Origin of the sequence: Bradyrhizobium sp. SZCCHNPS1003, assembly GCF_032381555.1 — a bacterium.
Taxonomy (GTDB): Bacteria; Pseudomonadota; Alphaproteobacteria; order Rhizobiales; family Xanthobacteraceae; genus Bradyrhizobium.
On sequence record NZ_JAUHIU010000021.1, the window covers coordinates 53,080 to 110,750 of the forward strand.

Here is a 57,671-nt window from a genome sequence, read left to right on the forward strand (position 1 = left end):
CAGCCGGACAGCGCACTGACACGCTGGTTCCGCGAGCGGGTGCGCGACATCAAGGGACGCATCCGGCGAATTGCCATTGTCGCTCTGGCACGCAAGCTGATGGTGGCGCTGTGGCGCTATCTGGTGACCGGCGTTGTTCCCGAAGGCGCCGTGCTGCGTCCAACTTCGTAAACGGCTGCGCGCGCCATGACAGCCGACGTGAGCCAGGACCGACGCGTGACCGTGCTGAACCGGGGGCATAAACCTCCCGCTCTCACAGAGGGGTCCCGTCTTGACTGGGCCTTACCTTCCCCCGTGCATGAAAGATCAGGGTACCGGGCCTCGCGCCCGACCGGATACAAGGTGATGCGGTCGTTCCGCATTGTCGTTCACGGCCCAATCCTCGCATCACGTCCGGCCTGCCATCGCGACACCGCGCGTTGCGGGCGCGCCATGATGGCGCCAAGCTCGGCGCGCTCAAGGCCGCTGACGCGCCGCCTCCGGCGGTGGCCTTCGGCCAGCCTTGACCGCGCCTCTCCTTGGCGCCAAAGACCGCCCCCAACAAACGACGCCCCTCTTGACAACTTACTCCCCATACAAGGTTCAGCCGACATCCGGCATTCCCCGCGCGATGGTCTTCACGTTTATACGCGATCTCCCCGGTGTCCGGCTTGATAGCCACCGTCGCCCTCGGGGATCATCACCCCCAGGACTTGGCGCCAGCTTCGGGGCGCCAGGACCACGCGATTTCACGTCCGCAAGGAGCCGTTCGTCCGCGCACATCAAGCACGCTGCGACCCACCTGCGGCCACCGCATCCCGCGCTCAACGTCCGTGACGATCGCGAAGCGCCCCTCTCGAGGAGCACGGGTTGGGGACAGTCAACCATGAAATTCGGAAAAAGTGAAGTTGAATATTTTTGGCGGAGGGACTGGACAGGGGTGATCGCCTTGAGGGACCTGATGAAATGAGTTTTTCCGCGCATCCTCACGGCAACGCTGCTGGAATGCGCAGGGCCGTCGCGCCATGATCCGCTGGCTGTCCCAAGAAGCTGCGCCATGAAGGCCCAACGACCACTGCAACTCATGCGAGCATTGCGTGCCGGGACGACAGCGATTGTGGCCGGCCCGCAACGAAGTCGGCTTTTTGTTAGTTGTTTCTATTCCCCCTGAGGTTGCGACTATTGTTCCCCAGATCGGCCCCTGCTACCGCTAGTAACGACAGTAGGGGTGCTGTGGGGGCTCAAATGAACGGTTTGCGTCGGATGGCCGGCTGGCTGGCCATCGTGGGAGCGGCGTGTCTTGGCGGGTGTGCTGCGCCGCTTGCGGTCAACAGTGTGACCGACGTCAGGTCGACGACAGGCAGCCGAGGAATCGACGTCTACGAGCCGAAGCGCCGCACCGACGCAAGCGTGCCCGAGTTCGCGGGTGACCAGCTCGTGGAGGTGCGGACATTTCACAATCCCGGCGGGGGAGGCGAGGTCGAGATGGCCGGAGCGTCCTGCTCACTGGAAGCCTCCGGCTTCAGCGCAACCATGACGAGCCCCGCCAAGGTGCGCGTGCCGCTCTATCGCGGACAGTCGAGCACGCTTGCCGTGACCTGCCAGAAGCCCGGCTATCAAAAGCGGATGATCACGGTCGCGCCCTTCGATTCGACGCGCCAGGCTCGTCTGGCCAGCGGCATGAACGGCGGCATCCTTGGTGCGGTCATCGTGGCCGGCATCGACGCCGCCGCCGACAACACGAAGAACGATTGGCGGTATCCCGTCGCGAAGGTCGTGCTGGAGGCCGATGCTGCCCCCGGCAGGTAAGGGACGGATCTTTCGGTATTGGCGGTTACGGTTGCGGTGACAGTGCATGAAACTGCTCGCGCCAAGTAGCGAGGTCAATTTAGCGCACCGGAATTCTCGCTCAAGGCCGCCCGACCGGAGGCAGTCCCCGGGCCTGCCGCAAGCACTCGGTCTCGGACTGTCCGCGCCACCGGCCGTCGTCATACTTGATACTTGGCCGACAGGAGCGCGACCATCAGGACAGCGATCAGCACCATGCACGCCAATGCCTGACGATTGTCCGCCTTCATGGATGGCTCACGCCAGTCTAACCTGTCCCGGCGGGTCACGCTGGAAAACGTTGCGCCGTCGCGCCATGATCCGGCCGTGGCCGCATTTCATGCTCGTTGGCCGCTGCAACCTCGGCAGGCGCCATGCGTGGCGACGGCGCGTCGCCGGACGCTGAACCCTGGAGTGGACGACCATGAGAGCCCTCGCGCTGATCCCCCTGATCGCATGCCTCGCCGGCTGCGGGATGGTCGACGCCGTTCAAAACGGACTTGCCTACAGCCGGGCTGTCGAAGCCGACCTCCTCGCCGAAACCGGCGTGCGTCCCGCAGTCGGCTTCAACTGGAACAACGGCACGCTGACGTCGGTCATGGTGACCTTCCCCAAGCTCTACACCGCCAAGCCGCTGCCGGAACTGTCGGAGAAGGTCCGCGCCGCGGTGATCAAGGAATTCAAGCAGAGCCCGAGACAGTTGGTGCTTGGGTTTGCGGTGAATGGGTGAGCGCGGCCGCCTTAACTAACGTCCCTGGGAGTTTCGTGCACTGTCACCATATTCGCTCCGAAGGAGATTCGGTGCCGGGATCGTCACGCTTGACGGGATGATCGCTCATCTACGGGCTTTTCGAGTCGTGCGTGTCTTCAGCGGCCTAAATGGTTTACCCGGATATAGAGCCTCTACCTTTGCTAGAAAGGCATCCCTCTCTTTAGCGTAGGCTTTTGCGTTAGGATCGGGGTCGATCAATTCTGATTTGGCTGCTGTCCTCAGGATTGAATCGAGATCATCGCTCATAGTTTCGGCCGCTTCCATGACTCGGCTTACGGTACTCGCGGCGCGCCCCTTTATATGCTGGGGCAGGCTATCGATTGGCAGTGACCGCAGGGCGGAGATACCGTGTGAAATAAGAGCTTCACAATTTGATGCGCGCTTGCGAATATCGCGAAGCTTCAACAACATCGCGCGATTCAAATGAAGCGCAGAAATCGAATATTTGCCGACTTCGCTCAGAGGCTCTAGCAGGAGTCCCTCTCTGGAAAAGTGCTCCTCCCTGGCGTCGTGATCCGGACGAAAAAACCGTCTTCCATCGCGGCGCGCTTCCGGAGGAGGATAACGGTCGCTTTTGCGCTCATTGCAAACGCTGCACGCGTACATCAAATTGTCATAGTCGTTGGTGAGATCAGGACGAGCCTTTTGCGGTTCATAATGGTCAATCACCATCCCGATAGACTGCGCTTCATATTCCATGATGGTGCAGTAAGCGCACGCATGATAGAAGTCGTGCCGTAAAGTCTGTCGATAATCCGGGTATCTCTTGCCGGGCTCAACCACCGACCTACGTATCAATCGCGGGTCCTCCAGCGGACCAGTACCTTGAGCTTTCGATTCACTACTCATCGACGTTTCCGCTTTGGCAGATGCTGCTCAAGTTGCCGTTTTAGCTCTTCGATGTCTGAGTGTAGCTGCTCATATCTGGCGACCGCAGCTTCAAGCAATTCGAGATCTTGTCCATATCGAGCATCGTCAACGCGATCTAAGGACCAGCACACATATCGTAACCGATTTGCCTCTTTTCGGGTGATTGTGCCAGCAAACTCCTTGTCCAGGAGCGCTTGACGCTCCTTGAGCCAAGCTTGATGCTCCTGTTCGCTGATCGAAGCCGCGTTTATTCTACCTGCGACGCGCGACGCAGCAGCCGACTCTACTGAGGAGTAGTTGAAGGTTGGGAAGTTCACTACAGTAGCGGAGGAGGCGCTTCTCAACTGTGCTTTTCTACGTCCGCGATTCGAGCTAGAGCTTATAGCTACAGGCTCAGAGTCAAGAAAATCAAAGCTTGTTTGTATCGCTGATGAGGTGCTCATCGAACATATTGCCTTCTGCTAGCTCTTCAAAGTACTTCAACGCATCTTCGGTGCATCTATTCAGCAAGGTCTTCATTGCCGGCTCGGCTGTCGATTGCGGCTTCTTGAATTGTCTATGGAAGTCGAAAATGAGAGTCATGAGCTGATTTGGGTCTTCTACTTTAGCCAAAGTATGCTGACATCGGTCGATCCAATTATCGGATTGGCCAAGTTCGGAATTTATGGCGACGTTGAAATTTACCAGTGATCCCGCCCAGGGCCGCGCTAGATGCTCCACGAGACTATTGATCCCAGGTGGCAGGTCTTCCATCGAGACGGATGTAGTCGATACAATCCCAACTTGGAGTATCTTCCTTTCTTCAACCCGTGGAAGTAAGCGAGCAGCCTCGATAAGTCGTTCTGATATACTTGGTAGCATCTCGGTGTAGGGGAGAGGCTTTGATACCATGTCCATGACAGGCAAGCCCGCACTTACAGGCTTCGCCCTTAACCGGTGCTGGAATGAGACTGTAACCCTCGCCGGATCAACTGCGTAAGTGAAGCCGTCCTCTGTGGTAAAGGACAAAGCGCTATTCTGACTATCATTAACCGTGAAAGTCGGGTTACGAAATCTATCGACCATTCGATCCATGATGGGCGAAAGAGCGTCGACTATGCCGCCAAAAGCAAAGTGGGGCGTCAACGCGAATCCGACAGTAGGTGTTGACGCGAGCTTGTCACACCAACTCATGTTCTGCCTCCATAATTCGCATTGTTCCCTAGAGGGCCGCTGCCGGGACGAATGCCATAAGTCCGATCGAAATCTTACCGTAGAATACAGTGCACTTCACGCGCGCGGAAGGATAACGGTGACAATGCACTCTATCCAGGGGTGAAAACGAGCGCCAATTTGGTGCTCTGTGACCTGCCGCCGAATTCTGCTTCTCCTTGATCCTTCCCGCGCCGTCTTAGCCGCGGCGTCGCCGAATGGCGGGCCGGTGCCATTTGTCCGGCGCGCACTCGCGTAGCGGACGCAGTCGATGCGCTCTTACTCTTCGCGGACAGCGTAGTCGTTGGGGGCAATCAGTCGTAGGGTGAGCATGGAGAATGCTAAACGCGACCTTTTCCTCTTCTTCGACTAAAGGTTCTTGAAGAAATCGAGGAGCGCGGTGAGTTCGGTGTTGTTGTCGAAATCTGCGAGCATCGGACCCTGTACTGATCCGTCGCGGACCTCAATTTTCCTCGTGGCGTGTTCATAGCGGAAAGCAACACGGCGACCGCCGAACTCGGCCCAACCCATGTTGCCGATTTCTTGAACGCGACCTTCGCGCACAGCCATTGAGCCGCTGTCGGAATAAACGAGTACGAAACCCATGATTGCAGCAAAGGCGGCTTCCACTTCCTTGGCGTGGTGCTCGATTCGACCAACAACGCCATCTGTGTATTTCTTTGTTGTGCTATCGATGTTCAGCTTAATAGACATTCGGAGGATCTCCGGTTTTTGGTGCCGTGTATTGCTTTGGTGATTTTGGCTACCTGCAGATGAGATGCATAATTACGGTGACAGTGCACTCAATAATTCCGATGAGGTGGGTTACGGGAGACTCATGAAGCCCCTCCTGATCAACTGGATGACCCGATGATACCCTTGCGTTGCAAGTCGTCAAAAATGGCTGCGACCGAGCTCGAAGCATTTGCGCCGTCACCGACGAACAGAAGGCCGCCGGCGTTGACCTGACCATTTCCAACCCAGAGGTTTCGTCCGGTGCTTGCCTCAAGAAGCCGCGCCGTGAACGTGGTCTGACGCTTGTAGCGGTAGGTCGGCGTCGCGGTGGCAACCACCATGCCTGAGGACGTCCCATTCATGGATATGGTCGACGTGTTGCCGAAGGTATTGACGGTACCGATCGAGCTCGATGTTCCGGTGTATTGGCCCGACAAGATCGTCCCGGCGTATTGTTGCTGCACACCGCTATCGCCCACGCTGATGACGAGGACGCCTTCAATCGCGTCACGCGCGAGCCCCTGTTGAACCTCGGCATTGGTGTAGGTCCGTGTCGGCGGGAACAGCATCAGCGCGTCGTCAGCGACGACGCCGCGTTTCCGCGCCTCCTCGGCGATGTTGGTTTGAATGCTCGTGACGAGCGGACCGGGTCCAGAGACGTAAGCGACCATGCGGCCGATCGGCTTCGCCGGCAATTGTCGGTCGGCATATCCCTGCATCGATGTCGTGATGCAGCCCGACAAGGCAATGGCTGCCAATGGAATCGCGACGACTGTTCTTGCCCAATTCATCAAAACGCCCCGGCAATAAATCAAGGACTGCAACGCTTGATTGTGCCTTGGATTGGCCGAACAAGCCAGTCGGCATGTGGACAACCTTACGCCGTCGTCATCCCAAAAAGCCGCTTCACGGTGGCGGTGCACAAAAATGGAGCTATGCGGCGCCGCTTCCGACGCACAGCCCCTGACGCCGATGGCGGCTTGATGATCAAGCCTTGCCCTGTGGGAAGCGCGAGAATAGTGACGCCATGCTGAGAGGCCCAGGTGTCGAATGCGCGCTTCTGGGCCTCGTAGCGAACGAAACCATAATCGTCGAGCAGAACCGGGGCGCCTGGCTGGAGCTTGCTCCAGAAGTGGTCGATGGCCGCGATCTCGGGCGTGACATTGTTCATGTCGATCGACAGATACGCGACGGCATTGATGTCGACGGTCGACAGGCTCGCTGGGACACTGCCACGAATGATGTCGACATTCTTGTATTCGGAGAAGTTGCGAACGGCATCCTCATAGATGTCGCTCTTGTACATCTCTCTGAAGTAGCCGAGGTTGCCGCTTGCGACCTCCTCATCGGTGACGAGGCGCTCGTCGACACCGGTAAACGTATCAAACAGAAAAAATCGACGTTGGATGTTGTTCCAGTCGAGATAGTGCATGATTGAAGAGCTGAGCATGCCGCGACATACGCCGCATTCGACGAAATCGCCGCCAAGGCTGACGCCGATGCTGGCACACCAGAGCGCGACGTGCGTCCGCCAGAAATAGCGAGGCTCATAGCCCTCGGCGGCGACGCCACGTTCGTAGGCGGCGACGAAGCGGGGATCCCGCATGAAGTCATGGTTGTGCACGATCGCGGGATCGGTTCGCAATCCCGCGTAGTCGTATACGGGTGTGTAGAGCCGGGGGGCGGCAACGTCCGGAGTCGAGGGCTCGCTCGTGTTGGTGCCGTCGTTCGCTCCGGCCAGTTGCAGCTTGAGCTTGATGAGCTCGGTCGACATCTCACGAAGCGCCAAACTCTCGCGCTGCAGGTTCTGGAGATAGCTGGCCGATACCGTCTCCGTCGGTTCGCTGGCTTGCGAATCCGTTCGGACTTGATCCTCACCTTCGTTGTCCTGCTCGCTTGCATGTCCATTGCGGGCCGACGAGACCAACTGATGGAGCGTCGATTGGCGAATGAGTTGGAAGCCGACGCCGTTGAGCAGCCGGTTGATCACGGCGCCATAGCTTGCAGACATGCTGGCTCCACTGGCGCGAACGCCTTGCCAAAAAGGCCTTACCGGAATTCGATAAAAATGACTTGCGATACCTTTGATTGTCGTTCTTAGCACCCTGGTTGCGCAGACTGCAATTCCTACAGACGTGGAGGTGCCGACATGATCGAGCTGACGGGCGAGAGCGGACGCGCGGCGCGTCTGACCGCGTGATTCGGCAGCTTCCTCGTTACATCGCCTGGGTGGAGGAGAACGTGGAGACGTCCCGCCAGGTTCGCACGAGCATCGTAGCCAAGGAAATGACTGAGGACCCAAAGCCGCGTGAGGATCGAGGGCGTTCGACTCATCGAATACGAAATCGAGTTCCGATCGAGACCCATTCAGGCCGCCGCTTACGGGCGATCTAGGCCACGCATCGTCTTACCGATGTTCCGACGTGGCCAAGGGAGGCGTCTGCCAAGCTGACTATTCGATCGTTCGGGATCTTGGTGAGCGCGCCGGGACTCGAACCCGGGACCCCATGATTAAAAGTCACGTGCTCTACCGGCTGAGCTACGCGCTCGCTTCCAAGAAGCGGTGCGACGGCAGGGCCGTCACTGTCCGGATCGTCGGCAGGTACCCATCGGAACGCTTGCGGCGTGGCCGTGGTTCACTGCGGCATGAGATCGGGGCGGCAAAAAACCCCGACCTTAGGCCGCATGCTGTCGTGGGCGCTGTGTAGGGGGTGGGTCCGTTCCGGTCAATAGGGCGGGCGGTGGAAACCACGGGAGATCGACGATCGTTTCTGGCGCGGCGATCACGGTGTCGTAGCCCGTCATGAGCCTCCGCCGGCGCTCGACAGAGCGACGGCGGAGGCGACATGCGGGGGCTCACGGGCCGTCGCGATGAACCCGGATGTCGCTGCCGCCTGCGTCCTTCGGGCCCAGGCGTCCGCTCATCCGGGCTACGCTTCCGCAGGCTTCGCTTGGCGTTACACCTTATCCGCCGCCTTCGTTGCCGCCGCGCTCAGCGGCGCCGGTTGCATCCCAGGCCCCGCCAGCTCGGGCACCCAGACCGGGCGCAGGCCGATAAGCTCGGCGGTGCGGACGGTGGCGTGGCGCCAGAACTCGAAGGAGTTGATGCGCGACATCTCCAGCAGCGCGATGGCGACCGCTGAGAGGAACGGCAGGCTCTCCAGGATCAGGACGGCGGCGAAGATGTAGAGCTCGGTGATGGCAAGCGTGTTGGTCACGATCAGGATGGTGGCGCCGATCAGGAGCAGGGCGCCGATCACCGCCTCCCAGAACGCCTGGAACTCGATCGACATCCGCGACAGGCCGCCCTTGGACGTGCGGGCGAACGCCAGGTGCTCGGTGATCAGGCCCTGCGCCACGGCGCGGCTGACCGTCCACTGCACGCTCATCGCCGCGACCATCGCGCCCAGCATCTGCCACGGCTTCACCGCCACCCGCAGCCGGTAGAGGATCAGGAAGTGGGCAAGCGAGACCACGAAGGCGGCGAGGATCGGGATGGTCAGGATCTTGTCGGGAATGGCGATGCCGGCGAAGGCCACGATCGGCGTCCAGATCAGGTTGAGGATCGCGACCACGACGCCGAGGCTCTCGGCACCGAGCCAGTTGAGCCAGCCGAGCGAGAACTCGCGCTTCTGGTCCGAGGTCAGCCGGCTGTGGCCGGGCAGGAAGCGGCGCCAGTGCTTCTTGACGATCTGGAAGCCGCCATAGGCCCAGCGATGGCGCTGCTTCTTGAACGCCTCGTAGGTGTCGGGCAGGAGGCCCTGGCCGTAGCGGGTGTTGGTGTAGTGGGTCTGCCAGCCGAGCTCCTGGATCGCGAGGCCGAGATCGGTGTCCTCGCAGATCGTGTCGCTCGACCAGCCGCCGGCCATGTCCATCGCCGCGCGCCGGATCAGGCACATCGTGCCGTGCACGATGATCGCGTTCTCCTCGTTGCGCTGGACCATGCCGATGTCGAAGAACCCGGCATATTCGCCATTCATGATGTAGTGCATCAGCGACAGATGCTCGTCGCGATGCTCCTGCGGCGCCTGCACCAGGCCGACCGCGGGGTCGGCGAAGGCCGGCACGAGGTCGGAGAGCCAGTCCGGCGTCACGACATAGTCGGCGTCGATGATGCCGATGATCTCGGCGTCGACGGCGGTGCGCTCCATCGCAATGCGCAAGGCGCCGGCCTTGAAGCCCTTGACCTTCTCGGCGTTGATGAACTTGAAGCGCTCGCCGAGCATGCGGCAGTGATCCTGGATCGGCTGCCAGAACGCCGGGTCGGGCGTGTTGTTGATGATGCAGACGACCTCGTAGTTCGGGTAGTCGAGCCGCGCCAGCGCATCCAGCGTCTGCTTCATCATGTCGACCGGCTCGAAATAGGCCGGCACGTGGATCGAGACCTTCGGGCAATAGCCCTCCGGCATGGCGGCGCGGTCGCGCGCGGCCTTGTCGCGGGTCAGCAGACGGCGCGGCTCGCGGCCGAAGGCGATCGCGGCGATCTCCTCGATGCGGGCCATCGCAATGAGGATCAAAGGAACCAAGAGGATCAGGCCGAGGGTCAGTGCGAAGGTCGAGCCCCAGACGAAATAGTGCACGTTCCAATAGGCGAAGACGTTGGAGACCCAGGCACCGACGCCATGTGCCGTGATGGCGAGCATCATTGCCTGCAGCACGGTCGGCTGGCGCAGCCGCACGATCGGCAGCGACAGCAGCACGCCGACCAGCAGCGCGATGGCCGCGAGCTGCCAATAGTCGGGATTCACGATCGGGCCGCTCCAGGCGAATTTCGCCTCGCGCGCGGCATTCAGGACGCCCCAATACGGGCCGACGCCGCCTTCGAAATATTTCCAGGGCTGATCGATGGCCTCGACGATGTTGTATTCCATGCCGATCGAGGCGGCCTGGGCGAGAAAATTGCGCAGCACCTTCGCCTGCCGGAGCGGGCCCGGCACGGCGGGGCCGCGGTTGTCGCCGCTGCGGCTGTAGCCCTGGCTCGGCCAGCCGAACTCGGCGATCATGATGCGCTTGCCGGGGAACTGCTTCTTCAGGAGCTGATAGCGATCCACCGCCTGATCGACGGCCTGGTCGTCGGTGAAGAATTCCCAATAGGGCAGCACGTGCGCGGCGATGAAGTCGACATTGGCCGCGAGCTCGGGGTTGTCGCGCCAGCTGTTCCAGACGTCGCCGGTGGTAACGGGCACGTTGACCGACTTCTTCACGCGCTTGATCTTCTCGATCAGCTCATCGACCTTCTGGGTCGCCGTGAGGATGGTCTCGTTGCCGACCACGATGCCGATGACGTTGCTGTTGCGGCGGGCGAGGGTGATGGCCGACTGGATCTCGCGCTCGTTGCGGTCCGGATCCTTGTCGATCCAGGCGCCGAGCATCACCTTCAGTCCGGCCTCCGCGGCCAGCGGCGGCACGATCTCGAGGCCGCCGGTAGAAGAGTAAAGCCGGATGGCCCGCGTCATCGTGGCGAGCTTCTTCATGTCGGCGCGGATGCGTTCCGGCGAGGCCACGGTGTTGGCGCCGGGGGCCCCGGTTCCTTCATGCGGATCGTAGGAGACGCTCTGCAGCAGGCCGGTGAAATTGGGGGCCTCCTGCTTGTCCTGCAGCAGTCCCCAGAGGGCGGCGTGCACAGCGGTGACGAGGAGCAGGACGGCGACGACGGCACGCATTGGAGGGGCAACCATTCCTAGGATCAAGTCAGCGGTGAAGCGGAGCGGTCGATCGCCGTTCCATCTCGGGTATGCGATGCTACCGGGAGCACGTTCACGCGTGACGTTCGACGACGAACGACGAAGGCGGTCATTCTCACGCCGTCACAGCCGAAGGCCGCGACATCATATGCCATCCCAACAGAGCCCAATCATGCTGAACGGTGCCTGAACCGGGGCGAGGCTCAAGCGCGCGTCGACGACCTCGATCGTATCCTGCCACGTGATCGGAGCGCTGTCATGCGCACGCCACGCATGGGGGGCGGTCGCCGGGATCGTGCGTCCTGCCTGCCTCAGCGCCGGTCACTTCGCCGGAGGCTGCGGGGGCGAGGGCGAAGCCTGGGGGGCGGGCTGCTGCGTCGGCGCTGGAGACGCCTGCGCGGCCGGCGTCGCTGCCGGGCTCGAGGCTGGGCCCGGCGCAGGCGCCGCAGCCACCTGCGGCTTCGCGTCCGGATTGATCCAGCAGGTATGGACGTGGTTGTTCAGCGAGTTCGGCACCTTCGGATCGATCTGCGGGATGAATCGCGTCAGGCAGCGGAAGGCGGCCTGAACGTGGCCACCGGGGCAGCCGAACCGGTCATAGAGATCGAGGTGGCGGAAGGCGGTATCGAGGTCGTCGTTGTACATCAGCTGGACGACGCGGCGGCCGAGCCAGACGCATTCGGGATTGCCGGCCGGGCCGCCACTGAGCGCCTGGGACGCTTCGGTGAATTCGTCGGCCTTGCGCTGGTTGTCCCTCGACACGTCGGCCGGATTGGCCGCCTGCGGCTTTTGGTCCTGGGGATGGTCGCTGCCGCTCTGGGCGAGCGCGCCGGGCGCGCCGATGAGGAGCACGAGGCCCAGAGCCGCGGACAGGCGCGAAACCGAAAACTTGGACTTGAGCACGCGTCGACCCATAAATTCCCCGATTGTTGCCTTCGTGCCGTCCCCTGACGGACGCAGTGGTGATGCCGATCAAATCGGCCCCGATTGCGGCGGGAGATTGATTCCGACTGTCGCGGAGCGTTCCTGACGGGCGCTTGCGCAGGGCCGAGAAACCTGGTTGCGACGGCCGGGGTCAACCGGGATTCCCAATGACCGGAATCTCGGAATTTGTCCAGCAACGTACCAACTTTCTCGCGTCATCGTAAAAGGGTGATTTGGAGCGGGTCCGCCAAGAGTGCCGGAGGGCTCGGCCGATCGCCTACTTGGCAGATCGCCGCCGACCGGGTAATCGACACCACCCTGCCTGGAGACACGGAACTGAAATCCCTTCCTACGCCGCTGGCGCTTCTGCTCATATCCTTGGGTGTCATCGCCGCCGCGTGGTGGTGGCTGGCCCAGCCGATCACGCTCGCGCGCGCGCCGATCGAGCTCGATTCGAAGCTGCAGTGCGTGTCCTATGCGCCGTTCCGCGGCCAGCAGAGCCCGCTGGATCCGACCACCCATATCGACGCCGAGCAGATCGAGCAGGACCTGGTGCAGCTCGCCAAGATCTCCGAATGCGTGCGCACCTATTCGATCGAGAACGGCCTCGACCAGGTGCCGGGAATCGCATCCCGGGTCGGCATCAAGGTGATCCAGGGCATCTGGCTCGGCTCCAACAAGCTGAAGAACGAGCAGCAGATCGCGATCGCGGTCGACCTGATCAAGCGCTATCCGAAGGTGATCACGGCGGTCGTGGTCGGCAACGAGGTGCTGCTGCGCGGTGAGATGACGACCGCCGATCTCGCTGCGACCATCCGCAGCGTCAAGGCCCAGGTCCAGGTCCCCGTGACCTATGCCGACGTCTGGGAGTTCTGGCTGCGCAACCGCGAGCTCTACGACATCGTCGACTTCGTCACGGTTCATATCCTTCCGTATTGGGAGGACATGCCGGTGCGCGCGAAATTCGCCGCCTCCCATGTCGACGCCATCCGCCAGCAGGTCGGCATCGCCTTTCCGGGCAAGGAGATTCTGATCGGCGAGACCGGCTGGCCGAGCGAGGGGCGGATGCGCGAGGGCGCGCTGCCGTCGCGCGCCAACCAGGCGCGGGTGGTATCGGAGATCCTCAGCCTCGCCAAGCGCGAGAACTTCCGCGTCAACCTGATCGAGGCTTATGACCAGCCGTGGAAGCGCAAGCTCGAAGGCACGGTCGGCGGCTATTGGGGCCTGATCAGCGACGATACGCGGGCGCTGAAATATCCGCCGGGCGAGCCCGTCAGCAACTATCCGCTGTGGAAGCTGCAGATGGGCGGCGGCATGATCCTGTCGTTCGTGGTGTTCCTGGCCGGGTGGCTGACGGTGCGGCGCCGGCCCTGGCCGCCGCACGTTTCGGCCTGGATCGGGGTCGGGTTCTCCGCGACGACAGCGGGCGTGCTGTTCGGCATGGCCGCGGACAAGATGTTCTATGAGAGCCTCGGTGTCGGCGGCTGGCTGCATTGGGGGGCGCTGCTCGCTGCCGGCGTCCTGGCGCCCATCCTCAGCGCCAACGCGGCGATGGCCGGGCGGCCGTTGCCGACCTTTCTCGACCTGCTCGGACCGAATGACGGCCGCAAGCAGTTGAAGATCACCTACCTGCTGGGTCTGGTCCTGGTCGTGACGGTGCTGATCGCGGCCGAGACGGCGCTCGGCTTTGTATTCGACCCGCGCTACCGCGATTTCCCGTTCGCGAGCCTGACCATGGCGGTGGTGCCGTTCGCGATGCTGCTCGGCAATCGTCCGGCGCAGGGCGCGCGCCCGATCGCCGAGGCCAGCTTCGCCGGCCTGCTCGCGATCTCCTCGGTCTACGTGATCTACAACGAGGGCCGCGACAACTGGCAGGCGATGTGGACCTGCGCGATGTATCTGCTGCTGGCGTTCACGCTGTGGCGGGCGCGGGCCGCGCAAATCCGAGAATGAGCAGGCCGATCGCCAGCCCCGACAGCACGATGTTGTAGAGCACGATGCCGAGGCCGGCGGCGATCAGCCCGCCGGTCAACAGCACGATCGACGGCCGCATCACGTGCAGCACTGCAATCACCAGCGCGGTGGCGCCGAATACCGAATTCTTGAACAGCGTGGTCGCGACCGCCCGGCTCTTGCAGGCCAGCGTCTGCAGGCCCGCATCGCAGGCCAGCGCGACGCTCGACAGCTCGATCGCGAGATAGCGCAGATAGAGGGCATAGCCGACGGTGACGAAGCCTATGATCAGGAGCCATTGCACCTGATAGGGCGAGAGGCGGAACGGGGTCTTTTTCATGCGCGGGACTATGCTGCGGAAAGGATCGTCGGACAAGCCGCAAAGCCGGTTCGCGGACTGCTTTCACAATCCGTCCCAACCGGCTTTGGCTGCACGATGATTTGAGGCTCAGGAGCGGCGGAAGAACGACGACAGCGCCGACGGTTGCTCGGGCTTGGGCGCCTCTGCCGGCGGCGGCGCCGGTGCTGCTGCTGTGGGCGGCGGCTCCTCGCGCTTGCCGTGGCGCTGCTGCTGGACCTGCGGCTGAAACGTGCGCCGGCGCTGCACCGGCTTCTGGGCGGCAGCCGCGGGAGCGCCCGGCTTGGCCGCCTCGGCCCCCTCCGGCTCCTCACGGACCGCGAGGCGCTGGCCGTCATAGACGGTGGTCTCGCAAGCGCGCCGGCTCTCGGCGAGCACCGCGCAGATCTTCGCCGCCGTGGCCGCGTCGCCCAATGGGCCGGCGCCGAGTCGCAGCTGCATGCCCGGACCGCTCCGGCCTTCCTTCAGGATGATGATCGGCCTGAGCGAGGCGAGGTCGGCATGGGTCTTCACGAGATCCCGCCACAGCGCCCGCAATCCTCCGAGCGAGCTGGCCGCGCCGAGATCGACTGCGAATTCGGTCTTCTGGACCGCCGTGACCGTGACGTCCGTGCTGTCATTGCCCTTGGCGCCGGCCTCTGCGGGCTCAGCCTTTGCGAGCTTGTCGGTCTCGGCCGGCTTGCCGGCCGGGTCCGGTGCGCCACCAGGAGGCTGGGAACCGGTCGCCGCGACGGCGGGTGCAGGCGGGGTCGGCGACAGAGCGGCGGAGACGGACGATGACGAAGCACCCGACAGCCCGGCCGACATCGGCCTGGACTGCTCCTGTTTCGTCTTGTCGGCGCTCGCGGCAGCCGCCGGGGAACCGGGCTGAGCCGGATTGATTCCGGCGGCCCCGTTGGGAATCGGCATGAACGGCGACGCGTTCGCGTAGGCCGGCAAGGGGCTGGACGCCGCGGAACTCGATGGGGCCGCCACCGTGGCCTGGGACTCCACGGCCGCGATCTGCGGCGCGGGTGCGGCTTTGCCGCCGGGGGCGGGATTGGCGGTTGCCTGGGCGCTCTGCTTGGCCAGCGCGCCGGTCACCGAGTCCAATCCCTGCTCGAGCACGGTCACGCGCGCGTACAGCCGGTCGCGATCGGTGTTGAGCGTCTCGATGGCCGCGCCGAGCTGGCGCGCCTCGCCTTGCGTCTCGCGGGCCAGCGACTGCAGCAATTGTGCCTGGCGCGACAGATCGGCCGCGGAAACACGGTCCTGCCGCCATCCCTGTGCGGCCTGATTGGTGAAAACGGCCAGGCCGACGGCGCCGACGGCGCCAGCCCCCCACCAGCCGAGCCGCCACAGCGCGCGGCGATCGAACTCGTTCTCGTCGGCAAACAGTCCGGACAGAGTCGCCCCCGTCTTCTCAGCTCCATTTGTGCCGGCGGATTTGCGGGAGTCCTTAGCCATGAACCTGCCTTAATCGAATCACGAAGCGAACATTAACAGGAAAACCACCAGGGGCTTCAGCGGGTGCGGTTTGCCCCGCGCAGAAAACGCATTATGACAGCGCGACCTATGCGCTCCCTTCATTCCAGGTGTTTCATGACCGCTCGATCCAGTCTGACCATCGTGCTTGCGGCAGGCGAGGGCACGCGGATGCGCACGAGCGTCCCCAAGGTGCTGCATCCCATCGCCGGCGAATCATTGCTCGCGCACGTCCTGGCGGCGGCGCCGCAAGGCGATGGCGCCAGCATCGCCGTGGTGGTGGGGCCAGGGCACGAAGCGGTCGAGAAGGAAGCCAGGCGCCTGCGGCCCGACGCGGATATCTTCGTTCAGCGCGAGCGGCTGGGGACGGCGCATGCGGTGCTGGCGGCGCGGCAGGCGATCGCGCGCGGCGCAGACGATCTGCTGGTCGCATTCGGCGACACGCCGCTGATCACGGCCGAGACGTTCGCGCGGCTGCGGGCAGCGCTCGTGGAAGGCGCAGCGCTCGCCGTGCTCGGCTTCCGCGCCGCCGATCCGACCGGCTATGGACGCCTTCTGCTCGACGGATCGAAGCTGGTCGCGATCCGCGAGCAGGCCGATGCAAGCGAAGCGGAGCGGGCGATCACGCTGTGCAATGCCGGGGTGATGGCGATGGACGGCCGTCGCGCGCTCGCGATCCTCGACAGGATCGGCAATGCCAACAGCAAGGGCGAGTACTATCTGGTCGATGCGGTGGCGATCGCGCGCGAGCAGGGGCTCGAGGCGGTCGTGATCGAGACCTCCGAGGACGAGGTGCGCGGCGTCAACACCAAGGCGCAGCTCGCCGAAGCCGAGGCGGTGATGCAGAACCGGCTGCGCCGCGCGGCGATGGATGCAGGCGTGACGCTGGTCGCGCCGGAGACCGTCTACCTCGCTGCGGATACCACGTTCGGCAAGGACGTGACCATCGAGCCGTTCGTCGTGATCGGCCCCGGCGTGTCGATCGGCGACGGCGCGGTGGTGCATTCGTTTTCGCACATCGTGCAGTCCAAGCTCGGCCGGAACAGCCTGCTCGGGCCGTTCGCGCGGCTGCGGCCCGGTACGACACTCGGAGACGGCGCCAAGATCGGCAATTTCGTCGAGGCCAAGGCCGCGGTGCTGGAGGCGGGCGTGAAGGTCAATCACCTGTCCTATATCGGCGACGCCCATGTTGGGGCCAATGCCAATATCGGTGCCGGCACCATCACCTGCAACTATGACGGCTTCAACAAGCACAAGACCAATATCGGCGAGGGCGCTTTCATCGGCACCAACACCTCGCTGGTGGCGCCGATCACCATCGGCGCCCGCGCCTATATCGGCTCTGGCTCGGTGATCACGCGCGACGTGCCCGATGATGCGCTGGCGCTCGAGCGGAGCCCGCAGACGACGCGTGAGGGCGCGGCGGCGCGCTTCCGGAATGCCAAGCAACGCCACAAGAAGTGAGCTGAGAAATCAGCTTTCGTCGTCCTGGAACTCAGCGAACATCGCACGTGTCAAACGCCACCCGCGGCGGGTGGCGTGCTTGACGGGCTCGTTGGCGCGATGTTTGATCGGCATCGGCTTGAGCTCGCTGCTCAGGGCCGGCGGCGGCCAGTGCGCCAGATGGCTTCCGGAGGTCGGATGCGACAGGCTCAGCGGGCTGGTGCCTTTGGGATCAGTTGGGCGGCGGCTATAGGTCATGGCGTCCTCTCCGACGCGACAGTCTCTGCGCGAAAGCGTTGACCGGACGTTAAGTGCGCTCCGAACCGGACCTCCGCATCAAACCGGAGTTGCATGCAGGCCCTCGGTTAGGGCTCCCACTTAACCCTGTCGCAATCCGCAATAATTATTGAATCCTGAAAGCGCGCGGTTTTCGTTAAGACAATGCCATGCATTTGAATCATTCTCGACGATTTGGGGACAAGCGCTGATGTGCGGAATCATCGGGATCCTGGGACGCGGGCCGGTTGCCGAGCAATTGGTCGACTCGCTCAAGCGGCTCGAATATCGCGGTTATGATTCTGCCGGCGTTGCTACGCTCGAAGGCGATCATCTCGAGCGGCGGCGCGCCGAGGGCAAGCTGAAGAACCTGGAGAAGCGGCTCGGGCAGCAGCCGCTGAAGGGGCACGCCGGCATCGGTCACACCCGCTGGGCGACCCACGGCAAGCCGACCGAGAGCAACGCGCATCCGCACGCAACTGATAACGTTGCCGTGGTGCATAACGGCATCATCGAGAATTTTCGCGAACTACGTGCCGAGCTCGAAAAGCAGGGCGCCAGGTTCGCGTCGGAAACGGACACCGAGACCGTCGTCCATCTGGTCAACTCCTATTTGCTGAAAGGCCATTCGCCGCAGCAGGCCGTGGCTGCGTCGCTGCCGCAATTGAAGGGCGCGTTCGCGCTGGCCTTCCTGTTCAAGGGTCATGGCAACCTCCTGATCGGCGCGCGCAAGGGCTCGCCGCTCGCGATGGGCTACGGCGACGGTGAAATGTTCCTCGGCTCGGATGCGATCGCGCTGGCGCCGTTCACCGACACGATCAGCTATCTCGATGATGGCGACTGGGTCGAGATCACCCGCGACTCCGGCATCATCCACGACGCCTCGGGCGCGGTGGTGAAGCGCGACGTGTTGAAATCCGGCGCGTCGTCGTTCCTGGTCGACAAGGCCAATTATCGCCACTTCATGGCCAAGGAGATCCACGAGCAGCCGGAGGTCGTCGGCCATACGCTGGCGCGCTATGTCGACATGGGCACCGAGCGCGTAGTGCTGCCGGCGCGGCTGCCGTTCGACTTCAAGGACATCCAGCGCATCTCGATCACCGCCTGCGGCACCGCGAGCTACGCCGGCTTCGTCGCCAAATACTGGTTCGAGCGCTTCGCGCGCGTGCCGGTCGAACTCGACGTCGCCTCGGAGTTCCGCTATCGCGAGGCGCCGCTGCGCCAGGGCGATCTCGCCATCTTCATCTCGCAGTCCGGCGAGACTGCCGACACCCTGGCGGCGCTGCGCTATGCGAAGTCGCAGGGCGTGCACACGCTCTCCGTCGTCAACGTGCCGACCTCGACGATTGCGCGCGAGAGCGAGATCGTGATGCCGACGCTCGCCGGCCCGGAGATCGGCGTTGCCTCGACCAAGGCCTTCACCTGCCAGTTGATGGTGCTCGCGGCGCTCGCGATCGCGGCAGGTCGCGGCCGCGGCGAGCTCTCCGAAGCCGACGAGACCAAGCTGGTGCATGGCCTGGTCGAGGTGCCTCGCCTGATCGCGGCGGCGTTGACGACCGAGCCGCAGATCGAGAAGCTCGCCCGCGAGATCGCGAAGTCGAAGGACGTGCTCTATCTCGGCCGCGGCACCTCCTATCCGCTGGCGCTGGAAGGCGCGCTGAAGCTGAAGGAGATCTCCTACATCCACGCCGAGGGGTACGCCGCCGGCGAGCTCAAGCATGGGCCGATCGCGCTGATCGACGAGACCATGCCGGTCGTCGTCATCGCGCCCTATGATCGCGTGTTCGAGAAGACGGTGTCGAACATGCAGGAGGTCGCCGCGCGCGGCGGCAAGATCATCCTGATGACCGACGCCAAGGGAGCCGAGGAGGCGACCGTGGACTCGCTGGTGACGATCACCATGCCGGATATGGCCGCGACGTTCACGCCGATCGTCTACGCCATCCCGGTGCAGCTGTTGGCCTACCACACCGCCGTGGTGATGGGGACCGACGTCGACCAGCCGCGCAACCTCGCCAAGTCGGTCACGGTGGAATAGGCAAACGTCCGGCCCGGCGGATCGGTCGGTTCGCTTGATCACGGGGATCGGGATGACCCTCAACACCTGGCTGCTGTTCTTCGTCACGTCCGTGGGGATCTCCCTGACGCCAGGCCCGAACGGCCTGCTCGCCTTGACGCACGGGGCGCTGCACGGCGGACGCAGGACGCTGTTCACGATCGCGGGCGGCCTGATCGGCTTCATCCTCGTCATCGCGCTGTGCATGTTCGGCATCGGTGCGCTGGTGCAGTCGTCGATCACCTGGCTCGTGGTCCTAAAATGGGTGGGCGGGCTCTATCTCGCATGGCTCGGGGTCAAGTTGTGGCTCGCGCCGCCGGTGGGCGTCGATCTGGCCGACCAAGCCGTGACGGCCAGAGGACACGCGCTGTTCCGCCAGGGTTTCCTGACCGCGGCGACCAACCCGAAATGCCTGCTGTTCTTCAGCGCGCTGCTGCCGCAGTTCATCGATCCCGATCGCAGCCTGGCGGTGCAGTTCGCCGTCGTGGCCGTCACCTATACGGTGACCGAGTTCGTCACCGAATACGCCATCGCCAGCGCGGCGGCCCAGGTTCGCCCCTGGCTCGCGCGGGTCGGGCGGCGCTTCAACCAGGTCTGCGGCGGCATCTTCGTGGCGGTCGGGCTGGCCCTGCCGCTGCGCAGCGCCTAGGGCGCCGCGTTCGGCCGTCCGCGTCGCAACTCTCCGCAACGGGACCTGAAGCACCTTCCGCCTGGAATGGGTGTCCGGCTGCCGGGCCACAGGTCAGCGGCAAAGCGCGCATGTGTCGGAAAGAGGGCCTTTGCCCTTCAAAAATCTGCTAAGACCCTTAGCTGAGATTTGATCCGACCCGGAAGTTCGCATGAGTTCCCGCGACGACCTGCCGCCAGAGACCGATCCCTTGGCCGATGCTCCGGCCGAGACGCCCCACCATGGGCTGATGTTCCGGTTTCGCAACTATTTCCTGACCGGCCTCGTCGTAGCCGGACCCGTCGCCATCACGCTCTACATCACGTGGTGGTTCGTGACCTGGGTGGACGGGCTGGTCCGGCCGTTCGTGCCTCTGGTCTATCGTCCGGAAACCTATCTGCCGTTCGGCGTGCCCGGCTCCGGCCTGATCGTGGCCGTGATCGGACTGACGCTGCTCGGCTTCCTGACGGCCAACCTGATCGGCCGCACCCTGGTCGACCTCGGCGAGCGGCTGCTCGGCCGCATCCCGGCGGTGCGGGCGATCTATCGCGGCCTCAAGCAGGTGTTCGAGACGCTGTTCTCGGGCAAGGGCTCGAGCCTGCGCCGTGTCGGCCTGGTCGAGTTTCCGTCGCCGGGCATGTGGTCGATCGTCCTGATCTCGCAGCCGCCGAGCACGGAGATTGCGAGCCGGCTGCCCGGTGACGACGAGCAGATCTCAGTGTTCTTGCCGTGCGCGCCGAACCCCACCACGGGCTTCTTCTTCTATCTGCCGCGGAGCAAGATCATCGAGGTCGACATGAGCGCCGAGGACGCGGCGACGTTGATCATGTCATGCGGCGTGGTGCAGCCGGGATCCGACCAGCAGAAAAAGGTCGCGGCGCTGGCCAACATGGCCAACACCGCGCGCCTCGCCAACGCACCCGCGCAGCCATCGCCGCATCGCGAGCCGGAGCCGGCCAAGGCGGACTAGGCTGAAAGGCCGATTGATGCGCATGGCCGGCCACCCGCGGAGGGGCTAGGCCGCATCCTGCGGAACGAACACGCGCAGGCGATGCCCGTCCGGATCGAGCGCGACGAACGTCGTTCCGAAATCCATCCGCGTCGGCGCTTGCGCGATCGAGAGTCCGCGCGCCTTCCAGTCGTCGTGCAGCCTCTGGACCTCGCCGGCATCGCCGACCGCGAACGCGACCTCGCCGAAGCCTGCGGCGCCCGTCGCCGTCGGCTCGACCGTGTGCCGCGACCACAAGCCCAGCATGACCCCCTCGCGCAGCGGCAGCATGGCGAACGTCGGCGATTGTTCGATCACGGGCCGGCCGAGCAGATCCGCATAGAAGGCCGCGCTCCTCGGCGGGTTGTCGACGTAGAGGATCAGAAAATTGAAGTCGGGCATCGTCGTTTCTCCGGTGGCGGCGCCGTCTGCGGCGCTTCAGCCACACGACTAGCCGGGCCCTCTGCCAGATTCTGTCAGCAGCCTTCGTGAGCATGGTCGCTGGCGGTCCGGTCCGCCCAGCGGGCAAACGTGCGCATCGCGGCGCTTTGCACTGCATGATGATGCGGGGAAAGCACAGCCACGGATGTCGTCGTTCCTACAACCAGCGGGCGGTGGTGTTTCGAATGGTCACCATGGAAACATCGGGCAAACAAAAGTAGGGCGTTGGGGAGGCGCGTAGGATGCCTGTGAGTAGGACGACATTGTTGTGCGCGGTCGCGCTGTCCGCGGCGTCCCTGCAACTGACGGGGCCGGCAGCAGCCCAGACCACCTATACGCGCATTCAGGCATTTGGCGACAGCTACGCCGACACGGGCAATCTCTGGACCTTCACCGGCGGCGCCGGCAAGCTGCCGCTCTATCCCACCGGCCGCTTCAGCGGCGGCACGAATTTCGTCGACACGACCTCGGCGCTGCTCGGCATTCCCCAGCTCAACTACGCGATCGGCGGCGCCATGGCCGGCAACACCAACGTGGTGGCGCCCGGCATTCCCGGCTTCTTCCAGGAATGGAGCGGACTGACGGGCTTCTCCGGCAGGATCTCGTCGACCGACCTGGTCGAAATCTCGGTCGGCGGCAACGATGCGCGGGCCTATTACCGCGCCGGCGGCTCGCTCGCTGGAGCGCCGATGGCCGCGGCCGTTACGGCCCAGCAGGCCATGGCCGGCATCAACGCGCTGGTCGGGGACGGCGCGCGCAGCATCGTGTTCACGGCCGGCGATGTCAGCACCTTGCCGGAGGCCGTCGGCAACGCCAATGCCCCGGCCGGCAAGGCCTACAGCACGACCTATAACAGCCTGATGCAGCAGTCGCTCGCAGGCGTCGCGCGTTCGGGCGTACGTGTCGAGTATGTCGACACCGGACTGGTGGGGACGCTGATCCAGGCCAATCCACAGCGCTATGGCTTCACCAATGTCGGCGCCTGTCCGGTGGCGTGCATCGGCAATCCTGCGCTGCAGAACCAGTATCTGTTCTATGTCGACGGCGTGCACCTGACGTCGCACGGCTTCGAGGTGCTGGGCCAGTACATCGTCAACCGCCTCAACGCGCCGCTGACCTTCGCGCCGCAGGGTGAGGTGGCCTCGATCACGGCGATGGGGTTTGCCTCGACGCTGTTCGGCAAGCTGGATCAGTTCCGCGAGACCACCGGCTTCGCGCCGTCGACGATGAATTCCTTTGCCGCCGTGACGAAGGCGCCTTACGCCAAGTCCCCCTACACCAAGGCGCCGCCGCTGGCGCCGGTCAGCCCATGGTCGTTCTACATGCAGGGCAATGGCGGCGTCAGCGACCGCCAGGGCAGCGCCGCCTCGAACGGCTTCAATCTCGACAGCATCGGCGGCACAATTGGTGTCGAGTACCGGCTGTCGGCGAACTCCATGATCGGTACCGCCTTCGACTATTCCAATCCGAAGGCGAGGCTGTTCAACAGCGCCGGCACCACGGATGCCAACTCCTATCAGTTCGGCCTCTACGGCGCCTGGGCGAGCAGCAACCTGTTTGCCGAGGGCCTGGCGACGATCGGCCGTCAGGACTATCACAACACGCGGCCGGGCGTGGTCGACACCATCACCTCCAATCCCGGCGGCACCACCTTCGTCGCGGCCGGGAAGGCCGGTTACCTGTTCGATGCAGGCACGGCGAAGCTCGGACCGATCGGCGGGCTGACCTATGCCCGCGCCCGTGTCGACGGCTACACCGAGACCGGCGATCCTGCGCTGACGCTCGCTGTCGGCTCGCAGACCGCCGAGACCCTGATCGGCAGCGTCGGCGTGCAGCTGCGCACGCCGTTCCAGGTGCAGGGCAGCGTCATCAATCCGTATCTGAACCTGACGCTCGATGACGACATCATCGGCAACGGCCGCCTGATTCGGTACAACGCGACCTCGGCGCCCGTCATCGTCAACAACTGGACGGTTCCGAACGGCACCTCGCACAACGTCTACGGCCGGGTGAGCGCCGGCGTCGTGGCGCCGTTCTGGAGCAATGTGGCGCTGACGGTGAACGTGTCGCGCACCATCGGACGCACGGGGGGAGACGATTTCTTCGGCAGCGGAGGCTTGAAGATCGCGTTCTGAGGTCTGCCGCGGCGACCAGCGTTCTCGGGGGCTCTGAAGGGCTGCCCTTCGTTTTCGTGCCTTCAGTTTTGTCATGGGGTGGGCATAGTTTTAGAGACCATCGTTGGAATCGGAGCGTCATCATGCCTCCCAGCATTGCCGTCATCGCGCCCGGCGCCATGGGCAGCGCCATCGCCGCCCGTCTCGTGGAGCACGGCTGCAAGGTTCTGACTTCGCTCGAGGAGCGCAGCGCGGCGACGCGGGCGAGGGCGGCCGCATCCGGCATGGTCGGCGCCAGCGACGCCGAGATCGCCAATGCCGACATTATCCTGTCGATCGTGCCGCCGGGCGAGGCTGTGGCGCTGGCGGAGCAACTCGCGACGGTCATCAACCGGAATTCGAAGAAGCCCATCATCGTCGACTGCAACGCCGTCAACGTCGACACCATCCGGACCATCGAGGACATCGTGCTGTCCTCGGGCGCGCGCCTGGTCGATGCCGCCATCATCGGTCTGCCGCCGAAGCCGGGCACGAAGGGACCGGCGTTGTATGTGAGCGGAGAGGCGGCCGTTGATGTCGCCGTGCTGGGCCAACTCGGGCTCGATCTGCGCCGGATCGAAGGGCCGATCGGCGCGGCTTCGGCGCTGAAGATGTCCTATGCGGGCATCAACAAGGGCCTGACGGGGCTCGGCGCCGCGATGGTGCTGGCCGCCACCCGCGCCGGCGCCGCCGACGCGCTGCGCGACGAGTTGGCGCTGAGCCTGCCGCACGTCCAGGCGCGGCTTGCCAATGCGCTGCCGGACATGCTGCCGAAGGCCTATCGCTGGGTCGCCGAAATGCGCGAGATCGCGGGCTTCCTGGGTGATGACCATCCGGCCGCGCTGATCTACGAAGGCTTCGCCCGTCTGTTCGAGCACATCGCGACGGACGTGCAGGGCGAGGGCACCGATGCGGCGCAGCTGGTGGCGTTCGCCGAGAGCTGCAAGGTGAATAAGCCGGCGTCATAGACTCGTAGGGTGGGCAAAGGCCCACCGCGCAACGCGCGGTGTGACGTGCCCACCGTTGTTCTTTACGACCATCGACATGGTGGGCACGCGCCGCCTTTGGCGTCGCTTTGCCCACCCTACGACATGTCAGCCCGCCGTCAGCAGCGGGATCGCCTCGTCGCGTTCGTAGAGATAGAGCAGGCAGCGCAGCGCGTCGCTGCGCGGGCCCTTCAGCTTCGGGTCTTCCTTGAGGATCCGCAGCGCCTCGTCGCGCGCCTGGGTGATCAGTTGGGCATGCACCTCGGGACGGGCGATGCGATAGCCGGGCAGGCCACTCTGGCGGATGCCGAGCACGTCGCCTTCGCCGCGCAGCTTGAGGTCCTCCTCGGCGATCCGAAAACCGTCGGTGGTCTCGCGGATCACGGCGAGCCGCGCCTTCGACATCTGCCCCAGCGGCTCGTGATAGAGCAGGATGCAGGTCGAGGCCTCCGAGCCGCGGCCGATGCGGCCGCGCAACTGGTGCAGCTGGGCGAGACCGAAGCGCTCGGCATTCTCGATCACCATGATGCTGGCGGCCGGCACGTCGACGCCGACCTCGACCACGGTGGTCGCAACCAGCAGCCGCAACTCGTGGGCCGCGAACCGGCCCATGACGTCGTCCTTCTCGCTGCCCTTCATCTTGCCGTGGACGAGGCCGACCTTGGCACCGAAGCGCTCGCGCAGGCTCTCGAAGCGATCCGTCGCATTGGTGAGATGATCGATGCCCTCGGCCTCGGATTCCTCGACCAGCGGGCAGATCCAGTAGACCAGCTTGCCGGCATCGAGCGCGCGCCCCACCGCGTCGATGACCTCGCCGAGCCTGGTGTCGGCGACCGCACGGGTGTCGATCGGCTGCCGGCCGGCCGGCTTCTCGCGCAGCTCGGAGATGTCCATGTCGCCGAAATAGGTCAGGACGAGGGTGCGCGGGATCGGCGTCGCCGACAGCACCAGCACGTCGACGGCCTCGCCCTTCGAGGTCAGCGCCAGCCGCTCGCGCACACCGAAGCGATGCTGCTCGTCGACGATGGCAAGCGCGAGCGACTTGAAGACCACGTCGTCCTGGATCAGCGCGTGGGTGCCGACCAGCAGGTCGATTTCGCCGGCCTCCAGACGCGCAAGAATGTCGCGACGCTCCTTGCCTTTCTCGCGCCCCGTGAGAATGGCCACGTTCATCCCGGCGCGCTCGGCGAGCGGCGTAATGGTCTTGGCATGCTGGCGCGCCAGAATCTCGGTCGGGGCCATCAGGGCCGCCTGCTTGCCGGCCTCGGCGACGGCGGCTGCCGCCAGCAGCGCCACCACCGTCTTGCCGGAGCCGACATCGCCCTGCAGCAGCCGCAGCATCCGCACCGGCTTTTCGAGATCGGCGGCGATCGCTTCGATCGCCTTGGCTTGCGAGTTCGTCAGCGCATAGGGCAGGGCGTCGATGATCCTGCGGCGCAGACGGCCGTCGCCGGCATGACGGTTGCCCGCGGGCCGGCGCAGTTGCGCCCGCACCAGTGCCAGTGCCAGTTGGCCGGCGAGCAGCTCATCGAAGGCCAGCCGTGACCAGAACGGGTTTTCCGGCAGGATGTCGGTCAGCTCCTGCGGCACATGCACCCGCGTCAGCGCCTCCTTCAAGGGCGGGAAGCCACAGCGGCTGAGCACCTCCGGACTGATCCATTCCGGCAGCTCGGGCAGCTTGGTCAGCGCCGCGGCAATCGCGCGCCGCAACGATCCGAGTGCGAGACCTTCCGTCAGCGGATAGACCGGATCGATGCCGGAGAGTTTTGCAAACCCCGCTTCATCCAGGATGCGGTCGGGGTGCACGATCTGCGGTACTCCGTCATACATCTGCACGGTGCCGGAGACATAGCGCTTGGCGCCGACCGGCAGCACCTTCTCGATGTAGTCGCCCTTGGGACGGAAGAAGGTCAGCACGACGTCGCCGGTCTCGTCGCTGGCGTAAACGAGGTACGGCGCGCGGGCGTTGCGCGAGGGGCGGTGGCGATCGACCGTGACTTCGAGCGTCACCACGGTTCCGACCGCGACGTCGCGCACCTTGGGCCGGTTGCGGCGGTCGATCACGCTGGCCGGCAGATGCAGGAGCAGGTCGACCAGGCGAGGCGTCTCGCTGCAGCCGAGCAGGTAGCGCAGCAGCTTGTCCTGCTTCGGCCCGACCCCGGAGAGGGTGGTGACCGGCGCGAACAGGGGATTGAGAACGCTTGGGCGCATGGACCGAACACTTAAAGCGGTTTGAGAGCCGGAATAGCCGCGAATGCCAAGACATCCACGTCTTTTTCTCAGGTTTCAGGTGCCGGGCATGCCGGTTCTGCAGCCTGGGAGGGCTGACAGGAGCGCTGCGTGCCGCTATATCGAACCACGCCCGGCACCGTCCGGGCTTTTGGCGTTGTCCTGCAGGAATATCGCGATGACCGGAACGACCCGATCGAGCCAAGGCCTAGACGACCGTCGCAAGCGGCTCCTGTTCCGCTGCTGGCATCGCGGCACCCGTGAGATGGACCTGATCCTCGGCCGCTTCGCCGATGCCGAGATCGGGAGCCTCTCCGAGAGCGAGCTGGCCGAGCTCGAACAGCTTCTGGAAGTTCCGGACCCGGATTTCTATGCCGCGGTGACCGGCGCCCGGCCGCTGCCGCCGGAGCAGACACCGGCATTGTTCGAGCGCATCAAGGCGTTCCGCGCGGTGGACGCCGATTGATGAAGAGCCCGGTCAAGTCGCCAGCCGAGCATCTCGCGCCGGGGCGCGCGCTGACGCTCGCCAATGTCGCCGAGGGCGCCGAAGGCCTGGTCGTCTCCGATCTCGCGCGGGCGGTCGCGGCCAAGCCGAAGCCGCCGGCGGTCAGCCTCGCCGTGGTCTGTCGCGACGGCAATCGGATGCAGCAGCTGGCGCGGGCGCTCGACTTCTTCGCGCCGGACCTGCCGGTGATGCAGTTCCCGGCCTGGGACTGCCAGCCTTACGATCGCGTCTCGCCGCATGGCGGTATCCTGGCCCAGCGCGTCACCACTCTGGTGCGGTTGTCGCGCCTCGCCGGCAGCGACAAGCCGCTGATCGTGCTGACCACCGTCAACGCCATCGTGCAGCGCGTGCCGGCGCGCGACACCATGGCCGGGCAGGCGCTGTCGGTCGCGCCCGGCCATGTCGTGCCGATGGACTCCGTCGTCGCCTGGCTCGAGCATAACGGCTATCACCGCTCGTCGACCGTGCGCGAGAGCGGCGAATATGCCGTGCGCGGCGGCATTCTCGACCTGTTTCCCGCCGGCCTCGACCAACCGGTGCGCTTCGACTTTTTCGGCGACAGCCTGGAATCGATCCGCACCTTCGACGCCGAGACGCAGCGCACCTTGCTCGACATGCGCTCGCTCGACCTTGTGCCCGTCTCTGAATTCCAGCTCGTCACCGACACCATCCGCCGCTTCCGCATGGGCTATGTCGCCGAGTTCGGCGCGCCGGAGCGCGATGACGCGCTGTACGAGGCCGTCAGCGAAGGCCGCCGCTATCCCGGCATGGAGCACTGGCTGCCGCTGTTCCATGACAAGATGGAGACCTTGTTCGACTATCTGCCGAACACACCCATCGTGATCGAGCCGCAGGGCGAGGACGCCGCGCGCGAGCGCTTCAAGCAGATTATCGACTATTACGACGCGCGCCGCGAGGCGATGGAGCATCCCGGCGGCGGTGCGATCTACAAGCCTTTGACGGTTGACCGGCTGTATCTGACGTCGTCGGAGTGGGCTGAACGGCTCGCCGCCGTCCCGCTGGCGCGGGTGACGCCATTCGCGGTGCCGGAGAGCACCGGCGTCGTCGACATCGGCGCGCGGCAGGGCCGCAATTTCGCGCCCGAGCGCAACGATTCCGCCGTCAACGTGTTCGAGGCAGTTGTCGCCCACGTGCAGGCATTACAATCGGTGCGCAAGAAGGTCGTGATCGCGCTGTGGAGCGAAGGCTCGCGCGACCGCATGGCCAGCATGCTGAAGGACCACAAGCTGATCCACGTCACCAGCGTCAACACCTGGCGCGTGGTGCAGGCGACGCCGCGCAACGAGACCATGCTCGCGGTGCTCGGCCTGGAGACCGGCTTCGAGACCGACCAGATCGCCGTCATCTCCGAGCAGGACATTCTCGGCGACCGCCTGGTGCGGCCGCGCCGGGCGAGCCGCAAGCTCGACAACTTCATCTCGGAGGTGACGAGCCTCGCGATCGGCGACATCGTGGTCCATGTCGATCACGGCATCGGCCGTTTCGTCGGGCTGCAGACGCTCGAGGTCGCCGGCGCGCCGCATGATTGTCTCGAACTGCGCTATGCCGGCGAGACCAAGCTGTATCTGCCGGTCGAGAACATCGAGCTGTTGTCGCGCTACGGCTCCGACCAGACCAATGTCGAGCTCGACAAGCTCGGCGGCTCCGGCTGGCAGACGCGCAAGGCCAAGCTGAAGAACCGCATCCGCGAGATGGCCGGCGAGCTGATCAAGATCGCCGCCGAGCGCATGCTGCACGAGGCACCGAAGCTGCCGGTGCAGGCTGGCCTCTATGACGAGTTCTGCGCCCGCTTCCCCTATGACGAGACCGAGGACCAGCTCGCCGCGATCCAGGCGACGCTCGCCGATCTCGAAGCGGGACGTCCGATGGACCGGCTGGTCTGCGGCGACGTCGGCTTCGGCAAGACCGAGGTGGCGCTACGCGCCGCCTTTGCCGTCGCGCTCGACGGCAAGCAGGTCGCAGTCGTCGTGCCGACCACGCTGCTCGCGCGCCAGCATGCAAAGACTTTCGCTGAGCGCTTCAAGGGCTTTCCGGTCAACGTCGCGCAGGCCTCGCGTCTCGTCTCGACCAAGGAACTCAATCAGGTCAAGAAGGGCCTCGCCGACGGCTCGGTCGACATCGTCGTCGGCACCCACGCGCTGCTCGGCAAGGCGATCAAGTTCCGCGATCTCGGCCTCGTCATCGTCGACGAGGAGCAGCATTTCGGCGTCAGCCACAAGGAGCGGCTGAAGCAGCTGCGCGCCGAGGTGCATGTGCTGACCCTGTCGGCGACGCCGATCCCGCGCACCTTGCAGCTCGCACTCACCGGCGTGCGCGAGCTGTCGATCATCGCCTCGCCGCCAGTCGATCGTCTCGCCGTTCGCACCTTCGTCGCGCCGCACGACCCCGTGATGATCCGCGAGGCCCTGCTGCGTGAGCGCTATCGCGGCGGTCAGGCGTTCTACGTCGTGCCGCGCATCGACGATCTCGCCGAGGTCAAGGAGTTCCTCGACAAGACCGTGCCGGAGATGAAGGTCGCCGTCGCGCACGGCCAGATGGCGCCGACCGTGATCGAGGACATCATCGGGGCGTTCTACGACGGCAAGTTCGACATCCTGCTGTCGACCACGATCGTCGAATCCGGCCTCGACATTCCCCGCGCCAACACGCTGATCGTGCACCGTGCCGACATGTTCGGCCTTGCCCAGCTCTATCAGCTGCGCGGCCGCGTCGGCCGCTCCAAGCTGCGCGCTTATGCGCTGTTCACCCTGCCGTCGACGCACAAGATCAGCCCACTGGCCGAAAAGCGCCTGGGCGTGCTGCAGTCGCTGGAGACGCTGGGGGCCGGCTTCCAGCTCGCCAGCCACGACCTCGACATCCGAGGCGCCGGCAACCTCCTCGGCGACGAGCAGTCCGGCCACATCAGGGAGGTCGGCTTCGAGCTCTATCAGTCGATGCTGGAGGAGGCGATCGAGAACCTCAAGGCGGGCATCACCGAGCCGACCGTCGACCGCTGGTCGCCGCAGATCACGATCGGCATGCCCGTGCTGATCCCCGAGGACTACGTCTCCGACCTCTCGGTGCGACTGTCGCTGTACCGCCGGCTCGCCGATCTCGAGACCGACGACGAGATCGACAACTTCGCGGCCGAGCTGCGCGACCGCTTCGGCAAGCTGCCGGACGAAACGCGCTATCTGTTCAAGGTCGCCGCGATCAAGAACTACTGCCGCAGGGCCAATGTCGAGAAGGTCGATGCCGGCCCGAAGGGCGCGGTCATCGCCTTCCGCGACAACAGCTTCGCCTATCCCGATCGTCTCGTCGCCTTCATCAAGCGCCACGGCCAGGCCGCCAAGGTGCGCCCCGACATGAAGGTCGTGTTCCTGCAGGTCTGGGAGACGCCCGAGGAGCGGCTCGCCGGCACCACCGATATCCTGAAGGAACTCGCCGACCTCGCGGAGAAGAAGAAGGCGGCGTAGCGGAATGGAGCGTTAGCGAAGCATCCAGCCGAAATGCAACGCAAGGCTGGCGATCGTGAAGACTGAGACGATCGCGATCACGCTGATCCAGTCGGTCTGATCGCGAGATTGTCTGTTCTGCATCGCAACGCTCCGCTTCACAAGACGCCACACGCCCCGTCCGATGATCAGATCAGAGGAGTGAGGCGAATGCGCGATCTGAAGATGTACGTGTTTGGTTGAGATCGTGGCCAAGCCGACGTTCCGTCATTGCGAGCGAAGCGGAGCAATCCAGAAGCCACGCCAGAATTCCGGATTGCTTCGTCGCTTTGCTCCTCGTGACGTGCCCCCACCAAATTAGGCCAGTTTGAACTGGAATTTTCCACTTATGATCCCCACCCGGGACGGAGGAGAGTTCCATGAAGGCATCGAAGTTTTCGGAGGCGCAGATCGCTTTTGTTTTGAAGCAGGCTGAGGATGGCGTGGCGGTTGCGGAGGTGTGTCGCAAGGCGGGGATCAGCCAGGCGACCTATTTCAACTGGAAGAAGAAGTATGCGGGCCTGATGCCATCGGAGATGAAGCGGCTGCGCCAGCTCGAGGAAGAGAATGCCAAGCTGAAGCGGATCGTCGCCGACCTGTCCCTGGATAAGGCGATGCTTCAGGATGTACTCTCAAAAAAGCTCTGAGGCCTGGCCGCAAGCGCGAGCTTGTCGACAAGGTGCGACACGACTGGAAGGTCTCGATCAGGCGAGCCTGTTCGACGCTTCGGATTGATCGCGCACTGTACGTCTACAAGTCCAAGCGCGGCGACCAGGCCGCCCTCAAGAATCGGATCAAGGACGTCTGCCAGACACGGGTGAGGTACGGGTATCGCCGCGTCCACGTCCTGCTGCAACGTGACGGTTGGGCCGTCAACGTCAAGCGCGTCTATCGTCTCTATAGGGAATTAGGCCTGCAACTGCGCAATAAAACGCCGAGGCGTCGCGTCAAGGCCAAGCTGCGCGAGGACCGTACCGACGCGTGTCAGATCAACGAGACCTGGGCGATGGATTTCGTTCACGATCAGCTCGCCACCGGTCGCAAGATCCGGGTTCTTACGATCGTCGATACCTTCAGTCGCTTTTCACCAGCTGTCGATCCGCGCTTCAGCTATCGAGGCGAGGACGTCGTGCTGACCTTGGAACGCGTCTGCAAGTCTGTTGGCTACCCCAAGACGATTCGCGTCGATCAGGGGGCGGAGTTCATCTCCCGCGATCTCGACATCTGGGCTTACCAGAAGAATGTTATTCTCGACTTCTCCAGACCAGGCAAGCCGACCGACAACAGCTTCATTGAATCCTTCAATGGCAAGTTTCGAAACGAGTGCCTGAACACGCACTGGTTCCTGAGCCTTGACGACGCCCGGCAGAAAATGGAGGATTGGCGTAGAGACTACAACGAGGTCCGGCCACATAGCGCGATCGGCAACAAGCCGCCGATTTCGCTGTTGACTGGCTCACCGGCGCCCCCGCCGGCACGAGCCTAACCCCGGAAAATTCCAGCATCGGCTGGCCTAGTTTCGGGGAGCACTTCAAGACCCAACAGGACTCCAAATGCTCCTGGATGAAACTTCGGTGGCAGGTCAGTTGCAGAACACGGCGGGCCTGCGATGCCCGCCCGTATCGGCACCATGCGAGCGCTAGCTAAGCCCGGCTCGAACGCGTGTGCAACCTTGAGATGGTCGCACGAGTCCCTAAAGAGGATTAATGTTTCGCAGATCTTTATCAACGAGATCAGTTTCGCAGATCTTTATCAACGAGATCAGTTTCGCAGATCTTCAAGAAGATCAAAGGTCAGTTGTGGGGGGCGATCCAACTGCCTGGTCCAGGCATCGACGATGTCCGATCCACGATCACTATCGCCGGAGATAAATTTCCGCCGAGGCATTAGCTATGCCAGCGGTCTGGTCGCAATTGGACTGATCTATTTCGCCCTGGCAAAAGGTGGCCTTGCTCTCGCCTCTATTCATCCCAGTGCAACGCCAATTTGGCCACCGACAGGTGTCGCGCTGGCGGCGGTGCTGTTGTGGGGATATCGGACTTGGCCCGCAATTTTCACGGCGGCGGTGATCGCCAATGCGGCGACCGCCGGCTCGGTTGCCACCGCAATTGCGATTGCGACCGGCAACTCTCTTGAAGCCGTTGTTGGCGTTTACCTCATCAATCGATGGTCGAGCGGATGTAATACGTTTTCGACGCCAAATTCTGTCGCGAAGTTTACCCTGATTTGCCTCGTGATCGCGACACCGATCAGCGCCACCATTGGACTGTCCAGCCTGGCAACCGCCGGGTACATCGAACGGACGAATTTCGCAAACGCCTGGGTCACTTGGTGGCTGGGAGATGTGACCGGCGCGCTGGTCATTGCCCCCGTTATCGTGCTTTGGGCATCAAGCCCCTTCCATGCTTTCAACCGCAAGGAATTTTTGGAGACGGTCGGCGTCCTCGCAACAGCGGCGGCTGTTGGACTCATTGCTTTCAGCCCCCTGATCGAGCAAACGCCGAGCCGAAATCCACTGGGTTTTCTTGCGATCCTGCCAATGTTGTGGGCGGCGCTGCGCCGCGGTCCACGTGACACTGCAACGGTTGCGCTGGTGCTTGCGGGGATCACGATTTGGGGGACGCTCACGGGCGGCGGCCCCTTCACGACCGTGGATCTCAACGTTTCATTCCTGCTGGTATTGATGTTCTTGATCAGTATTACCGTTCCAAGTTTGTTACTGAGCGCCGACGTCGAGGTGCGCAAGAAAGCGGAGGAAAGTCTGCGCCACGCGCACATGGAACTCGAACGGAAGGTCGCAGAACGTACGCAAGAGCTGGAGCTCGCCAATGCAGCAAAATCGCGTTTTCTTGCCATGGCAAGCCATGATTTGCGGCAGCCATTACATGCACTAGGCCTGTTCGTTGCGCAGCTGCGCACGCCGCTCAAATCGGGGGAAAGGACAAAGACGATCGAGCGGATCGATGCAACGCGCAAAGAAATGGATGAAATGTTCAACTCGCTCCTGGATATTTCCAGGCTCGATGCTGGAATCCTTACACCCAAAATTACCGAATTCCCGATCGCGCGCTTGTTGCAAACAATTGAGACTACGTTTGATCAGGCAACGCGAGAAAAAGGCTTGCGTCTACGCGTTCGGCGAAGTGATGCCTGGGTGCGGAGCGACGCCATGCTGCTCGAACGCATACTGCTCAATCTGGTATCCAATGCTGTGCGCTATACGTTACGGGGCGGGATCATCGTCGGATGTCGTCGGCGCGGTGAAATGTTGCGTATCGAAGTATGGGATAGCGGTCCCGGCATTCCTGAGGATCAGAAGCAGAATATCTTTGGCGAGTTTTTTCAACTACCCGGTCCAGAACGGAACCGGTACGGCGGCCTGGGGCTCGGCCTGGCTATTGTCGACAGGCTTCGCGTACTTCTCAACCATCAAGTCGACTTATCTTCGACTGTGGGCCGAGGTTCGCGATTCGCAATCCTGATTCCGATGGCCGACAAATGCGTCACGTCCACGGAGCCCGTCGACTCACCTCGCCCCGCAGTCGTCGCGGTCGAAGGTAAGGTAATTCTTGTTATTGCCGATGCTCCAATTGTGCGAGAGGAGACGGGCGGATTGCTTGGCAAATGGGGATACTCCGTCCTTACCGCCGGATCCGACGAAGCTGCGCTTATCCGACTGGCTGAGCGCCAACAACGCCTCGATCTTATAATCTCGGATTATCATCTTGCGAGCGGAAAGACCGGGATCCGAGCAATTGAACAAATTAGTGCGGCGTTTGGCTCATCAATTCCAGCTATCCTCACCAGCGGCGATACGGCACCCGAACCATTACGTGACGCTAAGGATAGAGGGTACATTTTGCTGCACAAACCTGTCGACCCAATGCGGCTCCGCGCTGTCATGCAAGAGTTCTTGAGGGATCAAGACGATAGGAGAGACACCGGGGCGGCGTTATGAATCAGATTTCGGCGACAATTCCCAGCCCATTTTTCCGACTTTTATTACTGCCTCGGTGCGACTCGTTACATTGAGTGCCTTGAGAACGACCGTGATGTGGTTCTTCACTGTCGGCACGGCCATATCGAGGGTCTTGGCAATGATCTTGTTGCTTTTTCCCTTCATCAGGAGCGCAAGCACTTCAATCTGCCGATCGGTCAACCCGAGACCCTTGGGAGAGTCGCGCGCCGCTAGCTTATTTGTAAGCCGCGGAGACGTTGGTTCCTCAAGAATCTCCGAGGGAATGTAAATGCCGCCAGAAAACACCAACTTGATGGCGTTGAGCATGACCTCACGTTCGGTAGTTTTCGGGATGAAACCCAGAGCGCCAAGTTTGAAAGCGCGCTTGACTGTATCTTGATCATCCGAGGACGAGAGCATGACGATAGCAATGGTCGCATAGCGGTCACGCAGTTCGCGGAGGACAGAGAAGCCATCTCGATCAGGCAAATTGATATCAAGCAAAATGAGGCTGATGTCAGGATGTTCCTCGACTATGTGCACTGCCTCACGGCCGCTCGAAGCTTCAAAAATGACGGAGTCTCGCTTCAGTTGTTTCACGACAGCGTGCAACGCCTCGCGGATTAATGCATGATCGTCGACAATAAGAACTTTCATAAAAGCTCTCCGTCATCTCATTGCACGGAGATCCAACTTAAAAAACATACACCCACCTTCGGGTCTTTGGCGAGGAAGAAGCTGGCGGAAGACTGGCTCCCGATACCGTCCATCCACCATCATCCTTGGCCCAACCAGCGGTTCGCCGCCGGGCACTCAAGGTAGGAGCCGAATGCCGTTGTGTGGTGTAATTGTAATCACCTCACGGTAGGAGCGCGAGTACGGACCACGAAAGTCGTGGGACTCAGAGTCTCCTTCGCCTGTAGGCAAAGGTGATTGATGCCGAGATCTGTACGGTACCTTGATCATAGGACCTAGGAACCTCTCTCTGTGGACCTCCGGCTGATTTACGCGCTGTGCCGTTTGAACGATGATCGTCAAACTCACGCGCCAGCAGGTTCTACCAAGCGCCGCCATATGATCGTTATCGTAATAGCGTTCGTGGCGGGGTCGGCGTGAAGCAGATCTAGATTGCGCGTTGTCACGATCCGGCAGCGCGGCGGTGACTTTTTGTCAAATTCGGTCCCTCTTGAAGCGTGCTCGTACGCGGGACGGGGCAATCAGATGCATGATCGAACTGCCGACCTGAAGCCATCGGTAGGCGCGTTGCCGGAGCTGAAAGGCTACGGCCGCGATTTGCGCATTGATGCCTGCCGCGGCATCGCGCTCTGGTGCATCTTTCTTGATCATGTCCCCAACAACATCGGGAGCTGGCTGACGCTGCGGAACTACGGCTTCAGCGATGCCGCGGAAGTGTTTATGTTCGTGTCGGGCGTAACCTGCACGTTGGCCTACGGCAAGGCATGGCGCTGCGGGGGCTGGACCGGCGTGATCGGCCGGACGCTGTGGCGAAGCTGGGATATTTATGTCGCATTTCTGCTGCTCACGCTCGCCTGCGCCATCATGGTTCACCTCGCAGGCGGCGGCCGTCTTGCCGACGAGAGCAATACGCGCATTCTGTTGGAACAGCCGGGCGTGACGCTCGCGCACGCGGCGATCCTGCAATACTGCCCCGTCAACACCGACGTCTTGCCGCTCTTCGTGCTCTATCACCTTTTGTTCGCGCCGCTGCTGTGGCTGCTGCTGCGAGCGCCGAACGCAACGCTCGGCGCGTCGCTGTTGCTTTACGCACTGGTGCACGTCTTCGGCTGGAGCATCCCGGCATGGCCGAACGGCCACTGGGCCTTCAATCCGCTGGCGTGGCAGCTGCTGGTCGTGCTTGGCGTGTGGTGGATGATCGAAGACAAGAGAGCCCGGCCATGGGTGACCTCAGGCACCGCGCTTGTGGCTGCCGCTCTCTATCTGGTGTTCAGCCTCATCATCGCATTGAGCTGGAGCATCAAACCGCTGGAAGCGCTGGTCCCGCAGGCGCTGCTGACGCTGCTTTACCCGATGGACAAATCGAATCTCGATCCATTGCGACTGCTGCATTTCTTGGCCCTTGCGGTTTTGGTGGTATGGTTAGTGCCTCGCAATTGGCGGGGGCTGACGACGGCGATGATGCGCGGCGCCATTCTCTGTGGCCAGAATTCGCTGCCAATCTACTGCCTCGGCGTTCTGCTGACGTTCGCCAGCCGCCTGGCGCTGCTCGGCATCTCGGAGGGGCTGACGATGCAGATCGCGCTCAGTGTTGGTGGCGTCCTGGTGATGATCGTGGCGGCGACGCTGCTGAACTTGATCAAGATCAAGCCGAGGCAGCAGCCGGACGCGAAGCCCGTCGAGCAGACAACCAGGTCTGAGCTGGTCGTCAATCTCAAGCCAGCCAAGGCGCTCGGCGTTGACATTCCGCCCACGTCGCCCGCCTCGGGCCGACGAGGTGGCCGAATAAAGATGCTGTTTGCTCCGGTGCGCGAGTCCGGCTGCGGCGCTGGTCCAGTGCCAGCAATGAGCACGCCTTCGGGCCACCAGCGAAAACTGTGGGTCAGGTCGTGAATTAGATCACAAGGACCGTGGAGCCTGCCCTTTATTCTTCCGGCCATCGTACAGAGGAGCCAAGGCCATGATTTCCCACCCAAGGACCCACAAGGGAGCGGTGCTGATCGCGGCGTGTGTGATGTTTGCCTGCGTAGCGGCATTATTGTCGGTCAACCTGACGTCACCCACTAGCGCCGCGCTCGGCGCTGACTGGCAGTGCAGCCGGCTTGCGCTCGTTATCACGACCTGCACCCATGTGCGTGCACACGAGACCGTTTCAACTGGCGTGCGCAAGCGGACCTGGTACCCGGAATCATAGCTCGGTGATACGGCGGTCTTTGAAGCGGCGTTGCCGGGCCTTTTTCTTGGTCCAGACGTTTCTTGGTCCAGACGTAAGGGCTCAGATCTGACGTTATATGCTTTGATGTAGTGACCTGCCCCTAAGAATTTGCGGCCTATGCCGCCAACCTCACCGCAACGGGCGATCGGCTGCGCAACCCCGACCAGCTCCGCCAATCGCCCGTTGCTGCACCCGCGCCACTCGGCGTAAAATTGACGTGCCCCCACCAAATTAGGCCAGTTTGAACTGGAATTTTCCACTTATGATCCCCACCCGGGACGGAGGAGAGTTCCATGAAGGCATCGAAGTTTTCGGAGGCGCAGATCGCTTTTGTTTTGAAGCAGGCTGAGGATGGCGTGGCGGTTGCGGAGGTGTGTCGCAAGGCGGGGATCAGCCAGGCGACCTATTTCAACTGGAAGAAGAAGTATGCGGGCCTGATGCCATCGGAGATGAAGCGGCTGCGCCAGCTCGAGGAAGAGAATGCCAAGCTGAAGCGGATCGTCGCCGACCTGTCCCTGGATAAGGCGATGCTTCAGGATGTACTCTCAAAAAAGCTCTGAGGCCTGGCCGCAAGCGCGAGCTTGTCGACAAGGTGCGACACGACTGGAAGGTCTCGATCAGGCGAGCCTGTTCGACGCTTCGGATTGATCGCGCACTGTACGTCTACAAGTCCAAGCGCGGCGACCAGGCCGCCCTCAAGAATCGGATCAAGGACGTCTGCCAGACACGGGTGAGGTACGGGTATCGCCGCGTCCACGTCCTGCTGCAACGTGACGGTTGGGCCGTCAACGTCAAGCGCGTCTATCGTCTCTATAGGGAATTAGGCCTGCAACTGCGCAATAAAACGCCGAGGCGTCGCGTCAAGGCCAAGCTGCGCGAGGACCGTACCGACGCGTGTCAGATCAACGAGACCTGGGCGATGGATTTCGTTCACGATCAGCTCGCCACCGGTCGCAAGATCCGGGTTCTTACGATCGTCGATACCTTCAGTCGCTTTTCACCAGCTGTCGATCCGCGCTTCAGCTATCGAGGCGAGGACGTCGTGCTGACCTTGGAACGCGTCTGCAAGTCTGTTGGCTACCCCAAGACGATTCGCGTCGATCAGGGGGCGGAGTTCATCTCCCGCGATCTCGACATCTGGGCTTACCAGAAGAATGTTATTCTCGACTTCTCCAGACCAGGCAAGCCGACCGACAACAGCTTCATTGAATCCTTCAATGGCAAGTTTCGAAACGAGTGCCTGAACACGCACTGGTTCCTGAGCCTTGACGACGCCCGGCAGAAAATGGAGGATTGGCGTAGAGACTACAACGAGGTCCGGCCACATAGCGCGATCGGCAACAAGCCGCCGATTTCGCTGTTGACTGGCTCACCGGCGCCCCCGCCGGCACGAGCCTAACCCCGGAAAATTCCAGCATCGGCTGGCCTAGTTTCGGGGAGCACTTCAAAATTCAACAGGACTCTAAATGCTACTGGATGAAACTTCGGTGGCAGGTCACTCGCAATGACGCCCGTGACGCAGGCAACATCGTTCTATGAAGCCGCGCGTTGCGCCTCGCCGTAGACGCGGGCCAGCAGGCTTCGGGCGGTATCGCCGGCCTGCAGCGCGGCGACGGTGACCGAAGGCTCCGTGCGCGTATCGCGCTTGCCGTGGGAGGTGTGGCGCATCACGCTGGAGAGGCGGCGCGCGATGGCGTGAGCCGAGCGCAGATCGGTCTCGGCGAACACGACGACGACCGAGCCGTTGTCCTCGTGGGTGCCGAAATCCATCCGCCGCATCAGGCGGCTGATGATGCGGGCGCCGTCATACTGCGCGCGCGGATTGACCGGATCGAACGCGAAGCGGGCGACGGCAAGGCTGCCGCCGTTCTTCTGGGTCTGGCTGACGGCGCTGGCGAAGTCGCGGGCGAACGCGTTGCGGGTGAGCAGGCCGGTCTGCGGATCGAGCATGCCGCCGGCTTCGATGGCGCGCAGCGTGCGGTTGAGGCGGGCCTCGAAGGCGTGCTGGCGGATCAAGGGCAGCGCGCTGGCCGCGATGTGCGCGGGAGCGCCGGCGATGATCTCGAGATTGGCGAGTTCCTGCAGCGGTGCCGGCTGGTTGGCGGTGACGACCACGGCGAGGTTGCGGAAGCGAGTGTCCTCGGCAAGGACGGCGAGGAACGCATCGACCACGCGCGGCGAAAAACCTTCGCCGAGCACGATCCCGTCGATGTCGCGGCTCGACAGATGCTTCGCGGCGGCTTCGATGCTCAGCGCGCCGACCACGGCCATGCGCTCGCCGAGCGCAACCGAGAGGCCGGGCAGAGAGGTGCCGCGGCCGAGCAGTAGCACAGTCGCATCATCGAGCGGGTCTGTTTCCGGCAGCGCGGCGTCGGGCGTCTTCTTCTCGTCGAGACGGCGCAACACGGTGGTGTGCAGCGTGCGGACACGCAGGGCGGCGCGCAATCGCGCCAGCAGCCGTTCGTGGTTGTCGCTGTCCTGCAGGGGAAGAGCGTGATCGGGCAGGGTTGCGTCACCCGGCGTGATTGCGATCAGCGGCACGTAGGGCTTTCGCGCGCCGATATGACGCGAGAGCGCCGCAAGCTCGGCCGCATCAGCGCCCTCCATCACGGCCACCACTGCGGCCGGCTGCACCTTGGACATCGCGCTCAGCGCATCGGTCCAGCGCGTTTCGACGGAGGGGAGAATCTGCGCCGCCGCGAGGGCAGCCGTCAGCGAAGGCCGCGTGGAAGGAGAGACGATGAGAAGCGGGCCTTGTGGGGACATCCAGGAAACTCAGGATACGCTGATGACAACGTGCGATCCTAGGTCGCTCCCGTTAACGCGGCGTCAACACTGTTCCGAGCGCACCGGTTCCGCTGTCAGAGTGCGCGCCTTTCTCGCGGGCGCACCGGATCGACGACCTGGCCAACGCGGCAATATCAGCCGCCCGAGCTGGCGCGATCGCGGAAGGCCTCGACCATCAGCGGATTGAGGCCGAGTTCGGCGAGCGCTTCCCGTGCGCGCGCATTGTCCATCGCGCGGCCCGCGAGGCGGTGACCGCTGAGACGGTCGGGCAGAGCGGTGAGCAGCGCGCCTTGGCCGAGCCGCCGTGACCATTCGTGCAGATCTTGCGCGAGGAAGCGGTAGCCGCCCACGGCCATCACGCCTGCCGGCGGCGCCGTGATCGAGATCGTGTCCTGGGCGCGGTCGAAACGCACGGCGTATTCGGTGTCGACGTAGTCGCGCGGCGCTGCCGGCAGCAGCGAGTCGCTTGGCGGCGGCGGTGGCGCGTAGGCGGCCAGCACGACCATGGGCCCACGCAGTCCGAGCGTGCCCTTCGGCGTCACCAGGATCTCGCCGGCGATCGACGAGCCCGGCTGTTCGCGCGGCGCGCCCTGGCGTCCCGGTTTGACCGGGCCCGGGCTGCCGTCGGCCGCGGTGCGGCGCACCGCGAACAGGCCGGCTTCGCCGAACAGATAGACATCGGTGAGCTCGATGTCGCGCGTCTTCCACGATGCGCTCGACGCGACCTGCTCGGGAGCGCGCCACAGGCCGAGCACATAGCGCAGGTTCGGCAGCCGCGCGGCGAGGTCGCCCTCGTCGAGACGCAAGGCGAGTTGGGCCGGGGCGATCAGCGTATCGCAGGCCAGCTCCGCGAGCTGCTGTTCCAGCGCATCGGCGTCGAACGGGTGATGCAGCGCAAGGGTGCCGCCGGACAACAGCCATGTCACGACCGAAGCGGCGAGACCGGCGAATGACGACGGCAGGAAGGCCGACATCATGTTCACGCCCTGCGGCAGATCGCTCTCGAGCGAGACGGCGAGCCCGCCGGCGATCAGGCTCAAATGGGTGCGCGGGACGGCGCGGAAGCCGTCGGCGGTCACGTCGAACGAGACGATCGCGGCCTTGCGGCCGTCCGGCATCATCCCGCGCGTCGAACGCGAGGGTTTTGCGATCGACTGGTCCAGCGAATACATGCCCTCCGGCAGGTCGGAGCCGAAGCCGCAGACGTGGCGGATCGAGAACGCCTCCGCCGCCGCGTTCATCGCGAGATCGGAGTGGATCACGCCGTCGATCTTCGACATCGTGACGATGGCGCGCGCGCTGGTGCGGTTCAGCGCCGCCACGAGCTCCGACTGACGCCACAGCAGCGGGAACACGGCGACCACGAGGCCGGCGCGATGCGCGGCCAGCACCGTCAGCACGAACTCGATGGTGTTGGGCAGTTGGACCGCGATCACCGAATGAGCGGGCAGGCCGGCGTCGATGAAATGCGCCGCCAGCGCAGAGATCACGCGATCGGCTTCGGCATAGGTCAGGCGCATCGGCGGCCGCCCGGCGACGCGCTGCTTGTTGATCGGATCGACCAGCGCAACCGCATCCGGCTTGCGCGCCAGGATGCGTTGAAACAACGCGTCGAGCGTCGGCGACGTATTGGCCTGATTCACCTGTTGCCCCGTACTTTCACGGACCCGGCCACGACCAATTGCCCCGATTGGTCACTTCTGTGCCGGCTCCGGCCGCTGCCACCAGCTCTCCGGGAGCGCTCCCGTCAAAGCCGTCCTCTTTGGCCGTTCTATACGATTCCACCGAGCAATCCATTCCTCGGCGGCATTGAGCACTGGAATAGCGTAGAACCCCGCCATCAGGGTACGGTCCAATGCGCGAACCGTCGAGATAAATTCCGGCCTGTCGCGGGCGCGCAACAGCGCCGCGATCATGGCGTCGATCGCAGGATCCTTGGCGCCCATGTAGTTGCGGGTTCCGGTGCGGTCGGCGGCCTCGCTGCCCCAATAGAACGCCTGCTCGTTGCCGGGAGACAGCGACTGGTCCCAGCGGTTCTGGATCATGTCGAACTCGAAGCTCAGGCGGCGCTGGTCGAACTGCACGGGATCGACGACCCTGATCGAAGCATTGATGCCGGCCCGCTTGAGACTGCCGGCGTAAGCCAGTGCAATACGCTCCTGATCGCGCGTCGTGACCAGGATCTCGAAGGCGAGGGGGGCCCGCGTCGTCCGATGCCGCAAGACCGTCCCGTCGAAGCCATAGCCAGCCTCGTTCAGCAGATCGAGCGCCGCCTTCAGCGTTGCGCGGTCGCGGCCGGACCCGTTGGTGATCGGCAGGCGGTAGCTGCCGTCCAGGATGTCGGCGGGGATCTGCGCGGCGTACGGCTTCAACAGCTCGAGCTCGGCCGCATCGGCTGGACGTCCATAGGCCGAAAGCTCGGATCCGGCGAAATAGCCGCCGCTGCGGCGGTACAGCCCGAAGAAGTAGTTGCGGTTGATCCATTCGAAATCGAACAGCAGCGTCAGCGCACGGCGCACCTTCACGTCGGCGAACACCGGCCGCCGCGTGTTGAACACCAGGAACTGCGAGGGCTGCGGCATCCCCGAGGTGAAGCTGTCGCGGATGACCTCGCCATTGCGCGCGGCCGGGAAATCGTACCCGTCGTGCCAGCGCAGCGGCTCGGTCTCGACGCGGAAGTCGTACAGCCCGCGTTTGAAGGCTTCGAACTGTCCATTGGACTCGCGGTAGTAATCGAGCCTGATCTCGTCGAAGTTCCACAATCCGCGGTTGACCGGCAGGTCGCGTCCCCAATAGTCCGGATTGCGGGTGAGGGTGACGCTGGATCCCGGCTGCACCGCGGTGACACGATACGGGCCTGACCCGAGCGGCGCGGTCATCGTCGTGTCCTCGAAGCTCGCCACGTCCGTCGCGTGCTTCGCCAGAATGGGCATCAGGCCGAGGATCAGCGACAGCTCGCGGTCCTCGGCGCCGCCGAAATCGAACCGGATGGTCAGCGGGTCGAGCACGTCGGCCCTGGCGACCTTGCCGTAGAACTGCCGGTGGTTGGGGCGGCCGTGATCGCGCAGCAGCGCAAAGGAGAACGCGACGTCCTCGGCAAGCACCGGGCTGCCGTCGGAGAAGCGGGCACGCGGGTCGAGCCGGAAGGTGACATAGGTTCTGTTCTCGTCGGTCTCGACGGTTTTCGCCAGCAGGCCATACAGCGTGAACGGCTCGTCATTGCCGCGAGTGAGCAGGCTCTCGACCACATAGCTGCGGATTTGTTGCACCGCGATGCCGCGGACGATGAACGGGTTCAGGCTATCGAAGGTGCCGAGCAGTCCCCAGACCAGACGACCGCCCTTGGGCGCGTCGGGATTCGCGTACGCCATGTGGTCGAAGTCGGCGGGCAAGGCTGGGTGACCATGCATGGCGATCGCCGCAGTTTCTGCCGCGTTCGCCGTGGGAGTGTAGACCGCGGGCAACAATGCCAGGATCACGGCGGCCCATCTCGCGGCCGCGCTGAATATGCGCTGCAGCATCAGGATCGGGGCGCAAGCATTTGATTCGGAACAGGTCACAAGGGGCTTTTACCACAGGCTCGCCAGCGCTAGACCGCGGCTTCGACATGGTCTCGCGGCATTGATTCTTCCGCGCACCGCGTTAAGAAGGCGGGCGATTGAGTGAGGGCGGCAACGCCTGTCACTTAACCGCCTCATTTCCTGAGGAGACAGCCGCTTCAACGGCTTGGTGTGGCGCCTTTGGCGGTCTCGGGCGCTGCCGTTCAGAAAGGGTTTTCCGCAATGAATTTCCGTGACTTGGCCTCGTCGGTTGGGCCGCGTGGGCGGCTCGTCGCGCTGCTCGCGGTCACCGCGCTGGCCGTTTCCTTCGCTCCTTCGGTTGCGCAGGCTCAAGCGCCGAAGGCGAAGGCTCCGGCTGCCGCTCCCAAGGCTCCCGCTCCGGCCGCTCAGGCCCCTGCAACTCCTCCCGCCGGCGGCCAGCCTCAGGCCCAGGCTCAGCAGGAGATGCCGCAGCTGATCTACGCGCCGTGGACCAAGTTCTGCCTGAAGGGGCAGGATGCCAACGCCAAGCAGGTCTGCTTCATCGGCAAGGACGGCCGCATCGAATCCGGTCAGCCTGTGGTTGCAGCCGTCATCATCGAGCCTGAAGGCGAGCCGAAGAAGATCCTGCGCGTGACGCTGCCGCTCGGCATGCAGCTCCAGCCCGGAACCCGCATCGTCATCGACAACAACCAGTTCATGGAAGGCAAATACGTCATCTGCTTCCAGAACGGCTGCATGTCGGACTACGAAGCCACGCCTGAGTTCGTGAACAACCTGAAGAAGGGCCAGACCCTGTTTGTCCAGGCGATCAACTCGAACGGCACCGCGCTGACGCTGCCGCTGCCGCTGCAGGAAGGCAACAGCAGCTTCGCCAAAGCCTATGATGGCCCGCCGACCGACCCGAAGCAGTTCGAGGAGACCCAGAAGAAGCTGCAGGAAGAGCTGCAGAAGCGCGCCGAGGAGCAGCGCAAGAAGCTCGAGCAGACCCAGCCAGGCCAGCCGCAGGCGAAGCAGTAACGCCGGTCGGGTCCATTCCGCAAAATCAAGGGCGCTCCACTCGGAGCGCCTTTTTCGTTCTGCGAACGGATGTGAGGGGAACTTGCGCGCCGGGACCAAAGATCAAGCCTGCGCCGACGGCGCTGGGTTGAAACCCTCCGGTCGACAGGTCAGTTCATCAGCGGATTGCGCGGACGATAGCCGCCCGACTTGTCCTTGATGAAGATCTCCGCAACCTGGGAATGGCGGATCGGCTCGCCGGACTCGTCGGGAACCAGGTTCTGCTCGGAGACATAGGCGACGTATTCGGATTCCGCGTTCTCGGCCAGCAGGTGATAAAATGGCTGGTCCTTGTGCGGACGGACCTCCTCGGGAATCGACAACCACCATTCCTCGGTGTTGTTGAACTCCGGATCGATGTCAAAAATCACGCCCCGGAACGAGAACACCCGATGCCGGACGATCTGGCCGATCTGAAACTTGGCAGTTCGCGCTTTGATCATCCCAGTCGAATAGACCAGGATGGGGAGCGATGCTAGTGCCCCGCGGGCGGATTTGATCTAGACCAATCCGATTCGCGTCAAGCCGCGACGCCCCCGCATTCCAGGCCCTTCCCAGGCCCCCCAGGGGTCATCCTCCGAGCCCATGTTCGACATTCTCAACCTGGCCCTGCCTTATTTCGGCGTCGTTTTCATAGGCTTCGCCTGCGGTAAGTGGAGGAGGCTGCCCGAAGCCGGGCTCGCCTGGATGAACTTCTTCCTGCTCTACGTCTCGCTGCCCGCCTTGATGTTCAACCTCATCGCGCGTACACCGTTCACGGAGCTGAGCAACCCTCCCTTCCTGGTTGCAACGACGCTTGCCACCATGCTCACCTTCGCCCTGGCGCTCGTGCTCGGCAAGGCCATCGGGCGGCTGTCGCTGCGCGAGGCGACCATGGCCGGGCTCGCGGGTGGCTACGGCAATATCGGCTATATGGGGCCGGGGCTGGCGCTGGCCGTGCTCGGGACTAAGGCGGCGGCGCCGACCGCGCTGATCTTCTGCTGCGACAGCATCTTCCTGTTCTCGATCGTGCCGCTGCTCGTCGAACTGACCGAGCGCGACCACGCCTCGGTGGCGCATGCGCTGCGCACCGTGCTGCGCCAGATCCTGCAGAACCCGCTGATCATGGCGACGGCAGCCGGCATCCTGGCGGCCGCATTTCAGCTGCATCCGCCGACGGTGCTCGATCGCACCCTGCAGTTCCTGCAGAACGCCGCTGCGCCGACGGCGCTGTTCGCGCTCGGCGTGACCGTGGCGCTGCGCCCGTTCGAGCGGCTGCCCTGGGAGGTGCCGGTCCTGACCGTGGTGAAGCTCGTCGTCCACCCGCTGCTGTCGTTCGGGCTGATGCTGCTGTTCGGGCCGTTCGCGCAGCCCTGGGCGGCGACCGCGGTGCTGATGGCGGCGCTGCCGCCGGCGCTCAATGTGTTCGTAATCGCGCGCCAGAATGACAGCTGGATCGAGCCGGCCTCATCGGCGGTGCTGATCGGCACCTTCGCCTCGGTGATCACCCTGACCAGCGTGATGTGGCTGATCCAGACTGGTCGGCTGGTGTTTCCCTGACGGTGCTCAACCGGCCCTGCGCGTGGCTCTCCATGACGGCGCCAGGCCCTCGCGCATCGCGAGCCGCCGCAGCGGGCCGATGCCGCCGATCAGGTGCATGCCGACGGCGCGCAGCGACTGCATCGGCAGGAGATCGCTGAGCAGCGAGCGGTTGGCGACATCGATGGCGAAGGTGCGGCTCAGGATGTCGGCGCGGCGCGCCGCACCATAGCGCGCGAGCACCTGCGGCGCACCGATATCCTCGCCGGCCGCATTGGCCTTGCGCACGACATCGGCGATGTCGATGCCGTCGCGCAGGCCGAGGTTCAGTCCCTGGGCACCGATCGGCGGCACCACATGCGCGGCCTCGCCGACCAGGACGATGCGGTTTTGCGCGTAGCGCAGGGGCCGCTCGATCGCGAGCGGAAACACATGGCGGCCCGGCTCGACGCGAACGCGGCCGAAGATCGAATGCGACTGCCGCTCGGCCGCTGCCGACAGGGCATCGTCGTCGAGCGCGAACAGCCGGTCGGCCTCCTTCGGGGCTGCGACCCAGACGACGCTGGAGCGATCGCCCGGCAGCGGCACGAACACGCAAGGTCCCTGCGGCGTGTGGAATTCCGTCGACACGTTGTGATGCGGCCGTGCATGGGTGATGTTGAAGGTCAGCGCCGACTGCTGCAGCGTGCGCCGGCTCACGCCGATGCCGGCGGCCTCGCGGCACAGCGAATGCCGGCCGTCGGCGCCGATCACGAGCCGCGCCGTCAGCACGCGGCCCGATGCGCTGGTGACGGTCACCGCATCGGCATCGCTGCGGACGCTTTCCGCATCCTCGGCGATCCGCATCAGGCCGTCGATCTCGCCGGCGCGTTGTTCCAGCGCCTCGACCAGGACGGCATTGGCGACGTTGTAGCCGAACACGTCGAGACCGATCTCGTCGGCGACGAAGCGCACCTCCGGGGCCCGGATCAGCCGGCCGGTATCGTCGACCAGCCGCATCGCCTTCAGGCCGGCGGCGCGGTCACGGCACGATGACCAGACGCCGATCTCGTCGAGGAAATCGACCGAGCCGCCGAGCAGGGCGGTGGTGCGGTTGTCTGCATACGGGGCCTTGCGGGCCACGAGCGCCGTCCGCGCCCCGGTCTGCGACAAGGCAACGGCGGCGGCGAGCCCGGCGGGCCCGCCGCCGACGACGATGACATCAAAGCTGGCGTCTGTGTTGCTCATGCGGGAACATTTGACGTTCCTGCGGGGCTTTTTCAAGAGTATTGCGTGAGCCTGCGCGGCGCATCGCCGCAACGGCGGATATGCAATTGGCTCCGATTCCTGATAGCACTGGCGCTGCATGGATCAGTTGAGACCAGAGAGCAGGGTGGCCGCAACGCCCGCCCATCGCGCCGCGGCGTTCTCGGTGCACGTCTTCACCGCGCTCGGTGCGGGCGTCGCGCTGCTCGCGCTGCTCGAGGCCGTGCGCGAGCATTGGACTGCGATGTTCTGGTGGCTCGGCGTCGCGCTCGTCATCGACGGCATCGACGGGCCGCTGGCGCGTCGGCTCGACGTCGTCCATGTGCAGCCGGACTGGTCGGGCGACGTGCTCGATCTGGTAGTGGATTTCACGACCTATGTGTTCGTGCCGGCCTACGCCATCACCGCCAGCGGGATGCTGCTGCCGCTCGCCGCGCCGGTCATCGGCGTCGGCATCGCCGTCACCGGCGCGCTGTATTTCGCCGATCGCCGCATGAAGAGCGACGACAATCATTTTCGCGGCTTTCCGGGACTCTGGAATATCGCGGCATTCTACCTGTTCCTGCTGCATCCCTCGCCATCGTTGGCGACCTTGGGGCTCGCGGCCCTGATCGCGCTGACCTTCGTCCCATTCCATGTCATCCACCCGGTGCGCGTCGAACGGCTGCGCTGGCTGACGCTGCCGCTGGTCGCGCTCTGGGGCGTCCTGGTCATCGATGTGCTGGGAAACAACTTCGCCGTGGACCCGATCGTGACGACGCTGTTGTGCGCGATCGCCCTCTACATCGTCGCGAGCGACTCCGCGATCCGCCTGTTGAGATCCTTGAAAGCATGATCGACCTTCTGACCAGTCCCGAAGCGTGGGCGGCGCTGCTCACCCTGACCGCCCTCGAGATCGTTCTCGGCATCGACAACGTCATCTTCCTGTCGGTGATCACCTCGCGCATCCCGCAGCCGCAGGCGACACGCGCCCGGCAGGTCGGGCTGGCGCTGGCCTTGATCTTCCGCATCGTGCTGCTCAGCGTGCTGGTCTGGCTGATCGGGCTGACGCAGCCGGTGCTCACGATCGGCGGCGTCGGCTTCTCCTGGCGCGACATCATCCTGATCGCCGGCGGCTTGTTCCTGATCGCCAAGGCCACGCATGAGATCCATGCCGAGGTCGAGGCGCGTGAGGACGGCGGGTCGCAGGGCGGCGGCACCAACAAGTTCTTCTGGGTGATCGTGCAGATCATCGTCATCGATCTCGTGTTCTCGCTGGACTCGATCATCACGGCGATCGGCATGGCCCAGGATCTCGAGATCATGATCGCCGCCGTCATCATCGCCATGGTCATCATGTACGTGTCCTCCGGACCGGTCGCTCGCTTCGTGGCGAACCATCCGACCACCAAGATGCTGGCGCTCGCTTTCCTGCTCCTGATCGGCGTCGCGCTGGTCGCCGACGGCTTCAAGTTCCACATCCCGCGCGGCTACATCTACTTCGCGATCGTCTTTGCGCTGGCGGTCGAAGCCTTCAACGTGATGGCCTCGCGCAACCGCAGGAAGCGCAACGCCTGACAGGTGCCGAGTTGACAAGGCCGTCGTGATCGCCTTCGCTTTTGCCGCCGGCAGCGCCCGATGCACGGCCGGAGTCCGGCTCCTTCAACGGAGCCGGATGTCCGATGAGAATCAGGTAAGTGTCGAAAGTTCTTTCGCCGGATTCTCGGACGCGGCGATGGAGAGTCCGAAGGGAGATGGCGGGATGACCAAGGCGGTGCGCGTGCACAAGGTGGGAGGCCCCGAGGTGCTCGTCTATGAGCCGGTCGACGTCGCCGCGCCCGGCCCCGGCGAGGTCCGCATCCGCCAGCACGCGATCGGCCTGAACTTCATCGACGTGTACTACCGCACCGGACTGTACAAGGCGCCCGGCCTGCCGTTCATCACCGGCAACGAGGCGGCAGGCGAGGTGATCGCCGTAGGGCCGGGCGTCACGAATTTTCATCCCGGCGACCGCGTCGCCTACTACGAAAATCTGGGCGGCTACGCGACCGAGCGCAATATCGCTTGGCAGCGCCTGGTCAAGCTGCCCGACCACATCACCTATGAGCAGGGCGCGGTGCTGATGCTCAAGGGACTGACGGTCTGGTATCTGCTGCACAAGACGTTCAAGGTCGAGCCGCACCATCGCGTGCTGATCCACGCTGCCGCCGGCGGCATCGGCCTGCTGGCCTGCCAGTGGGCGCGCGCGCTCGGCGCGCACGTCATCGGCACCGTCGGCTCCAAGGCGAAGGCCGATCTCGCCCTGGCCAATGGCTGCGACCACGTCATCCTCTACAACGAGGAGGACTTCGTCGCACGGGTCAAGCAGATCAGCCGCGGTGAATTGTGCGACGTGGTCTATGACGGGGTCGGCAAGTCGACCTTCCCCGGCTCGTTGTCCTGCTTGAAGCCGCGCGGTCTGTTCGTCAGCTTCGGCAATGCCTCGGGTCCGGTGCCGCCATTCTCGATCGCCGAGCTCAACAGCCATGGCTCTCTGTTCGCGACCCGGCCGAAGCTCAACGACTACATCGGCAAACGGTCCGAGTTGCTGGAGGGCGCCGACACGCTGTTCTCAGCGGTGATCAGCGGCAAGCTGCACGTGCAGATCAATCACGCCTATGCGCTGAAGGATGCGGGCCGGGCGCACGCCGATCTCGAAAGCCGCGCCACGACCGGGGCCTCGATCCTCAAGCCATAGGCGCTTGGCGATCGGGATCTGCCGCTAGAATTCGTCCCGGATCGAAGCGCCACCAGCCGAAGCCCGGCTCCAGAGCACCGCGTCCGTCTGCGCTGCCGTCGTCGACGCCTCGATCCGCGCCGGCGCGAGGCTGTCTTGTCCGTCGCGCCAGGCGCGCTCGCGCTCGGGGTCGTCGAGCGCCAGAACGAGACCCTGATTGAGCTCATAGAGGCCAGCGGCGAGTCCTGCGCTGTCGAGCGCTTCCCTGAGCGAATCCTGCACCAGGGCGCGCAGAGCGACGTGTGGCGCCGAGACCGGCACGTCCACCTCGCGGCCGGCCATGGCCTGCGCGCAGGCGCGCCGGTCGAACGAGGCATGGCCGCGGCAGGCGAGCGGACGCGCGGGATGGATGATGCAGCCGCCGCGCACGACGAATGGGCAAGGCTGGCGCAGCTTCATTCGCTCGGTCTCGCCCAAGCCGCGCGTCGCGCGGTTGGCGAGCTTGATCCGGCGTGACAGCGAGCCGAGCGCGGTTGCCGGCATGCGCTGATCGATCTGCCGGGCGTAGCGCGCGAGCAGGAAGATCTCCGGTGCCGTCGCCGTCACGCGCAGCGCGCAACAGGAGGGGCAGCCCTTGGCGCAGGCGAGGGCGGGCAGATGCGCCGTCTGGGCGTGGATGTTGGCTTCGAACAGATCGAAGGCGCGGTCGGCGAGCATGTCTACCAGGTTCTGCGAGGCCCGCCCGGACGCCAGCAGCGCGCTGAAGACACGTCGCAGTTCGCTGAAAGCTGCTTCGCTCAATGTTGTCCCCCGACGCCCGCACGAACCAAAACGTCAGCGACCGCGGCGCACCCGGCGCACCGCGGTCGACAAGGATGAGGCAGAGAGGACGCCCGCTGCCTCATCCGGAGAGAGCCGACGTCAGGCAGCGACGCCTTTCAGGATCGCGTCGAAGCAGGGGCGGGGGATGCGGAAGAAGCCGCGGCCGCCGGCGAACGTCCGATAGTGCGGACGTGCCATCGCGAGCAGGCGCTCGTACCATTCGTTCGCGGTGAGCCCGGCCGGCTTCTCGCCGATCGAGTTGATGTCCGAGTTCGGAAAGAAGCGGACGTGAATCAAAACCTCTTCGGTGGCGGCAGCGGGGGCGATGTGGCTCGCGGCGTCCGTGACGGGTAGTGCTCGAGCCAGATTGTCTCTCGCCATTCTCGTATCTCCTTGTGTCGTACCGACGTCGTTGTCGGCGGAATGATCATCAGCTTGGTCCGGCAAGCCTCGTCCCTCCGAGCTGATCACATCCCGTACAACGCTATATCCACAAGGATATAACGTATGTCATCGGACCGCAGGTGTTTGGCTCCGCAAAGATCGTTGGTCAGGCGGCGCGCTGTCTTTGATCTAGGTCAATCGACGTCCGGTTCTGGAGCCTCCGGCGCGACACGATAGACCTGACGCTGTGGCTCCTCGTCTTCGCGCCGGCATGCTTCCGCTCCTCCGACAATCATGTTCTCGGCGATCGCGCGCCCCTCCGGACGCGCATCCCGCAAGGTCGGCTCGACTGATGAATGCCGCGCCGGTCCTCGCGACCTGAGCCGCTACGCCACGCACCGGGCAGCGCCGACCTTGGTCAGGATGCCATCCAGCGTGTCGATCATCGCCGCGATTTCGTCCCGGGTCACGTTGAGCGCCGGCATGAAGCGCAACGCATCCGGACGCGGCGCGTTCAGCAGCAGGCCGAGCTCGAAGGCATGCGCGACGATCGCCGGCGCGATCGGCCTGATCACGTCGAGCGCGAGCAACAGACCACGGCCGCGTACTTCGCCCAGGCCGTGCCTTGCCGAGATGCGCTGCAACTCACTCTCGAGATAGATCCCGTTGTCCGCGACAGCCTTGAGAAACTCCGGCTTCTCGATGACGTCGAGCACAGCAAGTCCCGCCGCGCACATCAGGGGATTGCCGTTGAAGGTGCCGCCCTGATCGCCATGCTCGAAACAAGACGCCGCGTCGGTCGCGAGCAGGGCGGCGAGCGGGACACCACCGCCGATGCCCTTGCCCAAGGTCATGATGTCCGGGAGGACGTCGGCATGCTCATAGCCGAACAGCTTTCCGGTGCGGCCCATTCCGGTCTGGATCTCGTCGACGATCAGCAGCAGACCGTGCTCGGCGGTCAGCGCCCGCAAATGCTGCAGGAACTTGTCCGTCGCGGGCCACACGCCGGCCTCACCCTGGATCGGCTCCAGCATGATCGCGACCGTCTGGTCGGAGATCAGCGCCTCGACCGAGCCGATGTCGTTCAGGCGCGCCTTGGGAAAGCCAGGCACCTTCGGCTCGAACAGCGGCTCGAACGCCTTCTTGCCAGAAGCCGACATCGTCGCCAGGGTGCGGCCGTGGAAGCCGCCCTCGAAGGTGATGATCTCATACGCGCCGTTCTTGCGCAGGGCGCCGTATTTGCGCGCGAGCTTGATGGCGCCTTCATTGGCTTCGGCGCCCGAATTTGTGAAGAATACCTGGTCGAAGCACGAGCGGTCGACCAGTGCTTTGGCGAGTTGCAGGCTGGTATCGTTGAAATAGGCTGGGCTCGGCGTGATCAGGCGCGCCGCCTGGCTGGCGAGCGCGCTGGCAAGCTCCGGCGGCGCATGGCCGAGCGCGTTCACGGCCCAGCCCTGGATGAAGTCCAGATAGCGCTTGCCGTCGTCGTCCCATAGCCAGGAGCCCTTGCCCTGAACGAAGACGGTGCGCGGACGCGCCGTGATCTCCATCAGAGCGTCGTAGGGATGGGAGGCGGTCAGCATGTGCAATCTCCTGTGCTCAGGGGGAAACGGTGGGCCAAAAAGCGAGAAGGCCGCTCCTTTGCGGGAGCGGCCTTCTCGAAAACCTGGAGCTGATGAGCTAGCTGATCAGCAACGTCTTCGGACATGGCGCGCCCCGGCATCGTCACGGCGGTGACGACGGCAAACGGCGGCGCGGCGGTTGGTCCGGTTGAAGATCATGCGGCGGCCATACAGGCAAATCGCAACCGGTGTCAAGATGCCGGCCTGCAGGCTGCAATACGGGCCGCTGCTCCGGGAAGCGGCGAGGGAAGCGCCGGCCGGTGCGAAGGTCGCACGATCCAATCTCGGGTCTCGCGCTTTAGTGACAACTTTACCAAACATTTAGCGGCTGCGTTTACTTTGCCGGGCAGCTTGAAAATGCAAGCGCTCAGGACGAGCGATGTCGAACCCCCATCTCACGATCGCCGAAGAAGTGCAGGCGGCCATAGCCACCGGCTCAGCCGACCGCTGCTCCGGCGTGGCCGAGCGGGTGGCCGCCCTGTTCGTCGCCTCGGCCGGCAGCCTGGATATCGAGCAGCACGCGCTGTTTGCCGACGTCTTCGAGCGTCTCGTCAACACCATCGAGCTGCGCGCGCTGGCCGACGTCGGTGCCCGGATCGCACTCGCCGAACTCAGCGCCCAGCTTGCCCCGATCCCGCAGGCGCCGGCCGGCGTGATCCGGCGGCTGGCCTATCATGACGACATCGCCGTCGCGGGGCCGGTGCTTTCGGAATCGCCGCGGCTGAGCAGCGAGGATCTCGTCGAGATCGCGCAGACGCGCGGCGAGAAGCACCTGATTGCGATCGCCGGGCGCTGGTGGCTGCAGGAGATCGTTACCGATGCGCTGCTCGCGCGACGCTATCCGAGCGTGAGCCGCCAACTGATGAGGAATCCCGGGGCGCGGGTGTCTCCCGCCGGATTCGCCGCCATCGTGGCACAGGCGGCTGGAGATGCGGAGCTCACGGTCGCGGCCGGCATCCGCGCCGATCTGCCGGCAGCCTTGCGCAGGACCCTGTTGCAGCGCGCGACGGAGGCGGTGAGGGCGCGGCTGCTCGCGTCGGCGCCGCCGCATCTCTACGAAGAAATCCGCAGCGCCATTTCAGCGGCCACGGTCGACGCCGAGCGCGACATGTCGCGAAACCGCGATGGTGGCAGCTCCAAGGTGGCGGTTGGCCAGCTGAAGCAGGGCGGAAAGCTGACCGAGGCCGCGCTGCTGGAATTTGCCCGTCAGCGGCGCTACGGCGAGACGATCGCGGCCATCGCGGAGCTCGCGAAATGCAGCATCGAGCTGGTGCGGCCGCTGATGCAGAGCCTGCGCAGCGACGGCATTCTCGTGCCGTGCAAGGCCGCTGGACTGAGCTGGGTCACGGTTGCGGCCATCCTCGACAGCCGGTTCGTCTCAGGTGCAACGCCTCCCGACGAGCTGACCAAGCTCAAGAACAAATATCTCGAACTGAAGCAGGACGAGGCGCTTCGCCTGCTGAAGCTCTGGTCGGTTCGCACCACGGGCTCCTCGCACTGAGGGGCAGTCCGCAGGTCCAGGACGCATCTCCTCGCCCGTCTGTAATTCCCCCGAGTTCCCGGCGGCTGGCCCGAGACGCGACAGAGCCGCGCTAGAAACCCGCGACCGTCCCGTGCAGGTCGTATTCGTCGGCACGCTCGATCTTGACCGTGACGATCTCGCCGACACGCAGCGGCCGGCGGCTGGACAGATAGACGGCGCCATCGATGTCAGGGGCATCAGCCTTGGTGCGGCCCTTGGCGACGCTCGGCCCGACCTCGTCGATGATCACCTGCTGACGCGTTCCAACCTTGCGCTTGAGCCGGCGTGCCGAGATCTTCTGCTGGCGGGCCATCAGGGCGTCCCAGCGCTCCTGCTTGACCGCGTCCGGGACTTGGTCGGGCAGGGCGTTGGAGGTCGCGCCGGCCACCGGCTCGTATTTGAAGCATCCGAGCCGATCGATCTCGGCCTCATCCAGCCAGTCCAGCAGATAGGCGAAATCCGCGTCCGTCTCGCCGGGGAATCCGACGATGAAGGTCGAGCGCAGCGCAAGGTCGGGGCAGGCTGTCCGCCAGGCTTTGATCCGGTCCAGCGTCTTGTCCTGCGCCGCCGGGCGGCGCATCGCCTTCAGGACGTTCGGGCTGGCATGCTGGAATGGGATGTCGAGATAAGGCAATATCTTACCGTCTGTCATGAGGCCAATCACCTCGTCGACATGCGGGTAGGGGTAGACGTAATGCAGCCGGACCCAGGCGCCGAGCTCACCGAGCTCGCGCGCCAGATCGAGGAAGCGCGCCCGGACGCTGCGGTCCTTCCAGGCGCTTTCGGCATATTTCAGGTCCAGCCCATAGGCCGAGGTGTCCTGCGAAATGACCAGCAGCTCCTTGACCCCGGCTGCGACCAGCCGCTCGGCCTCGCGCAGCACGTCGGCCGCGGGGCGCGACACCAGATCGCCACGCAGCTTCGGGATGATGCAGAAGGTGCAGCGGTTGTTGCAACCTTCGGAGATCTTCAGATAGGCGTAGTGCCGGGGCGTAAGCTTGATGCCCTGCGGAGGAACCAGATCGAGATGAGGGTTGTGCGCAGGCGGCGACGCGCGGTGTACGGCGTCCAGCACACTCTCATACTGCTGCGGGCCGGTGATCGACAGTACGCCGGGATAGGCCTGCTCGATCTGCTCCGGCTCGGCGCCCATGCAGCCGGTCACGATGACCTTGCCGTTCTCGGCCATGGCGGAGCCGATCGCCGACAGGGATTCCTGCTTGGCACTGTCCAGGAACCCGCAGGTGTTGACGATGACGACGTCGGCGCCGTCATGCTTCCGGGCAAGCTCGTAGCCCTCGGCGCGGAGACGCGTGATGATGCGCTCGGAATCGACCAAGGCCTTGGGACATCCGAGCGAAACAAAGCTGATCTTGGGCGCCGAACCCTGCTGCATCTTGGAACTGCCTGATGAGATAGGCGTCAGCTAGTCCGAATTGCCCAGAAAGACAAGGCTTTGACGCGGCCACGTCCATGCTATGGGTGAGGGCCCGGACAACCTGGTGATCGATGAGCGCCGAGCAATCGCCTAAAATCGTGATCGTCGACGAAAGCCCGATCCGCGCGGCCATCCTCGAGGAAGGCTTGCGGGAAGCGGGCTTTACCGGCGTCGTGCATGTCAGCGAGATGCAGGGGCTCCTGGCGCGCATCTATGCCCTGGATCCGGACGTCATCGTCATCGACCTGGAGAACCCGAGCCGCGACGTGCTGGAGCAGATGTTCCAGGTCAGCCGCGCCGTCCGCCGGCCGATCGCGATGTTCGTGGACCAGAGCGACGCAGCTTCGATCCAGGCCTCGGTGGAGGCGGGCGTCTCCGCCTACATCGTCGATGGCCTGAAGAAGGAGCGGATCAAGCCGATCCTCGACCTCTGCATCTCCCGCTTCAATGCGTTCTCCAAGCTTCAGGACGAGCTGGAGCGCGCCAAGTCCGCGCTCGAGGACCGCAAGGTGATCGACCGCGCCAAGGGCATTCTGATGAAGATGAAGGGCTTCACCGAAGAGGAAGCCTACGTGCTGTTGCGCTCCACAGCCATGCGCGAAAAGAAGAAGATCGGCGAGATCGCACAATCGATCCTGACCGCCTCGGAGATGTTGAAATGACTGGCCCGCTTCGCATTGGCTTCATTCCGCTGGTCGATGCCGCGGCGCTGATCGTCGCCGTCGATAAGGGCTTCACGGCCGCGGAGGGGCTCGACGTCACCCTCGTCCGCGAGGTCTCCTGGTCGAACGTCCGCGACAAGCTCAACATTGGCCTGTTCGATGCCGCGCATCTGCTGGCACCGGTGGCCATTGCGTCCAGTCTTGGTATCGGCCACGTCAAGGTTCCGATCGTCGCGCCGTTCAATCTCGGCGTGAATGGCAACGCGATCACCGTGACGCCGGCGCTGCATGCGGCAATCATGGCCCACCTCGAGGGTGATCGTTTCGACCCGATGGCGACGGCGCTGGCCCTGGCGCGCGTCGTCGCTGAACGGCGCAAGGCCGGCGCCGAGCCGCTGACTTTCGGCATGACGTTTCCGTTCTCGACCCACAACTATCAGTTGCGGTTCTGGATGGCCGCAGGCGGCGTCGACCCCGATGAGGACGTCCGCCTCGTGGTGCTGCCGCCGCCCTA

General features: G+C 64.1%; 47 protein-coding genes and 1 tRNA gene (2 of these 48 only partly in view). 24 read left to right on the forward strand and 24 right to left on the reverse strand.

What is annotated here, in order from left to right:
• The 3 genes from QX126_RS28470 to QX126_RS28480 form a co-directional block, all read left to right on the forward strand.
• Positions 1 to 171 carry the 3' portion of an IS110 family transposase gene (locus tag QX126_RS28470; RefSeq protein WP_315778738.1) on the forward strand. The gene continues 993 nt to the left of window position 1, outside the view, so the window shows 171 of its 1,164 coding nt (coding positions 994-1,164); its start codon lies beyond the left edge, outside the window; the stop codon is at positions 169 to 171.
• A 1,071-nt stretch (positions 172 to 1,242) separates the two neighbouring features.
• On the forward strand, positions 1,243 to 1,788 hold the full coding sequence (locus tag QX126_RS28475) for a hypothetical protein (RefSeq protein WP_315785327.1): 546 nt from the start codon (positions 1,243 to 1,245) through the stop codon (positions 1,786 to 1,788).
• Positions 1,789 to 2,230: 442 nt separating this feature from the next.
• Positions 2,231 to 2,536, forward strand: coding sequence for a hypothetical protein (locus QX126_RS28480; protein WP_315785329.1), 306 nt, complete (start codon positions 2,231 to 2,233; stop codon positions 2,534 to 2,536).
• 105 nt (positions 2,537 to 2,641) lie between these two features.
• On the opposite strand, the gene QX126_RS28485 is transcribed toward QX126_RS28480, so the two are convergent.
• The 8 genes from QX126_RS28485 to QX126_RS28520 form a co-directional block, all read right to left on the reverse strand.
• Entirely contained in the window at positions 2,642 to 3,427 is a 786-nt protein-coding gene (locus tag QX126_RS28485) for an HNH endonuclease (RefSeq protein ID WP_315785331.1), read from the reverse strand.
• A gap of 429 nt (positions 3,428 to 3,856) precedes the next feature.
• Positions 3,857 to 4,621, reverse strand: coding sequence for a hypothetical protein (locus QX126_RS28490; protein WP_315785334.1), 765 nt, complete (start codon positions 4,619 to 4,621; stop codon positions 3,857 to 3,859).
• A gap of 387 nt (positions 4,622 to 5,008) precedes the next feature.
• A complete protein-coding gene (locus tag QX126_RS28495) occupies positions 5,009 to 5,353 on the reverse strand; it encodes a hypothetical protein (RefSeq protein WP_315785337.1) in 345 nt (114 codons plus the stop codon).
• Between the two features lie 140 nt (positions 5,354 to 5,493).
• Positions 5,494 to 6,198: a hypothetical protein gene (locus QX126_RS28500; protein ID WP_315785340.1), complete on the reverse strand. Its 705-nt coding sequence runs from the start codon at positions 6,196 to 6,198 to the stop codon at positions 5,494 to 5,496.
• A gap of 53 nt (positions 6,199 to 6,251) precedes the next feature.
• Positions 6,252 to 7,385: a TylF/MycF/NovP-related O-methyltransferase gene (locus QX126_RS28505; RefSeq protein WP_315785343.1), complete on the reverse strand. Its 1,134-nt coding sequence runs from the start codon at positions 7,383 to 7,385 to the stop codon at positions 6,252 to 6,254.
• 462 nt (positions 7,386 to 7,847) lie between these two features.
• Positions 7,848 to 7,923, reverse strand: a tRNA-Lys gene (locus QX126_RS28510).
• 408 nt (positions 7,924 to 8,331) lie between these two features.
• Complete coding sequence (locus tag QX126_RS28515) at positions 8,332 to 11,037, reverse strand: glycosyltransferase (protein WP_315785346.1); 2,706 nt, start codon at positions 11,035 to 11,037, stop codon at positions 8,332 to 8,334.
• 342 nt (positions 11,038 to 11,379) lie between these two features.
• A complete protein-coding gene (locus QX126_RS28520) occupies positions 11,380 to 11,973 on the reverse strand; it encodes a beta-1-3, beta-1-6-glucan biosynthesis protein (RefSeq protein ID WP_315737893.1) in 594 nt (197 codons plus the stop codon).
• Positions 11,974 to 12,354: 381 nt separating this feature from the next.
• On the opposite strand from QX126_RS28520, the gene QX126_RS28525 reads away from it, so the two are divergent.
• Positions 12,355 to 13,935: a beta-(1-6) glucans synthase gene (locus tag QX126_RS28525; protein ID WP_315785414.1), complete on the forward strand. Its 1,581-nt coding sequence runs from the start codon at positions 12,355 to 12,357 to the stop codon at positions 13,933 to 13,935.
• Here QX126_RS28525 and QX126_RS28530 read toward each other — a convergent pair.
• Positions 13,895 to 14,275 carry a hypothetical protein gene (locus tag QX126_RS28530; RefSeq protein ID WP_284416120.1) on the reverse strand — a complete coding sequence of 127 codons (381 nt, stop codon included), beginning with the start codon at positions 14,273 to 14,275 and terminating at the stop codon, positions 13,895 to 13,897. The two genes, QX126_RS28525 and QX126_RS28530, sit on opposite strands and share 41 nt — an antisense overlap.
• Positions 14,276 to 14,383: 108 nt before the next feature.
• A complete protein-coding gene (locus QX126_RS28535) occupies positions 14,384 to 15,739 on the reverse strand; it encodes a hypothetical protein (RefSeq protein WP_315785349.1) in 1,356 nt (451 codons plus the stop codon).
• 135 nt (positions 15,740 to 15,874) lie between these two features.
• Between QX126_RS28535 and glmU the strand changes: the two genes are divergently transcribed.
• Positions 15,875 to 17,221 (forward strand): bifunctional UDP-N-acetylglucosamine diphosphorylase/glucosamine-1-phosphate N-acetyltransferase GlmU, encoded by a 1,347-nt coding sequence (gene glmU, locus QX126_RS28540; protein WP_315772133.1) that lies wholly within the window; start codon positions 15,875 to 15,877, stop codon positions 17,219 to 17,221.
• Between the two features lie 9 nt (positions 17,222 to 17,230).
• On the opposite strand, the gene QX126_RS28545 is transcribed toward glmU, so the two are convergent.
• Positions 17,231 to 17,458: a hypothetical protein gene (locus tag QX126_RS28545; protein ID WP_315737896.1), complete on the reverse strand. Its 228-nt coding sequence runs from the start codon at positions 17,456 to 17,458 to the stop codon at positions 17,231 to 17,233.
• A 229-nt stretch (positions 17,459 to 17,687) separates the two neighbouring features.
• On the opposite strand from QX126_RS28545, the gene glmS reads away from it, so the two are divergent.
• The 3 genes from glmS (at position 17,688) to QX126_RS28560 (ending at position 21,169) form a co-directional block, all read left to right on the forward strand.
• A complete protein-coding gene (gene glmS / locus QX126_RS28550) occupies positions 17,688 to 19,514 on the forward strand; it encodes a glutamine--fructose-6-phosphate transaminase (isomerizing) (RefSeq protein ID WP_315774719.1) in 1,827 nt (608 codons plus the stop codon).
• A 52-nt stretch (positions 19,515 to 19,566) separates the two neighbouring features.
• On the forward strand, positions 19,567 to 20,181 hold the full coding sequence (locus QX126_RS28555) for a LysE family translocator (protein ID WP_315785352.1): 615 nt from the start codon (positions 19,567 to 19,569) through the stop codon (positions 20,179 to 20,181).
• Between the two features lie 190 nt (positions 20,182 to 20,371).
• Positions 20,372 to 21,169: a DUF502 domain-containing protein gene (locus tag QX126_RS28560; RefSeq protein ID WP_315737899.1), complete on the forward strand. Its 798-nt coding sequence runs from the start codon at positions 20,372 to 20,374 to the stop codon at positions 21,167 to 21,169.
• A 45-nt stretch (positions 21,170 to 21,214) separates the two neighbouring features.
• On the opposite strand, the gene QX126_RS28565 is transcribed toward QX126_RS28560, so the two are convergent.
• Positions 21,215 to 21,589 (reverse strand): VOC family protein, encoded by a 375-nt coding sequence (locus QX126_RS28565; RefSeq protein WP_315785355.1) that lies wholly within the window; start codon positions 21,587 to 21,589, stop codon positions 21,215 to 21,217.
• Between the two features lie 281 nt (positions 21,590 to 21,870).
• Between QX126_RS28565 and QX126_RS28570 the strand changes: the two genes are divergently transcribed.
• Positions 21,871 to 23,763 (forward strand): autotransporter domain-containing protein, encoded by a 1,893-nt coding sequence (locus QX126_RS28570; protein WP_315785358.1) that lies wholly within the window; start codon positions 21,871 to 21,873, stop codon positions 23,761 to 23,763.
• 122 nt (positions 23,764 to 23,885) lie between these two features.
• The gene (locus tag QX126_RS28575; protein ID WP_315785360.1) at positions 23,886 to 24,749 is read left to right on the forward strand and encodes an NAD(P)-dependent oxidoreductase; all 864 of its coding nucleotides are present in this window, start codon (positions 23,886 to 23,888) and stop codon (positions 24,747 to 24,749) included.
• A 126-nt stretch (positions 24,750 to 24,875) separates the two neighbouring features.
• Here QX126_RS28575 and recG read toward each other — a convergent pair whose 3' ends face one another.
• Entirely contained in the window at positions 24,876 to 26,978 is a 2,103-nt protein-coding gene (recG, locus tag QX126_RS28580) for an ATP-dependent DNA helicase RecG (RefSeq protein WP_315785361.1), read from the reverse strand.
• A 196-nt stretch (positions 26,979 to 27,174) separates the two neighbouring features.
• Between recG and QX126_RS28585 the strand changes: the two genes are divergently transcribed.
• Both QX126_RS28585 and mfd read left to right on the forward strand, forming a co-directional pair.
• Positions 27,175 to 27,462 carry a succinate dehydrogenase assembly factor 2 gene (locus tag QX126_RS28585; protein ID WP_315737904.1) on the forward strand — a complete coding sequence of 96 codons (288 nt, stop codon included), beginning with the start codon at positions 27,175 to 27,177 and terminating at the stop codon, positions 27,460 to 27,462.
• Positions 27,462 to 30,977 (forward strand): transcription-repair coupling factor, encoded by a 3,516-nt coding sequence (gene mfd, locus QX126_RS28590; protein WP_315785363.1) that lies wholly within the window; start codon positions 27,462 to 27,464, stop codon positions 30,975 to 30,977. Before QX126_RS28585 ends, mfd begins: the two co-directional genes overlap by 1 nt.
• A gap of 12 nt (positions 30,978 to 30,989) precedes the next feature.
• Here the strand turns inward: mfd and QX126_RS28595 are convergent, their stop codons facing one another.
• Positions 30,990 to 31,211, reverse strand: a complete 222-nt coding sequence (locus tag QX126_RS28595; protein ID WP_315785366.1) for a hypothetical protein — start codon at positions 31,209 to 31,211, stop codon at positions 30,990 to 30,992.
• 164 nt (positions 31,212 to 31,375) lie between these two features.
• Here QX126_RS28595 and QX126_RS28600 point away from each other — a divergent pair.
• Positions 31,376 to 32,481 (forward strand): IS3 family transposase gene (locus QX126_RS28600; protein WP_315785369.1). Its coding sequence is split into 2 segments (ribosomal slippage): positions 31,376 to 31,628 and positions 31,628 to 32,481, totalling 1,107 coding nucleotides; the frame shifts between segments, so codons are not numbered across the junction.
• A 351-nt stretch (positions 32,482 to 32,832) separates the two neighbouring features.
• Positions 32,833 to 34,953, forward strand: coding sequence for an MASE1 domain-containing protein (locus QX126_RS28605; RefSeq protein WP_315785372.1), 2,121 nt, complete (start codon positions 32,833 to 32,835; stop codon positions 34,951 to 34,953).
• Here the strand turns inward: QX126_RS28605 and QX126_RS28610 are convergent.
• Positions 34,948 to 35,610, reverse strand: a complete 663-nt coding sequence (locus QX126_RS28610) for a response regulator transcription factor (protein WP_315785375.1) — start codon at positions 35,608 to 35,610, stop codon at positions 34,948 to 34,950. The two genes, QX126_RS28605 and QX126_RS28610, sit on opposite strands and share 6 nt — an antisense overlap.
• A gap of 471 nt (positions 35,611 to 36,081) precedes the next feature.
• On the opposite strand from QX126_RS28610, the gene opgC reads away from it, so the two are divergent.
• On the forward strand, positions 36,082 to 37,542 hold the full coding sequence (gene opgC, locus QX126_RS28615) for an OpgC domain-containing protein (RefSeq protein ID WP_315785378.1): 1,461 nt from the start codon (positions 36,082 to 36,084) through the stop codon (positions 37,540 to 37,542).
• A gap of 615 nt (positions 37,543 to 38,157) precedes the next feature.
• Positions 38,158 to 39,263, forward strand: a protein-coding gene (locus QX126_RS28620; protein WP_315785369.1) for an IS3 family transposase whose coding sequence is annotated in 2 segments (ribosomal slippage) — positions 38,158 to 38,410 and positions 38,410 to 39,263 — 1,107 coding nt in all. Because the reading frame shifts where the segments join, the coding sequence is not laid out codon by codon here.
• A 134-nt stretch (positions 39,264 to 39,397) separates the two neighbouring features.
• Here the strand turns inward: QX126_RS28620 and QX126_RS28625 are convergent.
• The 3 genes from QX126_RS28625 to QX126_RS28635 all read right to left on the reverse strand — a co-directional run bounded on the left by QX126_RS28625 (position 39,398) and on the right by QX126_RS28635 (position 44,172).
• The gene (locus QX126_RS28625; protein ID WP_315785381.1) at positions 39,398 to 40,630 is read right to left on the reverse strand and encodes a GGDEF domain-containing protein; all 1,233 of its coding nucleotides are present in this window, start codon (positions 40,628 to 40,630) and stop codon (positions 39,398 to 39,400) included.
• 155 nt (positions 40,631 to 40,785) lie between these two features.
• Positions 40,786 to 42,294 carry a class I adenylate-forming enzyme family protein gene (locus QX126_RS28630; protein WP_315737910.1) on the reverse strand — a complete coding sequence of 503 codons (1,509 nt, stop codon included), beginning with the start codon at positions 42,292 to 42,294 and terminating at the stop codon, positions 40,786 to 40,788.
• Positions 42,295 to 42,345: 51 nt separating this feature from the next.
• The gene (locus tag QX126_RS28635; RefSeq protein ID WP_315785383.1) at positions 42,346 to 44,172 is read right to left on the reverse strand and encodes an extracellular solute-binding protein; all 1,827 of its coding nucleotides are present in this window, start codon (positions 44,170 to 44,172) and stop codon (positions 42,346 to 42,348) included.
• Positions 44,173 to 44,433: 261 nt separating this feature from the next.
• On the opposite strand from QX126_RS28635, the gene QX126_RS28640 reads away from it, so the two are divergent.
• Positions 44,434 to 45,210, forward strand: coding sequence for an invasion associated locus B family protein (locus QX126_RS28640; protein ID WP_315757443.1), 777 nt, complete (start codon positions 44,434 to 44,436; stop codon positions 45,208 to 45,210).
• A gap of 149 nt (positions 45,211 to 45,359) precedes the next feature.
• On the opposite strand, the gene hspQ is transcribed toward QX126_RS28640, so the two are convergent.
• Positions 45,360 to 45,692: a heat shock protein HspQ gene (gene hspQ, locus QX126_RS28645; RefSeq protein ID WP_315711998.1), complete on the reverse strand. Its 333-nt coding sequence runs from the start codon at positions 45,690 to 45,692 to the stop codon at positions 45,360 to 45,362.
• A gap of 142 nt (positions 45,693 to 45,834) precedes the next feature.
• On the opposite strand from hspQ, the gene QX126_RS28650 reads away from it, so the two are divergent.
• Positions 45,835 to 46,788, forward strand: a complete 954-nt coding sequence (locus QX126_RS28650) for an AEC family transporter (protein ID WP_315737913.1) — start codon at positions 45,835 to 45,837, stop codon at positions 46,786 to 46,788.
• Between the two features lie 6 nt (positions 46,789 to 46,794).
• Here QX126_RS28650 and QX126_RS28655 read toward each other — a convergent pair whose 3' ends face one another.
• The gene (locus QX126_RS28655; protein WP_315772113.1) at positions 46,795 to 47,994 is read right to left on the reverse strand and encodes a UbiH/UbiF family hydroxylase; all 1,200 of its coding nucleotides are present in this window, start codon (positions 47,992 to 47,994) and stop codon (positions 46,795 to 46,797) included.
• A gap of 118 nt (positions 47,995 to 48,112) precedes the next feature.
• Here QX126_RS28655 and pcsA point away from each other — a divergent pair, with 118 nt between their 5' ends.
• From pcsA to QX126_RS28670, 3 genes are all read left to right on the forward strand, one after another.
• The gene (gene pcsA / locus QX126_RS28660) at positions 48,113 to 48,847 is read left to right on the forward strand and encodes a phosphatidylcholine synthase (protein WP_315785386.1); all 735 of its coding nucleotides are present in this window, start codon (positions 48,113 to 48,115) and stop codon (positions 48,845 to 48,847) included.
• Positions 48,844 to 49,569: a TerC family protein gene (locus tag QX126_RS28665; protein ID WP_315737916.1), complete on the forward strand. Its 726-nt coding sequence runs from the start codon at positions 48,844 to 48,846 to the stop codon at positions 49,567 to 49,569. Before pcsA ends, QX126_RS28665 begins: the two co-directional genes overlap by 4 nt.
• A gap of 184 nt (positions 49,570 to 49,753) precedes the next feature.
• Positions 49,754 to 50,728, forward strand: coding sequence for a quinone oxidoreductase (locus tag QX126_RS28670; RefSeq protein ID WP_315772107.1), 975 nt, complete (start codon positions 49,754 to 49,756; stop codon positions 50,726 to 50,728).
• Between the two features lie 24 nt (positions 50,729 to 50,752).
• On the opposite strand, the gene QX126_RS28675 is transcribed toward QX126_RS28670, so the two are convergent.
• The 3 genes from QX126_RS28675 to QX126_RS28685 form a co-directional block, all read right to left on the reverse strand.
• Positions 50,753 to 51,508, reverse strand: coding sequence for a hypothetical protein (locus QX126_RS28675; RefSeq protein WP_315785388.1), 756 nt, complete (start codon positions 51,506 to 51,508; stop codon positions 50,753 to 50,755).
• 120 nt (positions 51,509 to 51,628) lie between these two features.
• On the reverse strand, positions 51,629 to 51,910 hold the full coding sequence (locus QX126_RS28680) for a hypothetical protein (protein ID WP_315785391.1): 282 nt from the start codon (positions 51,908 to 51,910) through the stop codon (positions 51,629 to 51,631).
• 389 nt (positions 51,911 to 52,299) lie between these two features.
• Positions 52,300 to 53,496, reverse strand: coding sequence for an acetylornithine transaminase (locus tag QX126_RS28685; protein WP_315785395.1), 1,197 nt, complete (start codon positions 53,494 to 53,496; stop codon positions 52,300 to 52,302).
• A gap of 418 nt (positions 53,497 to 53,914) precedes the next feature.
• Here QX126_RS28685 and QX126_RS28690 point away from each other — a divergent pair, with 418 nt between their 5' ends.
• Positions 53,915 to 55,036, forward strand: a complete 1,122-nt coding sequence (locus QX126_RS28690) for a DUF2336 domain-containing protein (protein WP_315737921.1) — start codon at positions 53,915 to 53,917, stop codon at positions 55,034 to 55,036.
• Between the two features lie 91 nt (positions 55,037 to 55,127).
• Here QX126_RS28690 and rimO read toward each other — a convergent pair whose 3' ends face one another.
• On the reverse strand, positions 55,128 to 56,453 hold the full coding sequence (gene rimO, locus QX126_RS28695) for a 30S ribosomal protein S12 methylthiotransferase RimO (RefSeq protein WP_315785398.1): 1,326 nt from the start codon (positions 56,451 to 56,453) through the stop codon (positions 55,128 to 55,130).
• Positions 56,454 to 56,566: 113 nt separating this feature from the next.
• Here rimO and QX126_RS28700 point away from each other — a divergent pair, with 113 nt between their 5' ends.
• Together QX126_RS28700 and QX126_RS28705 are read left to right on the forward strand one after the other, a co-directional pair.
• Positions 56,567 to 57,157, forward strand: coding sequence for an ANTAR domain-containing response regulator (locus tag QX126_RS28700; RefSeq protein ID WP_012044202.1), 591 nt, complete (start codon positions 56,567 to 56,569; stop codon positions 57,155 to 57,157).
• Positions 57,154 to 57,671 carry the 5' portion of a CmpA/NrtA family ABC transporter substrate-binding protein gene (locus tag QX126_RS28705; RefSeq protein WP_315757453.1) on the forward strand. It continues 637 nt past the right edge of the window, so the window shows 518 of its 1,155 coding nt (coding positions 1-518); the start codon lies at positions 57,154 to 57,156; its stop codon lies off the right edge, out of view. Before QX126_RS28700 ends, QX126_RS28705 begins: the two co-directional genes overlap by 4 nt.

Excerpts from the sequence above, each read along its gene's own strand:
- QX126_RS28495 (WP_315785337.1), bottom strand. The coding sequence starts at position 5,353 with ATGTCTATTAAGCTGAACATCGATAGCACAACAAAGAAATACACAGAT.
- QX126_RS28545 (WP_315737896.1), bottom strand. The coding sequence starts at position 17,458 with ATGACCTATAGCCGCCGCCCAACTGATCCCAAAGGCACCAGCCCGCTG.
- QX126_RS28665 (WP_315737916.1), top strand. The coding sequence starts at position 48,844 with ATGATCGACCTTCTGACCAGTCCCGAAGCGTGGGCGGCGCTGCTCACC.
- QX126_RS28475 (WP_315785327.1), top strand. The coding sequence starts at position 1,243 with ATGGCCGGCTGGCTGGCCATCGTGGGAGCGGCGTGTCTTGGCGGGTGT.
- QX126_RS28535 (WP_315785349.1), bottom strand. The coding sequence starts at position 15,739 with ATGGCTAAGGACTCCCGCAAATCCGCCGGCACAAATGGAGCTGAGAAG.
- QX126_RS28635 (WP_315785383.1), bottom strand. The coding sequence starts at position 44,172 with ATGCTGCAGCGCATATTCAGCGCGGCCGCGAGATGGGCCGCCGTGATC.
- QX126_RS28560 (WP_315737899.1), top strand. The coding sequence starts at position 20,372 with ATGAGTTCCCGCGACGACCTGCCGCCAGAGACCGATCCCTTGGCCGAT.
- QX126_RS28575 (WP_315785360.1), top strand. The coding sequence starts at position 23,886 with ATGCCTCCCAGCATTGCCGTCATCGCGCCCGGCGCCATGGGCAGCGCC.
- QX126_RS28700 (WP_012044202.1), top strand. The coding sequence starts at position 56,567 with ATGAGCGCCGAGCAATCGCCTAAAATCGTGATCGTCGACGAAAGCCCG.
- QX126_RS28690 (WP_315737921.1), top strand. The coding sequence starts at position 53,915 with ATGTCGAACCCCCATCTCACGATCGCCGAAGAAGTGCAGGCGGCCATA.
- hspQ (WP_315711998.1), bottom strand. The coding sequence starts at position 45,692 with ATGATCAAAGCGCGAACTGCCAAGTTTCAGATCGGCCAGATCGTCCGG.
- QX126_RS28605 (WP_315785372.1), top strand. The coding sequence starts at position 32,833 with ATGTCCGATCCACGATCACTATCGCCGGAGATAAATTTCCGCCGAGGC.
- QX126_RS28610 (WP_315785375.1), bottom strand. The coding sequence starts at position 35,610 with ATGAAAGTTCTTATTGTCGACGATCATGCATTAATCCGCGAGGCGTTG.
- QX126_RS28485 (WP_315785331.1), bottom strand. The coding sequence starts at position 3,427 with ATGAGTAGTGAATCGAAAGCTCAAGGTACTGGTCCGCTGGAGGACCCG.
- pcsA (WP_315785386.1), top strand. The coding sequence starts at position 48,113 with ATGGATCAGTTGAGACCAGAGAGCAGGGTGGCCGCAACGCCCGCCCAT.
- QX126_RS28640 (WP_315757443.1), top strand. The coding sequence starts at position 44,434 with ATGAATTTCCGTGACTTGGCCTCGTCGGTTGGGCCGCGTGGGCGGCTC.
- QX126_RS28505 (WP_315785343.1), bottom strand. The coding sequence starts at position 7,385 with ATGTCTGCAAGCTATGGCGCCGTGATCAACCGGCTGCTCAACGGCGTC.
- rimO (WP_315785398.1), bottom strand. The coding sequence starts at position 56,453 with ATGCAGCAGGGTTCGGCGCCCAAGATCAGCTTTGTTTCGCTCGGATGT.
- QX126_RS28585 (WP_315737904.1), top strand. The coding sequence starts at position 27,175 with ATGACCGGAACGACCCGATCGAGCCAAGGCCTAGACGACCGTCGCAAG.
- glmS (WP_315774719.1), top strand. The coding sequence starts at position 17,688 with ATGTGCGGAATCATCGGGATCCTGGGACGCGGGCCGGTTGCCGAGCAA.
- recG (WP_315785361.1), bottom strand. The coding sequence starts at position 26,978 with ATGCGCCCAAGCGTTCTCAATCCCCTGTTCGCGCCGGTCACCACCCTC.
- QX126_RS28515 (WP_315785346.1), bottom strand. The coding sequence starts at position 11,037 with ATGCGTGCCGTCGTCGCCGTCCTGCTCCTCGTCACCGCTGTGCACGCC.
- QX126_RS28680 (WP_315785391.1), bottom strand. The coding sequence starts at position 51,910 with ATGGCGAGAGACAATCTGGCTCGAGCACTACCCGTCACGGACGCCGCG.
- QX126_RS28555 (WP_315785352.1), top strand. The coding sequence starts at position 19,567 with ATGACCCTCAACACCTGGCTGCTGTTCTTCGTCACGTCCGTGGGGATC.
- mfd (WP_315785363.1), top strand. The coding sequence starts at position 27,462 with ATGAAGAGCCCGGTCAAGTCGCCAGCCGAGCATCTCGCGCCGGGGCGC.
- QX126_RS28655 (WP_315772113.1), bottom strand. The coding sequence starts at position 47,994 with ATGAGCAACACAGACGCCAGCTTTGATGTCATCGTCGTCGGCGGCGGG.
- QX126_RS28480 (WP_315785329.1), top strand. The coding sequence starts at position 2,231 with ATGAGAGCCCTCGCGCTGATCCCCCTGATCGCATGCCTCGCCGGCTGC.
- QX126_RS28520 (WP_315737893.1), bottom strand. The coding sequence starts at position 11,973 with ATGGGTCGACGCGTGCTCAAGTCCAAGTTTTCGGTTTCGCGCCTGTCC.
- QX126_RS28530 (WP_284416120.1), bottom strand. The coding sequence starts at position 14,275 with ATGAAAAAGACCCCGTTCCGCCTCTCGCCCTATCAGGTGCAATGGCTC.
- QX126_RS28670 (WP_315772107.1), top strand. The coding sequence starts at position 49,754 with ATGACCAAGGCGGTGCGCGTGCACAAGGTGGGAGGCCCCGAGGTGCTC.
- QX126_RS28565 (WP_315785355.1), bottom strand. The coding sequence starts at position 21,589 with ATGCCCGACTTCAATTTTCTGATCCTCTACGTCGACAACCCGCCGAGG.
- QX126_RS28490 (WP_315785334.1), bottom strand. The coding sequence starts at position 4,621 with ATGAGTTGGTGTGACAAGCTCGCGTCAACACCTACTGTCGGATTCGCG.
- QX126_RS28570 (WP_315785358.1), top strand. The coding sequence starts at position 21,871 with ATGCCTGTGAGTAGGACGACATTGTTGTGCGCGGTCGCGCTGTCCGCG.
- QX126_RS28650 (WP_315737913.1), top strand. The coding sequence starts at position 45,835 with ATGTTCGACATTCTCAACCTGGCCCTGCCTTATTTCGGCGTCGTTTTC.
- QX126_RS28625 (WP_315785381.1), bottom strand. The coding sequence starts at position 40,630 with ATGTCCCCACAAGGCCCGCTTCTCATCGTCTCTCCTTCCACGCGGCCT.
- glmU (WP_315772133.1), top strand. The coding sequence starts at position 15,875 with ATGACCGCTCGATCCAGTCTGACCATCGTGCTTGCGGCAGGCGAGGGC.
- QX126_RS28685 (WP_315785395.1), bottom strand. The coding sequence starts at position 53,496 with ATGCTGACCGCCTCCCATCCCTACGACGCTCTGATGGAGATCACGGCG.